Origin of the sequence: Sphingomonas arabinosi, from assembly GCF_036663715.1 — a bacterium.
Lineage (GTDB): Bacteria > Pseudomonadota > Alphaproteobacteria > Sphingomonadales > Sphingomonadaceae > Sphingomonas.
In genome coordinates this window covers 398373-456043 of record NZ_JAXOJN010000003.1, presented here as the reverse complement: position 1 = coordinate 456043, position 57671 = coordinate 398373, and the positions used below count along the sequence as shown (strand labels likewise).

At 64.4% G+C, this 57671-nt stretch carries 43 protein-coding genes and 1 riboswitch (2 of these 44 cut by a window edge); of the genes, 26 read left to right on the top strand and 17 right to left on the bottom strand.

Features of this window, described 5'->3' with window-relative positions:
* From U1708_RS07675 to U1708_RS07655, 5 genes are all read left to right on the top strand, one after another.
* Window positions 1-98, top strand: the 3' portion of a protein-coding gene (locus tag U1708_RS07675; RefSeq protein ID WP_332744335.1) for a hypothetical protein. The gene continues 61 nt to the left of window position 1, outside the view; only the last 98 of its 159 coding nucleotides appear in the window; its start codon lies off the left edge, out of view; it ends in the stop codon at window positions 96-98.
* A 303-nt stretch (window positions 99-401) separates the two neighbouring features.
* Window positions 402-1427, top strand: coding sequence for a hypothetical protein (locus U1708_RS07670; protein WP_332744333.1), 1026 nt, complete (start codon window positions 402-404; stop codon window positions 1425-1427).
* Between the two features lie 6 nt (window positions 1428-1433).
* A complete protein-coding gene (locus U1708_RS07665) occupies window positions 1434-2846 on the top strand; it encodes a hypothetical protein (protein WP_332744331.1) in 1413 nt (470 codons plus the stop codon).
* A 472-nt stretch (window positions 2847-3318) separates the two neighbouring features.
* Complete coding sequence (locus U1708_RS07660; protein WP_332744329.1) at window positions 3319-3477, top strand: hypothetical protein; 159 nt, start codon at window positions 3319-3321, stop codon at window positions 3475-3477.
* A gap of 315 nt (window positions 3478-3792) precedes the next feature.
* Window positions 3793-4998, top strand: a complete 1206-nt coding sequence (locus U1708_RS07655) for a hypothetical protein (protein WP_332744327.1) — start codon at window positions 3793-3795, stop codon at window positions 4996-4998.
* A gap of 432 nt (window positions 4999-5430) precedes the next feature.
* Here U1708_RS07655 and U1708_RS07650 read toward each other — a convergent pair whose 3' ends face one another.
* Window positions 5431-8064, bottom strand: a complete 2634-nt coding sequence (locus U1708_RS07650; RefSeq protein WP_332744325.1) for a S9 family peptidase — start codon at window positions 8062-8064, stop codon at window positions 5431-5433.
* A gap of 391 nt (window positions 8065-8455) precedes the next feature.
* Here U1708_RS07650 and U1708_RS07645 point away from each other — a divergent pair, with 391 nt between their 5' ends.
* The 3 genes from U1708_RS07645 (at window position 8456) to U1708_RS07635 (ending at window position 15152) form a co-directional block, all read left to right on the top strand.
* A complete protein-coding gene (locus U1708_RS07645; RefSeq protein WP_332744323.1) occupies window positions 8456-10081 on the top strand; it encodes an FkbM family methyltransferase in 1626 nt (541 codons plus the stop codon).
* A 44-nt stretch (window positions 10082-10125) separates the two neighbouring features.
* Entirely contained in the window at window positions 10126-10917 is a 792-nt protein-coding gene (locus U1708_RS07640) for a class I SAM-dependent methyltransferase (protein ID WP_332744321.1), read from the top strand.
* 1136 nt (window positions 10918-12053) lie between these two features.
* Window positions 12054-15152 (top strand): hypothetical protein, encoded by a 3099-nt coding sequence (locus U1708_RS07635; RefSeq protein WP_332744319.1) that lies wholly within the window; start codon window positions 12054-12056, stop codon window positions 15150-15152.
* 424 nt (window positions 15153-15576) lie between these two features.
* On the opposite strand, the gene U1708_RS07630 is transcribed toward U1708_RS07635, so the two are convergent.
* Window positions 15577-17616: an L-dopachrome tautomerase-related protein gene (locus U1708_RS07630; protein ID WP_332744318.1), complete on the bottom strand. Its 2040-nt coding sequence runs from the start codon at window positions 17614-17616 to the stop codon at window positions 15577-15579.
* Between the two features lie 279 nt (window positions 17617-17895).
* Complete coding sequence (gene msrB / locus U1708_RS07625) at window positions 17896-18345, bottom strand: peptide-methionine (R)-S-oxide reductase MsrB (protein WP_332744315.1); 450 nt, start codon at window positions 18343-18345, stop codon at window positions 17896-17898.
* 216 nt (window positions 18346-18561) lie between these two features.
* Here msrB and U1708_RS07620 point away from each other — a divergent pair, with 216 nt between their 5' ends.
* The 7 genes from U1708_RS07620 (at window position 18562) to U1708_RS07590 (ending at window position 27367) form a co-directional block, all read left to right on the top strand.
* The gene (locus U1708_RS07620; protein ID WP_332744313.1) at window positions 18562-19026 is read left to right on the top strand and encodes a DUF4126 family protein; all 465 of its coding nucleotides are present in this window, start codon (window positions 18562-18564) and stop codon (window positions 19024-19026) included.
* Window positions 19027-19074: 48 nt separating this feature from the next.
* On the top strand, window positions 19075-21138 hold the full coding sequence (locus U1708_RS07615; protein WP_332744311.1) for a TonB-dependent receptor: 2064 nt from the start codon (window positions 19075-19077) through the stop codon (window positions 21136-21138).
* 254 nt (window positions 21139-21392) lie between these two features.
* Window positions 21393-21592: riboswitch (cobalamin riboswitch) on the top strand.
* Window positions 21593-21707: 115 nt separating this feature from the next.
* Entirely contained in the window at window positions 21708-23606 is a 1899-nt protein-coding gene (locus U1708_RS07610; RefSeq protein ID WP_332744309.1) for a TonB-dependent receptor plug domain-containing protein, read from the top strand.
* Window positions 23603-24403 (top strand): ABC transporter substrate-binding protein, encoded by an 801-nt coding sequence (locus U1708_RS07605; protein WP_332744307.1) that lies wholly within the window; start codon window positions 23603-23605, stop codon window positions 24401-24403. Before U1708_RS07610 ends, U1708_RS07605 begins: the two co-directional genes overlap by 4 nt.
* A 151-nt stretch (window positions 24404-24554) precedes the next feature.
* A complete protein-coding gene (locus U1708_RS07600) occupies window positions 24555-25523 on the top strand; it encodes a FecCD family ABC transporter permease (RefSeq protein ID WP_332744305.1) in 969 nt (322 codons plus the stop codon).
* Window positions 25514-26293 carry an ABC transporter ATP-binding protein gene (locus U1708_RS07595; protein WP_332744303.1) on the top strand — a complete coding sequence of 260 codons (780 nt, stop codon included), beginning with the start codon at window positions 25514-25516 and terminating at the stop codon, window positions 26291-26293. Before U1708_RS07600 ends, U1708_RS07595 begins: the two co-directional genes overlap by 10 nt.
* 48 nt (window positions 26294-26341) lie before the next feature.
* The gene (locus U1708_RS07590; RefSeq protein WP_332744573.1) at window positions 26342-27367 is read left to right on the top strand and encodes an alanine racemase; all 1026 of its coding nucleotides are present in this window, start codon (window positions 26342-26344) and stop codon (window positions 27365-27367) included.
* 55 nt (window positions 27368-27422) lie between these two features.
* On the opposite strand, the gene U1708_RS07585 is transcribed toward U1708_RS07590, so the two are convergent.
* From U1708_RS07585 to U1708_RS07575, 3 genes are all read right to left on the bottom strand, one after another.
* Complete coding sequence (locus U1708_RS07585) at window positions 27423-30674, bottom strand: TonB-dependent receptor domain-containing protein (protein WP_332744301.1); 3252 nt, start codon at window positions 30672-30674, stop codon at window positions 27423-27425.
* Between the two features lie 197 nt (window positions 30675-30871).
* The gene (locus U1708_RS07580; RefSeq protein WP_332744299.1) at window positions 30872-32074 is read right to left on the bottom strand and encodes an acetyl-CoA C-acetyltransferase; all 1203 of its coding nucleotides are present in this window, start codon (window positions 32072-32074) and stop codon (window positions 30872-30874) included.
* A gap of 33 nt (window positions 32075-32107) precedes the next feature.
* Window positions 32108-33103 (bottom strand): alpha/beta fold hydrolase, encoded by a 996-nt coding sequence (locus tag U1708_RS07575; protein ID WP_332744297.1) that lies wholly within the window; start codon window positions 33101-33103, stop codon window positions 32108-32110.
* 77 nt (window positions 33104-33180) lie between these two features.
* On the opposite strand from U1708_RS07575, the gene phaR reads away from it, so the two are divergent.
* On the top strand, window positions 33181-33741 hold the full coding sequence (phaR, locus tag U1708_RS07570) for a polyhydroxyalkanoate synthesis repressor PhaR (RefSeq protein ID WP_332744295.1): 561 nt from the start codon (window positions 33181-33183) through the stop codon (window positions 33739-33741).
* Between the two features lie 3 nt (window positions 33742-33744).
* Window positions 33745-33930 carry a hypothetical protein gene (locus tag U1708_RS07565; RefSeq protein ID WP_307086885.1) on the top strand — a complete coding sequence of 62 codons (186 nt, stop codon included), beginning with the start codon at window positions 33745-33747 and terminating at the stop codon, window positions 33928-33930.
* A gap of 128 nt (window positions 33931-34058) precedes the next feature.
* Here U1708_RS07565 and U1708_RS07560 read toward each other — a convergent pair whose 3' ends face one another.
* Both U1708_RS07560 and U1708_RS07555 read right to left on the bottom strand, forming a co-directional pair.
* Window positions 34059-35273, bottom strand: coding sequence for a hypothetical protein (locus U1708_RS07560; RefSeq protein WP_332744292.1), 1215 nt, complete (start codon window positions 35271-35273; stop codon window positions 34059-34061).
* A gap of 501 nt (window positions 35274-35774) precedes the next feature.
* Window positions 35775-37325, bottom strand: coding sequence for a TadA family conjugal transfer-associated ATPase (locus U1708_RS07555; protein ID WP_332744290.1), 1551 nt, complete (start codon window positions 37323-37325; stop codon window positions 35775-35777).
* A 144-nt stretch (window positions 37326-37469) separates the two neighbouring features.
* Between U1708_RS07555 and U1708_RS07550 the strand changes: the two genes are divergently transcribed.
* Window positions 37470-38972 carry a S1C family serine protease gene (locus U1708_RS07550; protein WP_332744288.1) on the top strand — a complete coding sequence of 501 codons (1503 nt, stop codon included), beginning with the start codon at window positions 37470-37472 and terminating at the stop codon, window positions 38970-38972.
* Here U1708_RS07550 and ada read toward each other — a convergent pair.
* Window positions 38948-39994, bottom strand: coding sequence for a bifunctional DNA-binding transcriptional regulator/O6-methylguanine-DNA methyltransferase Ada (gene ada / locus U1708_RS07545; RefSeq protein WP_332744286.1), 1047 nt, complete (start codon window positions 39992-39994; stop codon window positions 38948-38950). The two genes, U1708_RS07550 and ada, sit on opposite strands and share 25 nt — an antisense overlap.
* Window positions 39995-40108: 114 nt before the next feature.
* Between ada and U1708_RS07540 the strand changes: the two genes are divergently transcribed.
* The gene (locus tag U1708_RS07540; RefSeq protein ID WP_332744284.1) at window positions 40109-40954 is read left to right on the top strand and encodes an oxidoreductase; all 846 of its coding nucleotides are present in this window, start codon (window positions 40109-40111) and stop codon (window positions 40952-40954) included.
* Window positions 40955-41112: 158 nt separating this feature from the next.
* Here the strand turns inward: U1708_RS07540 and U1708_RS07535 are convergent, their stop codons facing one another.
* Window positions 41113-41790, bottom strand: a complete 678-nt coding sequence (locus U1708_RS07535; protein WP_332744282.1) for a dienelactone hydrolase family protein — start codon at window positions 41788-41790, stop codon at window positions 41113-41115.
* A 333-nt stretch (window positions 41791-42123) separates the two neighbouring features.
* Between U1708_RS07535 and U1708_RS07530 the strand changes: the two genes are divergently transcribed.
* The 5 genes from U1708_RS07530 to U1708_RS07510 all read left to right on the top strand — a co-directional run bounded on the left by U1708_RS07530 (window position 42124) and on the right by U1708_RS07510 (window position 47141).
* Window positions 42124-42693 carry a F0F1 ATP synthase subunit delta gene (locus U1708_RS07530; RefSeq protein ID WP_332744280.1) on the top strand — a complete coding sequence of 190 codons (570 nt, stop codon included), beginning with the start codon at window positions 42124-42126 and terminating at the stop codon, window positions 42691-42693.
* Between the two features lie 4 nt (window positions 42694-42697).
* Complete coding sequence (atpA, locus tag U1708_RS07525; RefSeq protein ID WP_055873607.1) at window positions 42698-44227, top strand: F0F1 ATP synthase subunit alpha; 1530 nt, start codon at window positions 42698-42700, stop codon at window positions 44225-44227.
* Window positions 44228-44348: 121 nt separating this feature from the next.
* Window positions 44349-45254 (top strand): F0F1 ATP synthase subunit gamma, encoded by a 906-nt coding sequence (locus U1708_RS07520; protein ID WP_332744278.1) that lies wholly within the window; start codon window positions 44349-44351, stop codon window positions 45252-45254.
* Between the two features lie 17 nt (window positions 45255-45271).
* Window positions 45272-46753, top strand: coding sequence for a F0F1 ATP synthase subunit beta (atpD, locus tag U1708_RS07515; protein WP_056065176.1), 1482 nt, complete (start codon window positions 45272-45274; stop codon window positions 46751-46753).
* 133 nt (window positions 46754-46886) lie between these two features.
* Window positions 46887-47141 (top strand): ATP synthase F1 subunit epsilon, encoded by a 255-nt coding sequence (locus U1708_RS07510; RefSeq protein WP_307086866.1) that lies wholly within the window; start codon window positions 46887-46889, stop codon window positions 47139-47141.
* Between the two features lie 231 nt (window positions 47142-47372).
* Here U1708_RS07510 and U1708_RS07505 read toward each other — a convergent pair whose 3' ends face one another.
* Window positions 47373-49544 carry a primosomal protein N' gene (locus tag U1708_RS07505; protein ID WP_332744273.1) on the bottom strand — a complete coding sequence of 724 codons (2172 nt, stop codon included), beginning with the start codon at window positions 49542-49544 and terminating at the stop codon, window positions 47373-47375.
* 66 nt (window positions 49545-49610) lie between these two features.
* Window positions 49611-51050 (bottom strand): diguanylate cyclase domain-containing protein, encoded by a 1440-nt coding sequence (locus U1708_RS07500; RefSeq protein WP_332744271.1) that lies wholly within the window; start codon window positions 51048-51050, stop codon window positions 49611-49613.
* 127 nt (window positions 51051-51177) lie between these two features.
* Between U1708_RS07500 and U1708_RS07495 the strand changes: the two genes are divergently transcribed.
* Window positions 51178-52047 (top strand): tyrosine recombinase XerC, encoded by an 870-nt coding sequence (locus U1708_RS07495; RefSeq protein ID WP_443030010.1) that lies wholly within the window; start codon window positions 51178-51180, stop codon window positions 52045-52047.
* A gap of 5 nt (window positions 52048-52052) precedes the next feature.
* Here U1708_RS07495 and U1708_RS07490 read toward each other — a convergent pair whose 3' ends face one another.
* From U1708_RS07490 to rsmI, 4 genes are all read right to left on the bottom strand, one after another.
* Window positions 52053-52658 carry a DedA family protein gene (locus U1708_RS07490; protein ID WP_332744267.1) on the bottom strand — a complete coding sequence of 202 codons (606 nt, stop codon included), beginning with the start codon at window positions 52656-52658 and terminating at the stop codon, window positions 52053-52055.
* A gap of 190 nt (window positions 52659-52848) precedes the next feature.
* The gene (gene gshB, locus U1708_RS07485; RefSeq protein WP_332744265.1) at window positions 52849-53802 is read right to left on the bottom strand and encodes a glutathione synthase; all 954 of its coding nucleotides are present in this window, start codon (window positions 53800-53802) and stop codon (window positions 52849-52851) included.
* A gap of 178 nt (window positions 53803-53980) precedes the next feature.
* Window positions 53981-54334: a YraN family protein gene (locus tag U1708_RS07480; RefSeq protein WP_332744263.1), complete on the bottom strand. Its 354-nt coding sequence runs from the start codon at window positions 54332-54334 to the stop codon at window positions 53981-53983.
* A 123-nt stretch (window positions 54335-54457) separates the two neighbouring features.
* The gene (gene rsmI / locus U1708_RS07475; protein WP_332744261.1) at window positions 54458-55306 is read right to left on the bottom strand and encodes a 16S rRNA (cytidine(1402)-2'-O)-methyltransferase; all 849 of its coding nucleotides are present in this window, start codon (window positions 55304-55306) and stop codon (window positions 54458-54460) included.
* Window positions 55307-55316: 10 nt separating this feature from the next.
* On the opposite strand from rsmI, the gene U1708_RS07470 reads away from it, so the two are divergent.
* Window positions 55317-56531, top strand: a complete 1215-nt coding sequence (locus tag U1708_RS07470) for a penicillin-binding protein activator (RefSeq protein WP_332744259.1) — start codon at window positions 55317-55319, stop codon at window positions 56529-56531.
* A gap of 129 nt (window positions 56532-56660) precedes the next feature.
* On the opposite strand, the gene hemW is transcribed toward U1708_RS07470, so the two are convergent.
* Window positions 56661-57671: the 3' portion of a radical SAM family heme chaperone HemW gene (hemW, locus tag U1708_RS07465; protein ID WP_332744257.1), read on the bottom strand. It continues 162 nt past the right edge of the window; 1011 of the gene's 1173 nt are visible here — the last part of the coding sequence; the start codon falls outside the window, past its right edge — the gene reads right to left on this strand; it ends in the stop codon at window positions 56661-56663.

Genomic DNA, 57671 nt, shown 5'->3' with positions numbered 1-57671 from the left:
GCCAGTTGCTAGCACAGGTGGCTCTTGTGGCCGCGACGTTCGAGACGATTGCGGACGACCGGCTGGCCAGCCAGGAAGCAATCTGGCCCAATCGGTAGACGTAGTTTCAATGATCTAATTCCCGGAGGACAGTGGCCAACCCCTTGTCCTCCCAGACTTTCGACCCGTGTGGAGGTAGATTCAGTGGCCCGGCGGTTCTTACGATTGGTAGCTTGCAGATCGAAGCCTCAGCAGCACTCGACAACAGAATGCCCGTGTCTTGGGCGCTACCACCGCCGCCATGAAACCGCTCGTCATTCGAGTCGGGCATGGTGACGCGCTTTTCGCGCTTGGATGACCTGGGACGAGCCGTCGATTAGACCTAGGGAGATCAGTCGCCTAGAAGCGGCATAGGGGGCGTCATGCTATACACCTTGGAAGAGTATCTAGTTCTCGTCCGCTCAGATGCCGATCTTGCGCGATCGAGCGATGGGGGCCTGCCCGACAAGGTCAGCATGGCAATCGCCCTCGCAAGCGCCTCCACTGCGAAGGTGGGGGTGCAGCACCGCCCGTTCCTCGAGCTCTTTTCCGATGCCGAAGCATGCAACTGTCTGAAGGTCTACGTCGACGTATATGGAAGAGCAGTCAGCTACATAGTGTCCGCCTGGTGCGACCTCGGGGACGGCGCCTGCGAGCCCTCCATCTGGATGGCGGAAGATGCCGCTTGTGGGTCCGCCTTCATCGTCGATTCCTGCTTCACAGAGGGATCATTCAGTCAAACGGTGGCGCTCTATCTGTCCTGCACGAACGCGACCAACGTTACATTGTACAGACCCGGTCGTCCCAAGACGTACAGGACCTACGGTCTTCCCGAGTTGCTCCGTCGCCGTTGGCCAACGTCATACGTTCACGACAGGTTTGCCGCTGAAAACCGTTGCTACGTCGAGGAGGCGATCCGAAGTTCGCTCGCCCTGTTCGAGCTAACGGCGAAGGCATGCACGGTCATGCGCCTTTTCGAAGACGAAGGCGTTTCACAAGGGTTGGACATCTCGCGATCGTTTCCCTTGGTCTGCAGCCTAATCAATCTCGATCAGATTCAGATTGCTGGTGCCGAAGAGGAAACAGGATGCATAGCCTTTGCCCTCTCCAATCTGGACGTCTGGAGCACGGTCGATGTCGGCGCATCCCTCACGATGACGCTGAATGATTACTCAAATGGCGATGACATCATCGTTCTGTTCGGTATCGGCAATCATCGGGCTATCTTCAAGCTACTCATTTCGTTGTTGGATCGGCTTGTCGACGAGGGGGAGCCTGACGCAGTAGTTCCCCTTCCCCTCTTCAATGAATTCGAGGAGATGATCCGCACGCAATACGAGCGGCGCGGTTGGAGGGTCTCGTACGTACGGATCAACAATTTCCTGAGAATCTCCAGAGTGGAGGAGTGAACCCAAGTGGCGGTCTACCAAAGAAAGCTGGCTTCGATTGTGTCCAGCGAGCCTTCCTCGAAGGCTGTGCGGCTCACAGCACTTTCAAAGGCGAAAATGCTCTGGGTCGACAATCATGCCACGAGGGATGCGCCGCGCTCTCCTACAGCTAGACCGAGTAGCGAAGCCGAGGAGGCGAACTTATTGGCGGCGGCCTCATATTCCATATCCTCGTCCGACACCGACTCGGTTACGGGATGGGCCGACCGGTACGGCGGCGGTGGCATCGGGGTGAATGGTGGGAGCGGTCGGGCCGTCGTTCTGAATGGCCTCAGCATCAAAGGCGTTGGACCAACACCGCTGATCGGGAAGGGGGCTTCGCCCAATCACAGCGGCGGAGGTGCATACTTGGAGGAGGCATTGCGGGAGGCGCTATTCTCCCAGCTATTTCGGAAGATCCTTCCTCACGGCGCCGTTCCAGTTTCTGCGATCATCGATACCGGCGAAGACCAAACCTGGCACTTTCGCGATGGAGCGTCGGAAACGCAGAGACGGGTTCTGATCGTGCGACCGTTTCCTCTCCGGCCCGCTCACTTCCAACGTGCATACCAGTATCGTCCGTCATTACTCAACGAGACGAGACTCGATGTGAGGCGCGTCCATCACAACTTCGTTTCGGCTTCGGATCATTTCGGTGGAGAAGGGTTGAGGAGCCGTTTGGTAACGTGCTATTCCCGTTGGTCCGAGCAGTTGGCCTTTGCCCACGTCAGAGGCCTGGCACTTGGCGCAACAGCTTCAAACATCGATATCGATGGTCGGATACTGGACTTCGGGGCCAGTTCGATACTCCCTGGAGTTGCAAATTTCGTCGTCTCACCAAGCGTCACGTTGCTTTGTGATAGAGCTAAGCTCATGCAGTCTCTCAACAGCCTTTCGGTGATGGCGGCAGCGTTCGACGCCGGACTCTACAGCGCGTTCCACGACGAAGTGATCGAGGCGGTCGAAGAAGCCTATAGGGTCGGCATCGTTAGACACGCGTTATCCTCGATCGGCTTAGGTCACCGCTTCGACTCAATTGAGTCCAGTGGCAAACTTTTCAAGCAAATATATTCAGATTACATGCATCATCATCGCACAGCAACCCGACTGAGAGTGGACCTGCTTCCCAGCAACTTTCGCGTCGAGTGCGGCCTCGGTTCCGGATTGAAAAGCATATGGTCCAAGGATAGGCCTTCGTCACTTGAACCACTTGCCCGAACCTTGACCAGAAACTTTCCGGATCGTTGCTCAAAAGAAGAGGAAGGCGGAGTGAGGCAAGGTCCGGTCACTCGCGAGGCGCTACGTAGCGAGCTTCACGGAATCGTCGCGGCGACTGGTCACGAGCAGAGATACGAACACGTGGTATCCGTGCTTCTGGGTAAGCTGGAGGCACAGTTGTGAAGTGGGTTTCCCTGTGACCGCTCGTGGGACGCTGCCTCGGTTGATGCGATCGCGTCTCGTATAGCGGGCGCCAACATAGTCGTACTGTGCCATATGTTTGTTAATCTCAAGCTGCTGACTATAATGTTCAGGAACAGACCGATTTCTTGAGCGTAACGAGAAGGTGGTCAGTTCCTTATGCTGTCCGTGACGCACCACGATGAAATTGAGCATTAAGCTCGTCCGAAGAATCACGAAATTATCGACATCCATGTCCTTGCGATCGGTTTTCAAAGCGTCTGATCCTACCGATGTCGTGCGCGCCACCGTTGTAGCGAGTCGGTTCGATGAGTTTTGGCAGAAGGTCGACTGAGCCGAAGCGATTTTCGACCACGAGGACCAATACGTAGCCGACGACCTCTCCAATCACTGTTGCATCGATGGATTTGATTTGCAAAGATAAGGCCGCCCATACCGGGCACGGAGAGTCATGATGCAAGATGGTCAGGACAACACGAAGAATGCGGTATTCGGACAACGGATCCGCACCCTATCAGCAACCGAAATCGCAGAGGTCACCGGTAGTGCCACCGCCGCCAAAGCTGCAGCGAAGGGCGATTTCGGTAAGGACTACTTCGCCAAGGACGAGTGACCGAGTGAAGCGGCACATTCAGATTCCGGGAGGTCGTGTCGTATCGCGGCCTCCCATTTACCGCTCATGATAGACGCACGACTTTCGCTAGGCGACGTTGGCAGTCAGCCGCGCGTCCATGGACTAGTATGCAATACCGGTAGCAGCACTGTCGAGGTATTCGCCGCCAGGCATCTGTCAATTGATACGGGGTTAGATGCCGGGGTCACCTGGGTTTGGGCCGGTGAGGGCAGTGACCCTTACCCGCAGGTTCGTAGCAGCACCGAGGTCCATCGGAAGCATGGCAGCTCCTCCGACTTGGAGGGCGTCAAGATCGTGTTCGAACACGAACAAGGAAAGCCTCGCATCACGGTCGTGCGCACGAATGGCAGTCGAACACCCCTCTACGCCAGCTACTCAGACGACACGTTAACGGTATCCTGGCGATACGAGCGCGCTGTGTCCGGTGCGAAGGTTCTGGTTCCTGACAGCGGCTTCATCAAAGACTACATTGAAGTCGGCCGCCGTCGCGTCAGGGGTACGGTATTCCAAGGGATTCAAAGTCTTTGGGCAGGCGAAGCGGTCGTATTCGACGAAGCGGGTGTTCGCTTCCTCGAATGCCCGGTCTCCGGCATTGTAGTTCCCGGCACATTGCGGGTGTCCGCCAGAGCCACGGACGCTTTCGCCTCGTTGATCCGTGAGAGCTCGGCAGTTGCGGTTGCCGCGGCTCGCAGCCCAGTCATGGAACTCAGCGGAGGCTACGACTCGACCTGCGTGGGTCTGGCGGTCAGATCCCTCAGGGACGATTGGTCCTCCTACAGCGTGATCCAGCAAGGGGCTGCCGGACGTCAGCAGCGTGAGCGTCGCAGAGAACTGCTCGATATCTTAGGTGCCAATGATCAGGAACTCGACTACGTCAACATCCCAGGGCCCATCGCTGCCCTCGAAATTCCAGAGAATCGCGTAACCACTTTGGACGACAACCACCGGACGTCGTGCGCCACCATGTTGGACGGACACCCTTGCGGTCCGTTCGATGTGGCGCTGACCGGCATCGGTGGGGATGAGCTCACGATGACCGATACGTTCCGGGCCGACAAGGACGAACTGCCCGGGAGTATCGCCACATCGGCTTCAGTCGCGGCCGCAGGACGAGCCGATCTTTTTATGCGTCGTGGCATCTGGCCGATCAACCCGCTGACCAGTCAGAGTGTCGTAGACTACTGCCGGGCGCTTCCGCAGGAAATGAGAGAGGGCCGAGCGCTCAATACGCTATTCTTGGCGAGGAGCGGTTTCTCGGACGGCTTCATATTTCCTCCCTACCGAGAGCATTGCGGAGGAAGAATGATGTCGGAGATCTATGAGGTCGACTACGAAAAGGACCTCGCCGGTGCTTTGCTGGCTGATCTTGGGATCGTCGACGTCGCTTCCTACCTCAAGGAGATTCGTTGGGGTCTCTTCACCGACTACACGGCGAGACATGCAGTCAAGCTATGGTCGATCTACAAGGTCGAGGCAGTGCTGCGGAGATACATGACGTAGATTTACAGGTCTCCTGTATGAGATGCGGTCAACGCGTCCGCTTCGAGGCATGGTTCGGGTAGGACGATCTTGAACGCCAATGTCGGGCAAAGTCGCACACCGATTCAAGTGCGATGGGAGGCTGTACCCGACCCTTGGCAGACTGCCGGCACGGTGCGGTAAGGGCGCGAGGATTCTGGCGGACCGGGATGTGAGTGCCTCCAGCCGGGATAGGATACGCTGCAGGCCGATCTTGCTCTGTCTTCGATTCTTCGATTTGCCCTATATCGTCTGGCCCGGCTCAACTTCGTTGGCATGCGGCAGCGGCGTGCCCACCCACCCTTGGCCTATCTCGATCAGTACCGCTTCCCCCTCTGGTTCGTCCAACGTATGTACGCCAGGCCATGGATCAGCCGTCATTATCCCGTAATCATATGTCAAATCAGACCAAGGTCATGGCGAGGAGCGGGCGACCGTCGGTTTCTTCGGAAGATAGCGATTGAACCACGCCATGACGCGATTGAAGACGTCGCGAACATTCGCCGGTGACTGCGCAAGGCTGTGACTTTCACCGCCGTAGCGAACGAGTTCCGCCGTTTTACCTTGGGAGTATAGCCCATAGAAGAACATCTCGGCTTGGGTTGGGGCGCTGCGGATGTCCAGATCGCCATGGATCATGAGCAACGGCGTATGCACGCGTTCGACATATCGGATGGGCGAGTTGCGGGCGTATCCCTCGGCATCCTGCCAGGGGGGGGCTGGCAAGCCGAATTGGTCAGTCATCAACCAGTTGTCCGACTTCTCGTGCTCTATGCCAGCGTAACCGCGCGAGGTGGGATCGAATTCTCCGAAGCTCGCGGCCAGATCCGTATCCCCCGCAATGGCAACCGCGGCCCTGAACCGGTCAGTCTGGCCAACCAGCGAATACACGCTGTAACCTCCGTAGCTCTGCCCAAACACGCCCAGACGATCGGGATCGGCAATACCGAGCGCAATAAGCCTGTCGATCGCGGGGAGGACGCTGCCGGGAATCTGACCGTAGACGTCGCTTCGCTTGCCGCGTCCGCTAAGCGGGATCGACGGGACAAGGACGACATAACCCTTCGCCGCGTACAGATGGAGGTTGTAGATACCCGGCATCGATGGAGAAATCATGTATTCGTCGTCGAGAGACGACGGCACCTGATGGCCGGCGTAGACCCAGACTAGCGTCGGATAACGATGATCGGCCGAGAACCCCGGCGGGAGTATGACGGCGCCGTTCAGTTCGACGCCGTCGACACCCTTATAATTGATCAGGCGCGTTTCACCCCATGCCACCTTATTAAGATCGGGGTTGAGGGCCAGTAGCCGCAAAGGCGGGGCGCCCGCGAGGTTTGCGCGATCCAATGTGGCACCTGCACCTACGGTCGGGGCGTATATGATCGTTCCCGTATCAAGTCGGGCATCGATGATCTCCCCCCCCAGCGCGGGGATTGTTGGGCTGGTGATCCCGGTAGTCGTGTTCATGCTGGCCAGCACTTGCGTGTTGTCCCGTCGACGCAGGGACGTCAGACGTGTGGCGGACGCCCTGTCGTCGTCGTCCGGCATCTGGAACGCCGCCTCTCCGCCTACATCACGGACGGGTAGAAACGCCATTTTCCCAGAGTCCAACTTCACCATCGTACTGCCAGCGAACCCTATGAGCGATCCGTCGCCAGCGCGAACTAGCTTTTTTGGTCGAGCGTTGGCGGACGGCTCTGCGATGGAGGTTTCCGATCCGTCACGGCCAAGGGCTATCCATTCCCCGGCCTTCGTGCGCAGGACGAGGTGCGTGTCGTCCACCCACATCGGCGCGGGGGGGCGTGGCCCATCCCCGAGCGCGTCTGTCTTCTTGGGGGGAGCCGACCCGATAGGCAGGACGATGTCGCGATCGGAGTCGGCGATGAACAGCGGAGCGACGGGAGACAGGCCGTCGTGTCGCGCACGGAGTACGACCGAACGGCCATTCGGAGACCAGCCATAGAGAGCCAGTGGGTAACGCGCCGCAGGAGGCATGACCGTCCAACGCGGTTGCGTACCCCCCGCCAAGTCAACGAAGCCGAGCTGTCGTTCCACGAGCCAGTCGTCGGAAAAAGCGTTGGGAGTCCGGCGTCCGTCCTGCGGCCGCAAGGCACCGGTGGAAGCGAGTATAGCCAACCGGTCGCCATCAGGTGACACCGAAGCGGTCAGGCTGCCGTGGAATGGATAGGCCGGTACTCGGGCAACAACACGCTCGCGACGGCTTGGCACTTCGATCACTCGGAGTGTCGCCTGACGTCGCGAGTCCCCTTCCGGCGCGGAAGCGGATCCGCTCGTCACCACGCTGGCGGTTGGTTCGTCGCCTTGGCGCAAGCGGGAGGCATCACGTTCAGCGATCCGGAAGGGACGCACGTAGTTGTCTATCGCCGCAGCGACTTCTCCCTTGGGCATCATCGTTACCAATAGGCGATAGTCATCCAACCAAAGAAATGGCGCATTTTCGGCGACGATGCCGGTGCTGCACGCATGTGCCACGGTTCCACGATCAGCGCCGCCGCGCAGATCGAGTTTGTCCAGCGCACTGCCGTAGCGGGTCTGCGTCATCACGCCGTCTTCGCTCATTCGCTTAAGCGTGCGTGTCTCGCGCTCCCAGACATACAATCGGACGTTATCACCACCGCGGGGCTCGCGCCCCTTCGAAAGCGTCGACAGCATCGCGAGGCGCCGGCCGTCGGGTGACCAGGTTGCGCACCAGAAACCCGCTGCCTTCGACGCGCCCTTTGTTATGGCGTTTCGCGCGCCCGTCTTGGTGGAGATGAGCCAAACGTCTGTTCGGGACGGATCCACGTCGTACGACGCGCGTCCGTATACCTCGCCGCTGCTCGGCTTGCGGCGGATGACTGCGGCGACCCACTCGCCATCCGGGGACAGCGTCGCTCTTTCCAGGGATTCCTGATCGAGCACGTCACCCATCGTCAACGGATGTTTGTTCACGACCGTGGGTTGAGCGCTGGCCGAGTGCACCAACTCGCCCGTCGGCGTGGAGAACAGAAACGCGATTGCGATCCGATGCCGGAGAAAGGTCAAAAATGAATCTCCTAATTTCTTCCTGTCATATGGGCTAAATTTCCGACGGTTTGAAGCCTACGCGCGAAGTGTTGGACCATGAAGATGTCGGGCGGCACAGAGGAGTACAACGCCTGAGTGCCGGACCGGTTTAAGACGGGCACGGCAAATCGCCGAAGTCATTCGCCGGATAGGCATTTCGGACGAAACCTTCGGCCGGTGGGAGAAGGCATATGAAAAGTCCCTAGCCACCTCCTGCAACCAGACCCGTTCCGCCCTAATCCGCCAAGTAGCATTAGTCTTGTCACTGCGCACGAGCCTATGTAACCTGCGCCACTTAGCGGCTCAATGCCTCAGATGCGAATAGAGGATCGACCTCGATGTTTCTTCGATTGCAAGAGGATCGGTAAGTATGGCCGCGCGGATGACATGTGTTATCACTATGTTCGCTGGAGATATTCCTCAACTGGTTTTTACCGCGCGTAGCTTCCGGCTAATGTGCCATGATTTGGGCATCGAACGAATATTCATAATATTGCTGACGCACCGGCGAGACAGCGAGAGTTATGGGGATTTGGCCGAACTTGTTCGAGAGGGAGTATTCCCGTTATTTGGCGAAAGATTTGCCTTTTGCTTGGAATTAATCGGATACGAAGATTTGTTTCCCGGAACCAAGGGCTATTTAACCAGTGCGACCGCGAAATCGGCTTCGCTGATGGCGTTTGCAGGAAATCATGTAGGGATTGGTGAGCTTGTAGTCCTTGAGCCCGGCGAAATGGCAACGTCGATGCTCCATGTCGACCATCAAAACGATTGGGGTAAGTCCTCGGTAAGCCGAGTCTCCCAATTCGCGAGCGCACACGATCAACGGTCACAACAGGCTTGTCGACTACTGGGCATTCCATTCTCCGACGCCCCGAAGGACGGCGGTGAGCGCTTCGAAGCCCGCATCTTCATGAATAACGCCCTCATGCAACTCGACGCCGCCGTCGAGAACGGGCTGAAATCGATCGCTCCAAAGCTGGTCAGTGGAGAACTAGCGTGCGACCTCTGTGACCTTCACGACATGTGGCACCGTCACTTGTCATCAGGATCGCATCACGATCGCAGCCGGGCCGAAGCAGCCCAAAGCAGATTGTCCGACGAGCAGAGCGATGTCGTATGCACCGAAGGCGCGCCCGAGGAACCCGGCGGATATCTGAAGATCGTGACGTTAGAAGCCGCACGAGCGTCGAATCATCCGCTTGCTGTCGACGAAGCCCTAAATTTGATCAGGGATGATTTGGCAGCGCGGGTGGCTGCTCTGGAGACGTTCGATCCTAGCGCTGCAGCCAGGGCGATCGATCTTCTGAATGAGTCATGCGGCGGGCACGTAACCTTTGTTCAAGTGGGGGCGAACGATGGGACATTCCTCGACCCAATTGCCCCTTTCATCACCGATCGCTGGCGCGGAGTCGTCGTGGAGCCCATCCCGGAATATTTCGATCTGCTCGAACGACGCTATGCCCAGTTTCCGAAGGTGGAAGCAGTCGCGGGTGCCATCGGCGACGGACCAGGGGAAAGAACAATGTACTTCTTTCATCGTGCAGGAACTGATGACCCGGACCGAGAAGCGCACCCCGAGTGGTTGAAAGGCTTGGCGTCCTTCTCAGCCGAACACCTGATGAGGCATGGCGTCGCGCAGCAGGATATTCGCGCGCTCAGTGTACCCGTGTTTCGCGGAAGCGACGTGGTCCGTGGTAAGCTGCCGGACTCGGTTGACCTCGTCGTCATCGACGTGGAGGGTGCCGAGCGTGAGGTTCTGGAAGGTTTCGATCTGGCCCAGCTGAAGCCGACCTTGATCATTTTCGAATGTGAGCACGTGAGCGAGGAAGATGAACTCATCTTAAGCGATCTATTCGATCGCAGCGGATACAGCGTATGTTGGTCGAGGCCGGACGCCATCGCGTTTCTCGCTTCCGAGGCGAGATTTCGGGAAGCCTTCCTCACTTCGGATTTGAAGGACCCAGAGCGAAATCCGTTGATCCTTACCGCCTGAACGCGGAAGCTTGCCGTTATCGACTTCTGCCTGCGGGATGACAAATGACCGATCTCTACAGCTACCCAGACGAAAACGACAAAATCCTTCTTACGTTCATCCAGGATCAAGAACCCTATCAAGGCTATTGGGATGAAAGTGAACGAAAGGCACTTCACCGGCTGGGTAATGAGATCGGCGGTCTACTTGCTCCACGTGACACGGTTCGGGCGTTGGACGCAGGCTGCGGCGAAGGCAGGGCGCTGCCGTGGATTGCCGGGTTTGCCGAGCGAATAACTGCGCTCGACCCCGATCAAGGTCGTCTGGCGAAAGCTAGCGCGCGCGTCCTGCCGTCGCCGACGCATGCCCGCTTCGACAACGTGCCGATAAGCGATGTGGACGGCGGGCCATACCAGTTGATCGTCTGCAACCACGTCGTGCAGCACGTCTCTACGTCCCTTGTCCGTGAGATCCTGAAGACGTTCAGAAGGATAGCGGCACCGGAGACGTTTCTCATCATGTCCTACAGTCGGTCGCCCGTCGGCCAAGAGTCGTGCGGGATCGCTCAGATGGAGGACGGCGCTCATGCATTCGAGCCGATCGACCGGCAAGGATTCGATCGCTTCGCGGAAACGGGTGGGCGCCCCGGATATCTACCGGTCCGCCTGATAGACCCAGCGTCGTTCGCAGCCGACGCGTTGACCGCTGGATGGTCCACCGTTTGGAGTTGGACCTTCCATCTCATGGATCAACCCAGTGCTGCACTCGAACAGGACAGGGACGAGGTCGTCAACGCGAACCAAGCGTTGTGTCAGCGAAGCAATGGCGACATCTACGTCCTGATGCGGCCTGTTTGATGTCCCTATGGAAGCCGCCTGAGTATTGACGGTCCGAGTCGGCCTTGATCGGGGCAGGTGTTGGAAAAGCCCTGGCTGAACTGCACCGGGCGCCCGTTTAAGCGATCTGCCGGAGCTTGTCGGTAAGCTTGGCCTAGGATGCTCTCGGTTTATGCGCGGGTTCCGTCTGGATAATTGGGGGGCAGTCACGTCGATGGCGCTACGTCTGGGCACATTAGCTCTAATTACCCTGAGCTTACCAACGCGTCGTCTCGCGCCTATCTCCTGAACGCTTCAGACGCTAGCGACGCAACTCGCACTCAGCGGCAAAGTGGAGGGCGAACAATTGAGCGTGAACCCCGTCTGATCCCCAACTGGCGCGGCGACACTGTCGGCACATACGCCAGACGGCCAATGTCGACCTCAGATCGGCACCTATCCCCGAACACCTATCCCCCGAACAGGGCGCGGTGGGCAACAAACCCGAGAGGGGGGAGGGGCCGTCGAACAGACAAAATTGGGGGGGGCTTTCAAGAATTCCGGATGTGGAGCCTAGCATCAAGGGGACGCTGCCGGTTCGCCTAAAGATCGTGTCTCAAGTTTGTGACGCCGCGGATGGCGGTGTGACGAAAGTGCCGGCGGCTGCAGTCGGGATTGGTATCGAGCTCACCTTTGGAGGGGGGCGGCGGTTGTCAGTCCCCGTCCGGATCGGTGCGGCGACGATAAGCGCGATCGCACGACCATATCAATTACATAGGCACCGGTAGACAGTGCCATCTTGACGTGGAACGGTTGGGCATGCCCGACCGATTGCCGCCCCCCGAAAGCCACCGGATGGTCCTGAGTGATGGGCCGGCATACAGTCGGCCGAGCCATCGGACATGAGCTTCGGACTGGTTGGATCTACAGGCAGCATAAACTCCGCGACCAAGCGGGAGGTTTCGCGGCAGATGGGAATCAATGCGGTAGCCCGCCGCTCACGCTATCCGTCTGGCCACCGTGCGTTGCGCATGATCCTAAGCGGCCGCAGCTTCGGCGCGTTCCTCGCGCCGTACCTTGTAATCGATCTCGCCGTTCTCAACGTAGAGGGTTGGCTTGGGACGATGCGATCCGAGATTACGACCGTGTCCCCAAGCGCCACGCGCGTGATGAGGCAGATGATCGACACCGTGCCGAGCTGGCTGCTCGGGGCGCAGATCGGTCTGCTGAGCGTCATATCCCTGGCCTTGGCGCTGGTGACGTTGATCGCGCAACGGGACGACGCGACCACGGATGTCAAGGTCTACTACCACGAGTCGCTGTTCCTGGAGATCACCGCAAGTGGTCTTGCGCTTGCGGCGGTGCTTTGCGTCCAGTTCGTATGGCCCGCGCAAGCGGTCTTCCACGCACTTGGCGGCGTTCTGACCACACCGATCTTCAAGGCGGGGCTGCTAGCCGTCCATGTGGCCTGGATGCTGGTGAACATCGCCGCAACCGCGCACTTCATCGCCGTCACGTTCGGTTTCGTCCAGCGTGGCGCGAGGGAACGCATGAGGGAACGGTACACAGCAAACGTCGTCGTTCCTCGGGAGCTGACCCGGCGCGTCCGCCATCATCTTCACCTGACGGCCGGAATGACCACCGGTCAGAACGGTCGGCCCGGCATGACGTTCGGCTACGGAACAGGTATCGCCAGCGCCCCAGAGATCGAGAGCGACTTCACAGACGGAACATGCCTCCTCGATGTGAGGCTGGCGCTGGCCAAGTGGGTGCTGGCGCGTTGGACGGCGAGATGCTCGCAGACGGGGACGTCAAGCACCGCGACCACCCTGGGTAGTGGTCCGCGGCTCTGGTTCGTCCTTCGGCTCGACGAACCGGTGCGAGGGCCTACGGTATGGTGTCGGCGAAGCGGCGGCGTGCCGTTGACCAGAGGCGAGAAGCTGGTGCTAAAGTGGGCATTCCACTTCGGGGAACGTCGAATGGATGACGACCTTCCCTCGTCCGACCAGATCATCGAAGAGCTTGCCGAGCGGGCGGCAATCCAGATCGAGCGACGCGCGCCCGTCGCGTTCGACGGCGCGCTAGGCGAACTGATTCGCTACAATCGGTTCCTCATCGACATCTACGCGGCAACGAATGACGATGCCCGACCCTTCAGCTACTCGGAGGTCGCTGGCTCGGAATGGCATCCGCCGTACCGCGACTGGCTACGCCAGTACCGCCGCCTATTCAATCTCGCCGTCGACCGTCTGCCCGATAACGGAAGCTTCCTGGAAAAGCTCGCTTACGTTCCCAGGCGTCTCATGGGGGGAAATGCGGATGTTCCGCTGTCGACTGCGCTGATCGAGGGCATTCTGGACCTCGGCCCGTCGCTGGTTCACGCGGTGGAGTCCTGGATCACGCGACGATCGCTCGCGACGACGTCGGGCGCGGCGGAGGATGCCCACGGCACGCTTGCCGGATCGGATGCCAAGGCGCTGGCCGATGCGATGCCGAATGTCGTCGGGGCATGGGAGTCCCTGATCGAAATGACGTCGCACGCGTTCTCGTGGCAGCCCAGCGTTCCCCTGCAAGCCGGGGAACAGTGGAACCGCTACGCCTCGTCCTGGCCATTCATGCGACAGCACCTCGCCGACACGGCGTACTCTTTAGCGACAGCGGTCTGGAACGGCGATGCCGTTGGGGCTCGTCTGTTCCGCGAAGCCCTCGTCAGATGGCCCGGATCGGGCATGCTCCATGTTCGGGACGACGGATACCACTCGCATCCTTGGCTGATGCTGCCGGATAGCATGGCGAAGCCGTGGTCAGAGGTGGAGTCGCGGGTGGCTCAACTCGATCAAGGCTTTTCGCACGACGCGTCGCCGGACAGTGTCTTCAACGAACTGGTGGCCGGCGTCCGTGGCGACGTGATCCTCATGACCGCATCCATGCTGACGCTCTGGGGTGCGGGCGGCGGACGGTCCGCTACGCTTGCCTCTGCCATGGCCGGCGAACTGCTCGCGGGTATCGGCGCAGACGAGCTGGGCACCCGGCGGGCGGCGTTCGACATGCGGACGGCAATGATCGGAATGGTACGTCTTCAACTAGCCGGCGAGCGGTTTGAGAGTGGGACCCACGGAGCATGGCTCGATCGTGCGCTGCAACACATGGATCGGATGCGCGAGGGAAAGGTGGTGCCTGGAAGGATCTTCTCACCAACCACCATGAGCGATCGGGATGATCTCCTCGTAGGCGACGCAGCCATGTTGACGGCTCTTGCAATCGGTGCCGAAGGAACCGCTGCTGCCGAGATCGCCGCCTTGGCTGCCGAGGAGCATCTACCGCCGGACGGGGACGCGTCCTTGCGCGCGGTCCTGGACCAGTTCCGACGCATCCGCAAAGTCGTCGGGAGCGGGGATCCAAGGTTTGGAGACGCTGTCGCGAACTTGGCGCCCGAAATACGATCGGCGGACGCCGCCGGAGCCCTAACGAGGGAGTTAGATGTTTGCGTACTGGCCATCGAGAAGGCGAGGGCATCGCGTCTCAGGTCGAAAGCCGTCGATCCCGCCGCCCTGAATGACCTTCGGGTCGCGATCGAGGCCGATCTCACCAAGTCGCCGGCGAGCGTCGCCTTCTTCGTGGACGTGGAGTGTTACGCGGCGGGTGACGGCGGTGAGCAGCGGACATTGCAGTTCGGGGAGATCCCAAAGGCACGCCTCGTCCGTCCAGAGATGGAGCCGCCGATCAGCAATTGGCGCGAGACCGTCAGCACTGCTGTTCGCACGGAGGCCGGGCGTGTGGCCTTCCGCAGCTTCGTCGGGCGGGTGCGCGAGCGCATCGAGGTCGACAGTCTCCTCCAGACACGCTCATTCTGGCAAAGTATCGCTCCGCTGATCGCTCGGGTTGGGCCGCAGCCGGTTCTCGTTGTGAACATCGAGGATGCTCAGAGGGGGCTCCAGGCGTATGGCTCGAGACATGTTGTTGGACCGCCGGAGGTCATAGTCGTGGGCGGTCGCAGGCCCCGAGAGCGGGGCCGGTTCATCGGCGTCGTCGAGGGGGTTGAAGTGTTCGCGACCGACGTGCCGGCCGGCGTGGCTTGGCTCTTCTCGGCCACGCAATTGCGCAGCATGGGATTTGGGGCCGCGGCCGGGCATCGCGTCGATCTGACCTGGGAGCCGGAGGATGACGACCCCCTCTCGGGACCTTTGACGGTGAATTTCCGGCAGATTCTGGTTTGGAGCGACCATCCCGTCTTCGAGATCCGGGGACCGGAAGCGCAGGATACTGCGCCAGACTGAGGTAGGCATTTTGACTCGTGCTTTCGCGTGCCAACCAAGGATCGTCCGCCGTCAATTACCTTTGTCGCGGAGACCTGGCGGCGGAACGGGCTCGGAGCCGCGCCCACCAGTCATTTGGTCGGGCTGGCAAGGCCAAGCATGGGAGCCTTGACCGTCGATAAACGTGAGATTTCGGTGCGGTAAAACCGCGGTAAAAAGCCCAAATTCAGCCTGATGTTTTCCGTTTGTTCTGGACTAGCTATCTGTGAAAAACGGCGCAAATCACGGGTTTTCGCTCCACAGCCTAGTGTTGACATCGCAGGGGTCGCAAGTTCAATCCTTGCCACGCCCACCATTGAAAACCCCGCTAGTCCCATGGGCTAGCGGGGTTTTTATTTGCCCGGAGCATAAGCGGGGTTGCCCGGGGAGCCTGCGGGTTAGGCCCTCACTGTACCGGAGCGAACGAGAATAGCTGGGTCTGGATCGAGGCCGGTGCACCCGGCTTGAACCAGTTGGTGTCCTGGATGTGGCTGGCGGTCACGTAGATGCGGCCGTCGGGACCTTCCGAGAAGGTGTCGGGCCAGCGCAGTCGGGCGTCGGTCAGCACCGGCTCGACATGATCGCCGACCAGCCGGGTGATGCCGTTGTTCGTCGGCGAGGTCAGGTACAGCGTGCCCGCCTTGCTCATCCACAGGCCGTCGGCGACGTGCGTTTCCGCGACCGTCTTTACGCCCGCCGCACGCGTCGCCTCGCTGACGCCTTCGCGCAGCAGGGTGGTGTCGATCGAGTAGAGCGTCTTGCCGGTGAGCGCCTGGTAATACAGCGTCTTGCCGTCGTTGGAGATCGCAATGCCGTCCGCGGCGAACGCGGGCTGACGACCATCGGGACGGACGAGCGGCTTGCCGTCGGTCATCACCTTCACGGCCTTGTCGACTTGCGTCGAGCCGTGGCCGTCGAGCGCGCGGAAGCCCTTGCCGGTTTCGAGATCGATGACGATGATTGCGCCGCGTGTCCCGGAATCGGTGATGTAGCCGGTCTTGCCGTCGGGCGAGAAGCGGATGTCGTTGAGGTAGGTGCCCTGCAACGCGACGTCGAGCGGCACCTTGATGACCTTGGTCACGCGGTTGGTGGCGAGGTCGACCTTGACCAGCTTGGGCGCGCCTTCGAGGATATTCTGGTTACCGGGGGCGCCGGGATCGAGCACCCAGAGGTTGCCGTGGCCGTCGGGGACAATCGACTGGACGCAGACGAAGTAATCGCCGACCGGCATTTCCGCGGAGTTGGCGTTGCGCCAGCTGTTCCACTTGGCGTCTGGATAGGGTTTGAGCGAGCCGTCCTTCATCACTTCGGCGACCGAGATCGGCGCGTCGTCGGTCCAGCGCGGGAAATTGACGAAGCGGCGACCATCGGCCGTCACGGCGACGCCGGTCACCTGGTGATCGAACTGCGCGACCTGGGTGAGTGGACGGCCGCTGGTCTGCGCCGCAGTCTGCGCGCTGGCGACACCGATCGCCGCGGCGGCGACGACCGCGATCGCGGCAGCGCCGGCGAGTAAGGGCTTGGTCTTGGAAATGATAAGGCTCCGGTCGGTGGTGTCGGACAGGTCGGCGGGATTGCCGGTGAATAGCTGGATGAGATGGCGCGCGACCGCGTCGGGGGCTTCGCGCTGGATGAAATGGCCGACGCCGTCGAGCGTGACGAACGCGAACGGACCGGTGAACTTGGCGGATACCGCCGTGCTTGCCGATAGCGGGTTCACGCCGTCGACCGCGCCCTGGAAATACATCGTCGGTAGTGAGAGCGTTTTGGTCGCCTTCACCTTGTTTTCGAGCCACTGGCTGCGCGGATCGGGTTCGGCCTCGTTCCAGCGCGCGCGGTAGCTGTGCAGCGTGACGTCGGCCCAATCGGGGTTCTCGAACGAGCGTGCGACACGGGCGAAGGTCGCTTCGTCGAACCAGCCGGGGGGCGACCAATTGACCCAGTGGATGTGCGCGAAGCCCTTGTGGTCGTCGCGCACGGCCTGCGCACCGCGCGCGGTGGCCATGAACCAGTGATACCATTGGCGCTGTGCCTGGTCGAACGGCGGCGTCGGCATGCCGCCGATACGGGGCGGGGTCGCGAGCATCGCCATCCGCTCGACCCGGTCGGACCAGCCAACCGCGAGCGCCTCCGCGGTGTTCGAGCCCCAGTCGTGCCCGGCGATCATGAACGTCTCGATCCCGAGCCCGTCCATCAGCGCGATCATGTCCATCGCCAGGATCGCGCTGTTGCCGGTGCGCGGCGCGTCGCCCACGAACCGCGTTTCGCCAAAGCCGCGCAAGGTCGGGACGATCGTCCGTAATCCGGCGGCGTTCAGCGCGGGAGCGACCTCGTCCCAGGTCGACGCGTCGTCTGGCCAGCCATGGATCAGCAGTACCGGCTGGCCATCGCGCGGCCCGGTATCGGCGTAGGCGAGTTCGAGATCGTCGGTTTTCTGGATCGGCATGATGGTCCTCGTCGGATCGCGGCGTCGGACGCGCAGTGGACGGGCCGACACGAACTGTCCTGCTGTCGAAACAGTCTCGGGAGGCTGCTGTTCCGGCGGCTAAGCCAGTGATCCGCAACGACGTTCAGGCGATAGGATTGATAAGCCGAAACCGAATCTGCACGACCACGCGGTGTTCGGGTAGGTCACGGCGTTGGGTGCGAAGCTTGCACTGGGCGCTGAATGGAGCGCCATTTATCCGTGACGGTGTACCTGCGTGGCACACCGTCACGTAGTCAATCAGCCCGCCGCGTCGACCTGTGGCAGGTAGGCGGCGTACCCGTTGGCCTCCATGTCGGCGCGGGGGACGAACCGCAGCGACGCGGAGTTGATGCAATAGCGCAGGCCGCCCTTGTCCTGGGGGCCGTCCTCGAACACGTGGCCGAGATGGCTGTCGGCGCCCGCCGAACGAATCTCGGTGCGGACCATGCCGTGGCTGCGATCGTGGAGCTCGGCGACATGCTCGGGCATGATCGGCTTGGTGAAGCTTGGCCAGCCGCAATGCGAATCGAACTTGTCGGCGGACGCGAACAGCGGCTCGCCCGAGACGATGTCGACGTACAGACCGGGCTCGCGCGTGTTGAGATATTCGCCGGTGCCCGGCCGCTCGGTGCCACTCTGCTGCGTGACGTGGAACTGCTCGGGGGTGAGCTTGGCGATCGCCTCGTCGGTTTTTTTGTAGTGGGTCATGTTGATCCTCTCGCGCTCGGGAGAGCGCCGGTTGGCCGTGCGAAGCGGGCGGGCCGCCGTCGACCGGCAGGTTGACCCCGGTTATATAGTGCGCGTCGGCGCCAGCCAAAACGCGGTGGCGGCGGCGATGTCCTCGGGCGGTGCGTGGCGTGTCCTTGGCGGACCCCACGGGCACGGCGCGCGTTAAGGCGCTCGAACCTGTTTTCGGAGATCATCATGCTCGCATCCTTCCTGATGGGCCTCGTCGGAGGCCAGCGTGCAATGACGCCGCTCGCCGCCGTCGCCATCGCCGCCGCTCGCGACGAACTGCCCATCGACAACGGTGCGCCCAAGCTGCTGTCGCATCCCGTAGTCGCAGCGGGCGCGCTGGCGCTCGCGATCGGCGAGATGGCGGGGGACAAGCAGAAGACGGCGCCCGACCGGATCGTCGCGATCGGTCTTGCCGCGCGGTTCGTCACCTCTGCGATCGCGGGCGCGTCACTCGTCCCGCGGCGGCAGCGGTGGTTGGGTGCGGCGGTCGGCGGACTGACTGCGGTGGCGGCATCCTATCCCGGGTGGCGTGCGCGGATGGCGGCAATGTCGAAATACGGCCAGACACCGACCGGGTTCGTCGAGGATGCGGCGGTTCTCGCGGGCGCGGCGGCAATTGCGCGAAACGCCGCGAAACTTGGGGCTGCCTGACGTCGGAGGCGTATTCCGGGCGAGCGGAAAAGCTGCCATGCCGCGGCGATGATCCGTATCTCAATCTCTACGCTCGCCTTCGTGTTGATTTCGTCTGGTAGCGCGGTCGCGCAGACGACCGCGACGCCTGCCGACCAATCGGCTGACATCGTCGTTACCGGGCGCGGGCTTGCCGATGCGCCCGGTGATCGCGCGTACGACATCGTCACGATCGACCGCGATCGGATCCAGGCGAACGCAAGCAACCGGCTGGAGAGCGTGCTGGCCGACGTCGCGGGGCTCCAGCAATTCCGCCGGTCGGATTCGCGCAGTGCCAACCCGACCAGCCAGGGGATTTCGTTGCGCGGGATCGGCGGCAATGCGTCGAGCCGGGCGTTGTTGATCTTCGACGGCGTACCGCAGGCGGATCCGTTCGGAGGGTGGGTCGCGTTCCCGGCGTATGCGACGGGGCGGCTCGGGCGTATCCGTGTGACGCGTGGCGGCGGGAGCGGGTATCAGGGGCCGGGGGCTCTGGCCGGGACTGTCGAGCTGGAGAGTGCGACGCCGGATCAGGCGGCACCGTTCCAGGGCAGCGTTGCGTATGGCAGCCGCGATTCGGTCGATGCGCAGGGTTCTGCGGCGCTGGTGCGGGGATCGGGGTTTGCGACCTTGTCCGGAGCTTACGCGCGCGGTGATGGCTTCACCCCGACGGTCGAGGAGAGCCGCGGGATCGTCGATCGTCCGGCGCCATATGAGCAGGCGTCGGGGGCGCTGCGGACCGTGGTCGGGATCGACGCGAAGACCGAATTGCAGATGAATGCGAGCGCGTTCACCGATCGCCGCGACCGGGGGAGCGACTTCACCGACAACAAGAGCGAGGGGGCGGATGCGAGCGTCCGGCTGATCGGGCGCGGGCGCTGGGGGTATTCAGCGCTGGCGTATCTGCAGACGCGGGCGTTTGCGAGCAGCTTCAACAGCATCAATGCCGCGCGAACGACCGCGATCCAGTCACTCGACCAATATAATACGCCGGCGACCGGGCTCGGCGGGCGGATCGAGGTCCTGCCGCCGCTGGGCGAGAGCATTACGCTTCGGCTCGGAGCGGATGTTCGCGATGTCAGCGGCAAGACGCAGGAGCTTTATACCTTTGTCAACGCGGCGCCGACGCGGCGGCGCGAGGCTGGGGGGAGCACGACGACGACGGGCGTGTTCGCGGATGGAAGCCTGGTGGCGGGCGACTTCACGTTCAGCCTTGGCGGACGGGTCGATTGGTGGTCGATCGATGGCGGCTATCTGTCCGAACGGCCGCTCGTGGGCGGCGCCGCGTTGACCGACCTTCGGTATGCCGATCGCGACGGTAGCGAGACCACCGGGCGGGCGGGCGTGGCGTACCAGCCGGTCGAGGCGATTACGCTACGGGTTGCCGGGTATCGCGGGTGGCGGTTGCCGACGCTCAATGAGCTGTATCGGCCGTTCCGGGTCGGCAACGATGCGACCGCAGCGAATGCGCTCCTGTCGCCGGAGCGGCTGGCCGGCGTCGAGGGCGGGGTGACGCTGACGCCTGCGCCGGGGGTGAGCATCGCCGCGACGTATTTCTACAACCGGTTGAAGGATGCCGTGGCGAACGTCACGACGACCAATCCGGTACAGGTGTTGCCGGGGGTAGCAACCTACCGCGTTCGCCAGAACCTCGACGCGATCCGCGCGCATGGGTTCGAGCTGGATGCGTCATATCGGCCCGGTCCGGTCGGCGTGCAGGCGTCGTGGTCGCATACGAACTCGACGGTCGAAGGGTCCGGGATCACCGCTGCGTTGAATGGCTTGCGACCGGCGCAGACGCCGCGCGATCAGGTGTCGGGAACGGTCGACTGGCGGCGCGATGCGGCGGCGGTATCGCTGACCGTGCGGCATATCGCGCGCCAGTTCGACGACGACCAGAATACGCGGGTGCTCGATCCTGCGACCACGCTGGATGCGTATGCGGCTTTGCCGATCATGCGGTCGCTGGTTGCGGAGTTCCGGGCGGAGAATTTCCTGAACGAGCGCGTCGAGGCTGGCATCAGCGGCGCGAACATCGTCGAGCGCGCGACGCCGCGGACGATCTGGGTGGGGTTGCGCTACGGGGGGCGCTGATACTTTCCCGTGGGGGAGGACGATGTGGGCAGGCACAGGTGTCAGGTAAGACCCACCACCCCGGCGAAGGCCGGGGCCCAATTGGAAAGGTGGCAATAACGAGCCACGGCGCTCCGTTATCGACGTCCCCCAATCGGGCCCCGGCCTTCGCCGGGGTGGTGCGATGGACCGTGAACCTGCTGACCCAGCGCTACCCGCCCTCAGGCGGGGGAGGATGAGTAGGCTCCGCGTTGACCCGTGCATACGCTGCGACTAATGCCACCACCGTGAAGGGTTCCCGGCGACGGGATCAAAAGGGAAGTCGGTGCGCGGATATGTCCGCAAGACCGGCGCTGTACCCGCAACTGTGACCGGATAGCGGCCACCCCGATATGCCACTGGGTTTCGACCTGGGAAGGCGGGGTGGGCGCGGTGACCCGGAAGCCAGGAGACCTGCCTCTCACAGTCGATCCACTGCGCGGGCGGGTGTCCGGCGCGGACGAGTGCTCCGGTCCAGCCGGGTTTCCTCGAGCGAGAGACGTCTGCCGCTCCCGCGAATGGTCGCGGGCGGTTCTGCCAGGACGTGCCCCATGACGAAATTCTTCCTTCTGCTGAGCGCCGCGACGATCGCCGCGCCTGCTCATTCCCAGACCATTTCCGATAGCGACGCCCCCGAAGTCATCGTCACCGCGACCCGCGCCGCGCAACCGCTGAGCGAGATCGGCCAGGCGGTAACCGTCATCGACCGCGCCGAAATCGAGCGCCGGCAGACGACCGTCGTATCCGACCTGCTCGCGACCACGCCCGGCGTCACCGTTACGCGCAACGGCACTGTCGGCGCGCTGACCAGCGTCCGCATCCGCGGCGCCGAGGCGGACCAGACCTTGGTCGTGATCGATGGCGTCCGCGTCAACGATCCCTCGTCGACCGGCGGTGGCTTCAACTTCGGCAACCTGCTGTCCAGCTCGGTCGAGCGGATCGAGGTGTTGCGCGGCCCGAACTCGGTGCCGTGGGGTAGCCAGGCGATCGGCGGCGTCGTCAACATCATCACCGCCGCGCCGACCGAAGGCGTGCAGGCCCGCGCCAACGCCGAATACGGCTATGCCGACAGCGTGTTCGCGAGCGCGGGCGTGTCGGGCAAGACCGGGCCGGTATCGGGATCGCTGACCGGCGGGTATTTGAAGACCGATGGTATCTCGTCGGCGGCCAGCGGCACCGAGCGCGACGGCTATCGCCAATATGGCGCGACCGGGCGCGTGGGCATCGAGTTCGCGCCGGGCATCGGCCTCGACCTGCGTGGCTATTTCGCCGACAGCCGCGTCGAGATCGATGGCTTCCCGGCACCCGATTACGTGTTCGCCGACACCCCCGAATATTCGAAAACGCGCGAGGCGTACGGTTATGCTGGGCTGCACGCGAACCTCGCCGATGGTCGGTTCAACAACCGCGTGGCGTTCACGATCGCCGATATCAATCGCGATAATTACGACCCGAGCTTTGGCAACGATCCGTCGTTCATCGGTCGCGGCCGCAGCGAACGCTATGAATATCAAGGCGATTTCCGTCCGCTCGATCAAGTCCGCATCGTCGCTGGCGTCGAGCGCGAAGACAGCCGTTTCAACGACGGCTTCACCTTCGCGGATACCGGGATCACCAGCGTGTATGGCCAGCTGATCGTCAAGCCGCTCGACATCCTCACGATTACCGGCGGCGTCCGCAACGACGATCACGACGATTTCGGCAGCCACACGACGTTCGGCGCGAACGCCGCGCTGGCATTGCGCACCGGCATCACCGTTCGGGCAAGCTACGGCGAAGGCTTCAAGGCACCGACCTTGTACCAGCTCTTCTCCGACTACGGAAACCGCGACCTCGATCCGGAGACCGCGCGCAACTTCGACGTCGGCATCGAGCAAGCCTTCCTCGGCAACCGGGCCCGCGTCGGAGTAACGTATTTCAATCGCCGCACGCGCAACCAGATCGACTTCCGGGATTGCAGCCCGACCGAGCTGACGACGCCCGGTTCGATCTGCGCCAACCGTCCGTTCGGCGTCTACGACAACGTCGCCCGTGCTGAAGCGGATGGCGTCGAATTCACGCTCGCGCTGCGTCCGGTCGATGCGCTGACGCTGACCGCGAACTACAGCTATATCGACACCGAGAACCGCTCGGTCGGCGACGATTTCGGCAACGACCTCGCGCGCCGTCCCAAGCAGACCGCGAGTGTCGACGCCAATTATAGGTTCGCGTTCGGGCTGTCGGTCGGTGGCACCGTGACGATGGTCGGCGACAGCTTCGATGACGTCGGCAACACCGCGCGCCTCGACGGCTATGCGCTGGCCGGCGTGCGTGCGGAACTGCCTATCGGCGAGCGGTTCGCGGTCTATGGCCGCGTCGATAACCTGACCGACACGCGGTACGAGACGATCGCGGGCTACGGCAATTACGGCCGCGCGGCCTATGGCGGCGTGCGGTTGCGCTTGAAGTGAGGCACGGGGCGATCCTACTTGCGCTCCTGCTCGGGGGCTGTGCACAGTCCCCAGTATCGGGCGGCGGCGGGGGGATCGTCTCGACCAATCCGTGCGTGGACGCGGTGCTGATCCGTATCCTGCCGCCCGCGCGGATTGCCGCGATCAGCCATTATTCGCAGGACCCCTCCGCGACCTCGATCCCGATCGCGGTCGCGCGGCGGTTTCGCGGGATCGCCGGGACCGCGGAGGAAGTGATCGCGCTGCACCCCGATCTGGTCATTGCCAGCACCTATACGCCGCCCGCGACCCAGGCGGCGTATGCGCGGGCCGGTCTGAAGACGCTCTTGGTCGGCATCCCGGACTCGATCGCCGAGAGCCAGGCGCAGGTCACGCAGATCGCCGAGGCCGCCGGAGCGCCGATGGGCGGCGCGCGGATCAATGCCGAGATCGATCGTGCAGTGACGCGCTGGAGCCGCACGACTGGACCCTCGCCGAGCGCTTTGCTCTATATCAGCGGCGATCTGGCGACCGGAGGGAGCACGTTGCTGAACGAGATGATGACCCGCGTCGGCTTCCGTAATGCCGCCGCGAGCTATGGCCTGACGCATACCGGCACGCTGTCCGCCGAGACGATCGTGACTCAGCCACCCGCCATCGTGATCGCCCCGGAACGCGTCGGCCGCGGTACCGCGCTGCGCCGCCGTCTGCTGCCGCGCACGCCGCAAGCGGTTTTTCCGCGCGTGCTGATTAATTGCGGCGGGCCTACGATCCCGCATGCTCTCGAGCGCCTCGCCGCGATAAGGGCGGGGCTGTGATACCTCACATACACCACCCCGGCGGAGGCCGGGGCCCAATTGGAATGGCGGACATAAAGGAGTGCTGCGCGCCGTCACGATCGTCCTCCAATTGGGCCCCGGCCTTCGCCGGGGTGGCGGCGGTATTCGGTATGCTTGCGGTGGACCTGTGATGACCCGCACGGTCAAACTCATCGCCCTCGGCCTGCTGGTCGTCCTCCTGTTCGCCCTCTCGCTCGGCTGCGGGAAAGTCTGGGTACCGCTCGACGCCTGGTTCTCGAGCGACCCGCGCTGGTGGATCATCCTCGAATTGCGCCTGCCGCGTGCAGTGCTGGGGCTTGCGCTCGGCGCCACGCTCGGCCTTTCGGGAGCGGTGTTGCAGGGCTATCTCCGCAACCCGCTCGCCGATCCCGCAGTTGTCGGCGTGTCATCGGTCGCAGCGCTAGCAGCGGTCGCGGCGATCGTCTTCGGGTTGGGCTCCGGCCCCGCGATCTTCGCAGCCGCGATGCTGGGTGCAGGCGGCGCGGTCGCGTTGCTCGCCGCGCTGACATGGCGGTCGCCGAGCGCGATCACCTTCATCCTCGCGGGCACGGTGCTGTCGAGTCTCGCCGGCGCGATGACCGCGTTCCTGATCTCGATCGCGCCGAACCCCTATGCGGTCGCGGAGGTGATCGACTGGATCATGGGCGCGCTGACCGATCGTGGCTGGGACGACGTGACGCTCGCGCTGCCGCCGATGGTGGTCGGCGCGGTGTTGCTGTTGCTCACCGGTCGATCGCTCGATGCGCTGGCGCTGGGTGAGGCCGCTGCGCGGTCGCTCGGCATACGGATGGGGCGCGTCCGGTTGTTGGTGGTGCTGGGCACAGGGCTCGTCGTCGGTGCCGGGGTCGCGGTGACCGGCGTGATCGGCTTCGTCGGTCTCGTCGTCCCGCATCTGCTGCGACCGATCTTCGGCCACCGCCCGAGCGCGTTGTTGTTGCCCTCCGCACTCGGTGGAGCGGCGCTGGTGCTGGCGGCGGACAGCCTGGTCCGGCTCGCGCCCGGTGCAGGCGAAGTCCGGCTCGGTGTCGCGATGGCGATGATCGGCGCGCCGTTCTTCCTCGGGTTGCTGGTCAGGGAACGAGGTCGCGCATGGATCTGATCATCGACGCGCTGAGCGTGAAGCTCGGCAAGCGGACCGTCCTCAGCGACGTGTCCGCGCATCTCCGCCCGGGCCGCGTCACCGCGATCCTCGGCCCCAACGGCGCCGGCAAGAGCACGCTCGTCAAGGCCGCCGCCGCGCTCGTCGACCGCAGCACCGGCAGCGTCCGGCTCGACACGCAGGACCTGGCGACGATGGATCCGCGCGCGCGCGCGCGCGCGATCGGTTATCTACCGCAGGACGCGACGGTCCACTGGAACATAGTCGCCGGCGATGTCGTCGCGCTGGGCCGCCTGCCGCACCTCGGCGCACATGCCGCCCCGTCGCCCGAAGACCGCGCCGCGGTCGACCGCGCGATGCACGATACCGAGACGACCCATCTCGCCGATCGCCCGGTCGGCGAACTCTCCGGTGGCGAACGTGCGCGTGTTCTGCTGGCTCGCGTGCTGGCGGGCGAACCGCGCTGGTTGCTCGCGGACGAACCGCTGGCCAGCCTCGACCCGTCGCACCAGATCGACCTGCTCGCCAGGTTGCGCGGCTATGCGCTGGGTGGAGCAGGGGTCGCGATCGTGTTGCACGACCTCGTCCAGGCACAGCGCGCGGCCGACGATGCGCTGCTGATCGCCGAGGGCCGGGTCGTAGCGTTCGGCCCGGTCGCCGAGGTGATGACCGCGGACATGATCGCTCGCGTGTTCGACGTCCGCGTCGCGCCCCTCGACGATGGCGATCGCCGCCTGCTCGTGCCAGTCGGACGCATCTACGCGGCATAGACGGTCGACGCGCCTCGCCGGGGGCACTATCCCGCGCCGGTGATCGACATTCCCGCCCCGCTCCGCCTGCGCCTAGACGGCGACGCCCTGGTCCACAACTGGCGGACACTCGGCCGCATGAGCGGCACCGCGGCGTGCGGCGCCGCGGTAAAGGCGAACGGCTACGGCCTGGGCGCGATCGAGGTTGCACGGCGGCTCGCCGACGCCGGCTGCCGCGACTTCTTCGTCTCCAACTGGCAGGAGGCTGCCGAACTCGCGCCACTGGGCCTGGCGGTGTCCGTCCTCCACGGCGTTCGCGATGAAGACATGGCCGCCGCCGTTGCCGGTTTCGCTCGGCCGGTCCTCAACACCCCCACCCAGGTCGCCCGCTGGAAAGCCGCAGCCGGCGGCGCTTGCGACGTGATGGCCGATACCGGCATGAACCGCCTCGGCGTCTCGGCGGACGACATCGCAGGCGGCCTGCTCGACGGGCTCGAAATCGAAACGCTGATGAGCCATTTGGCTTGCGCCGACGAGGATGTGCCGATGAACGGGGTGCAACGCGATCGGTTCGCCGCGCTTGCGGGCCGCACGTCGGCGAAGCGGATGAGCTTGGCCAACTCCGCCGGTATCGCGCTCGACGGCTATGCGTTCGACCTGACGCGGCCCGGGCTTGCTCTTTATGGCGGGGTCCCGCGAGGTGAGTTTAGCGATACGATCCGACAGGTCGTCTGGCCCGAAGCGCAGATACTCCAAGTTCGCAGTGTCACTGCGGGTGCGACTGTAGGCTACAACGCGACCTGGACTGCACCCCGACGCACCCAAGTCGCGATAATTAACCTGGGCTATGCCGACGGATATGGCCGATCATTTTCTGGACGGGGTGTTGCCCGTACGGGGGACATCGACTTGCCGGTGCTGGGTCGTGTATCGATGGACCTTCTGGCGATCGACGTCGATTCCATCCCCGGTCTGCGAGAGGGTGATTGGATTGGGCTTGATTATGCATTGGTCGTCGCGGCCGATCAGTCGGGGCGCTCGCAGTATGAATTGTTGACAGGTCTCGGTGCGCGTTTCGATCGTCATTGGGCTTGAACAAAAAAAGGGGCCGCCCGACAGGCAGCCCCAAGGGTATCTCAAAGCCTAAAGTTCAGAACTTGAATTCCGCACCCGCATAGAAGAACCGACCCGTGTTCGGATAGATTGCGTCGTTGCCAGTTCCGGTCAGTTCGTACGGCGGCAATTCGTTGGTGAGATTGTCGACGCCGAAGAAGAAGCGGTACTTGTCGTTCGCCCGAACGTTGATGCGTGCATTGTGATAGATGATTGGATCGTAATACACGAACGGACGCGCGTCGGGATTGAGCGCGGGGCGACCTTGCGATGCGAAGAAGGTTTCGTACACTTGGCCCAAGAGGATCTGCTTGCCGACGTATCGCGCATTGTAGGACAGTTCGATCGGTCCCGAATGAACCGCGGCATTGAAGGCACCCTGCCAACGCGGATCGCCCAGCGTGCTGTCCAGACGATCGTACCGGTTCGGTTCGGTGATGTAGGCGTAGTTCAGCCGATCCATGACATAGCTGACCTGGAACCGGACGTTCACGCCCCAGTTTTCGCCGAAGTCTCGCGCGTAGCTGGCATCGAAATCGATACCCCGCGTCTTGAGCTGTGCGAAGTTGAACGGCTGGTTGATGAAGCCGATGCCGTTGCCCGTGGTCGGGAAGGTGAACTGCGCCTGGTCGATCGTTCGCGACGTCTGGCCGTTGAAGGTCAGGTTGGTCGTGGGATCCCCCGTCGCGCGACGGAAGACTGCGGCGCAGAACGTGTTGTCGATGCCGTTCGTGTCGTCATAACAGCGGTTGATGATCGCCTGTCCGGTCAGGCCGGAGATAACGTTCTTCACACGGATGTTATAATATTCGACCTTGAGGCTCAAACCCGGAACCTGATGCGGGGTGTAGATCGTGCCGACCGTAAAGCTATAGCCGATTTCAGGAGTCAGGCCGAGATTGCCCTGATTGACGCCAGCGACACCTGATGGCGACTGGTTCGTCCAGGGACGAACCAGCTGCGCGCCGGACTGCGGGTCGGCGAACGTGATCGTCGTCGGGATCCCGGCCGCGGCGCAGTTTGCGGTGCGGTTGGGATTGGCGGTGATGTTGTTGCTCGAGTTGGTGCCCCCGGGCTGATCGCAGGGATCGGTCAGGCCGTTGACGAACGTCGTAGCCGCGGTTGCGTACAGGTTTGACAGGTTCGGTGCCCGAACCGACCGTGCCAACGTGCCACGGAAGCGCAGGTCGCGGAATGGAGCCCAGATACCGCCCGCGTTCCATGCAACGACCGAACCGGTGTTGCCGCCGTAGTCGGAAACGCGTCCGGCGCCCTCGATCGTCAGTTCGTGGATGAACGGAATATTCGCCAGCAACGGCACGCGAAGCTCGCCGAACAATTCCTTGATGTTGACCGATGGTGGATCGAACGTCGAGGCGGGGTTGAGGAAGGTCGCGCCCGATGCCGTGACCGGATCCTGTCCCGAGAATGCGTCCTCGCGACGATATTCACCACCGAACGCAAAGCCAACGGGGCCGCCTGGCAGGCTGAACAAGCCAGACGAGTCGCCGGACAGCGAAGCCGTCACGTCGATTTCCTCGGCCCATTGATCGCGGGTCGACGTGTAGAGAGTGTAGCCGAGCGCGCGGCTGTCGTAGCGGTTCGCACCGAACAGGTTCAGTGGGACGCAGTTGGCATCGTCGTTCGCTGCGTTGGCATCGGCATTGACGCTGCAAACCACGCGTTGCCCAGCTGCGTTCTGCACGAAGTTGCTACCGGCATAGTTGGCGGGCGCGACGACGGCATTGATGGCGCGCCCGTAATTGGCGAGCAGGACGTTGCCGCCCGTCCGATATCGGTTCTCAGTGCGACCGTAGTTTCCAGCAACTTCGTAGTGCAGGTTGCCGGTCTTGCTGATGTCGCCCTCGACCCCGATCACACCACGATAGGTTTCGCGGTTGTGGAACTCCGAGCGCGTGCCGAAATCGTTGTTGAAACGGTTCAGCGTGAAACTGGTCGCGCCCGGTGCCAGGATCGACGTCAGCGTTGCACGGTTCGCTGCGGACAGAAACGGGTTGTTGACGCTGAAGGTGGATGACAACGTGCCCCCGGTGAAGGTCGGCTGGGTCGACTGCTGCTCGACATCCACCTTGACGTACGTCGCTTCGATGAACGGCTTGAAAGCCGGCGAGAAATTGCCGCTCAAATTGATGTTGGCGACATACCGTTCGTTCTTAGGCAGCAGCATCGCATCCTCGACACCCGTGGCGCCGAAGCCGCCCAGCACGCCGCCGCCGATCGAGCGAAGGTCGGTGATGTTGCTGTCGCGAGCGAGTGAGCCATCGGGCTGGAAGACATAGGTATAGGCGATCGGACCACCGGTAGGCGACAATTGTCCGGTGCAGACATTGGTCCGCTGAGCAAGGTTTGCCGCGGTTGCCGTTGCGGGGCATGACGTGATGACGCTGCCACCGGTCGAGCGATTGCTGAATACGCTGCCGCGCGGAACGAACACCGAGTTCGGTACGCCGTCGAAATTGCGGTTAGGGGCAGCCGTGCTCTGTGACGTGATAAAAGCCGGGGTCCCGCTTAATGCGCCAAGATAGTCGCGATCCTTGTAGAAGACCGAGTTTGCGCGGGAATACTCGCCCGACGCGGTAAGATTGATCTTCCCGTCGAAGAAATTGTGGCCGGCAACGCCGCTGACGAGATAGGTGCCGCGGTCGCCGTACGACGTCACGCCGCCCTGTCCGCGAAGTTTCAGGCCTTGGTAATCCTTGCGCAGGCGGAAGTTGACGACGCCGGCGATAGCGTCCGATCCGTAAATTGCCGAGTTGCCACCGGTAACGAGATCGACCGATTCCACGAGATCGTAGGGGATCGTGTTGACGTCGGGCGTATAGCTGCCGGGGACGGCGGTTACGATGCGACGTCCGTTGACCAGGGTCAGCGTACGCGCCGTGCCCAGCCCGCGCAGATCGAGGAGGTTGAGACCTGCGGTGCCGATGCTGCCCGTCGAGTTCGCCTGGCTGAACGTCGAGCGAAGCTGCGGCAATTGGTTGAGCGCGTCACCGAGAGAAACGTCGCCTCGCGTACCGAGTAACTGTGCAGCCGTGATCGTCGTCACGGGTACGGCGGCGTCGATCTTGCGGCTGACGCGAATGCGCGACCCGGTGACCGTGATTTCATCGTCGGGAGCCGCTGTCTGGTCCGTGCTGTCAGATGATCCACTCTGGCCCGTCGCAGGCGCGGGTGGAGTCGTAGCGGCACCTGCCTGAGCCGGACCATAGGGTACTTCGACGCTGTTCGGCTGTGTTTGTGCAGCCGCCAGGCCAGGTACGAAAAACAAAGTACCGGCGAGCGCAGTCGCGCTCGCTAAGCGAGAAATCACCATCAATTAACCCCCGTTTACAGGCCTTTATGGCGCTGAACGGAGGCAAGTTGGCGCTAAAGCCAGCGGATGCGCAATGGTTAATGGCTGAATATTAAATTTTTTGCCACTTTAGTATATTACTGTCACATTCCCGCAACATAAGGTCAGTTTTTCTACCTCTCCAGACACATAGCGATGCCCATGCCGCCACCGATGCACAGCGTTGCCAGTCCGCGCTTCGCGTCGCGCTTCTGCATCTCGTAGATCAGCGTGGTCAGGACGCGCGCGCCGCTCGCGCCTATCGGGTGGCCGATGGCGATCGCGCCGCCGTTGACGTTGACCTTGCTCGCGTCCCAGCCGAGTTCCTTGCCGACTGACAGGGCCTGCGCGGCGAAGGCTTCGTTGGCCTCGATCAGGTCGAGGTCGGCTAGCGTCCAGCCGGCTTTCTCCAACGCGCGCTTGGTGGCGGGTACGGGGCCGATGCCCATGATCGACGGGTCGACGCCGGCCGAGGCCCAGCTTTTGATCGTTGCGAGGATGGTCGAGCCGCGGCGTTCGGCTTCGTCGCGGCGCATCATCACGAGCGCGGCGGCGCCGTCGTTGAGGCCGCTGGCGTTCGCTGCCGTGACCGTGCCGTCCTTCTTGAACGCGGGCTTCACGCCCGAGACGCTTTCGATTGTCGCGCCGGCGCGGATGTATTCGTCATCGGCGACGATGGTATCGCCCTTGCGGCCTTTGATCGTGACGGGGGCGATCTCGTCCTTAAAACGGCCCGATCCGCGCGCGGCCTCGGCCTTGTTCTGCGACGCGACCGAGAAGGCGTCTTGCTCGCCGCGCGTGACCTGGTATTGCTCGGCGAGGTTCTCGGCGGTGATACCCATGTGATAGCCGTTGAAGACGTCGGTCAGGCCGTCGCTGACCATCGTGTCGACGAGGCTGAGATTGCCCATCTTCTGGCCGCCGCGGATCGACTGGGCGTGCGCGGACAGCGACATCGATTCCTGGCCGCCCGCGACAACGATAGTCGCGTCGCCGGTCTGGATCGCCTGCGCTGCGAGTGCGACCGCGCGGAGGCCGGAGCCGCAGACCTGGTTGACGCCCCAGGCAGGAATTTCCTTCGGGACACCGGCCGCTATCGAGGCCTGGCGGGCGGGATTCTGCCCCTGCGCGGCGGTGAGGACCTGGCCGAGGATCACTTCGGAGACGTCTGCGCCCGCGACGCCCGCCTGTCCGAGCGCGGCTTCGATCGCGATGCGGCCGAGTTCGTGGGCCGGGGTGGTCGCGAACGCGCCCAGGAAGCTGCCGACGGGCGTGCGCTTGGCGGCGGTGATGACGACGTCGCCGGGGAGAGGGGCGGTTGGGCGTGGGTCGGTCATGTCGGGATCCTCTTTGTTTGGATCCCATGTAGGTCAGCCGAGCGCCGTGATCCAGTTGGCTAACGGTTCCCAGAGCTGCGCGCGGGCACGGCGACCGACGACCATCCCGACATGGCCTGCGCCGAGATCGCGGCGGTCGGCCAGGCCGATCGCGGTGGCGGCGGGGACGATACGGTCGGTCAGCGAGACGAATTCGACGGTCGGGCAAGCGAAAGCGAGCGGATCGACCGGTGTGCCGGCGATCGTCCATTCACCTTTGCCGGGGAGGTCGTTGGCGATGCAGTCCTCGAACAGCGAGGCGGCGGCGGCGTAGGGGAGGGGGGGGCCTGCGTTCGCCCAGTCCTCGAGTCGGACGAACGCGCGCGCTGCGTCGCTGTCGGGGGCAAGGTCGGCGAACATTTCGTATTTCGCGATGGTGCGTGTCGGGTCGAGTTGCCAGAAGCCGGCTTGCAGGACTTCCATCGGCAGCAGGCCGAGCATCGTCGCGGCGGGTTGAACGGCGGCCCAGGTATCGGCGAGTGTCGGGCGGCCTTCACCGTAGCCCTCGAAATGCCAGGGGGCGGCGATCGTCGCGACTCCGGCGGTCGGCGTGATCGCCGCAGCACCGAGCGCTAGCGTCCCGCCGAGGCAATAGCCGATCAACACCGGCGGCTCGGGCAGCGCCTGGAGCAGCGGGACCAGCAACCGCTCGACATGCGCCGCCAGGTCGAGGTCGCGGTCCTCGGTGCCGGGCGATCCCCAGTCGATCAGCCAGGCATGAAACCCCTGCGCAGCGATCCATTGCACCAGCGAAGACTCAGGCGAATGATCGAGGATATCGGGCGGATTTATCAGCGAGGGGACGAACACGAGGGGACGACCTTCGCCGCCGTAATCGCGTAACGAGACGCGGCCGGCACGGTGAATCACAGGCTTCGGGTCGGGGCGTTTCTCTCGCGGTGCGGCCTGATAGGCGCGCAAACCCGCTAGGGCGCGGGCCATCCGTTCGGGCGATGCTGCGGTCTCGCTGCGCAGCACGGACAGGAACAAGGGCAGGGGTCTTGGACCGTGTTGCGGTGCGTCATCAAAGACTGTAGCCTCTGTTTCAAACATAAGACGGGGGATCCATGAAGAAGCAACCGGCTGCCGACGGAATCGTCATCATCAAGAAATACGCCAATCGGCGGCTCTATAACACCGAGTCTTCATCCTACATCACGCTGGATCATCTGGCGACGATGACCCGCGAAGGCCGCGACTTCAAGGTGGTCGATGCGAAGACGGACGAGGACATCACGCATAACGTCCTGACGCAGATCATCATGGAAGAAGAGAGCCGCGGCGAGACGATGATGCCGGTGAATTTCCTGCGCCAGCTGATCTCGATGTACGGTGACTCGATGCAGACGATGGTGCCTGGCTATCTGGAAGCGTCGATGGACAGCTTCCGTCGGAACCACGACCAGTTCAAGTCGGCCGTCGAGGGTGCCTTCGCGAACTCGCCGTTCGCCGATATCGCCAAGCGCAACCTCGCGATGTTCGACGTGGCGGCACAGGCGATGACGCCGCCCGCCCCCACACCCGCAGCAGCACCCGCAGCCGCACCCGCCGCCAGCAAGGACGACGAGATCGCGGCATTGCGCAGCGAACTCGCGAAACTGCAGGAAAAGGTCGAGAAGCTCGGCTGAACGATGAGTCCCGTGTTGTGGAGTGCGAGCGGCGGACTGGCCGCGCTGGCCGTCGTCGCCGGGCTGGGCGAGCGCAGACGGCGACGGCGGCGCGATCCGGATTCGGTAGGCTGGGTGGACTGGCCGACCGTCCAAATGCTTGCGCTGATCGGGCTGGCGGTCACGGTCGGGCTTGCGTTCAAGACTTGAGGCTTGCTCGTTCTAGCCGATTGACCGGTGGGCTGGGTTAGACCGTGCGCGCCTTACGCGGCGACTAGCGGTAAAGCTTTCGTCCCCAATGTTGTCTCGTCCAAGATTGGGGGGCTTTCCGGTTCGCCCTAGTAAAAGCGCCGGAGCGTCAGTGGCCGTATCGTGCCGTCGCACAGGCCGAGCGTAACGACACGGCCGGGTTTGCCCGCCGACCAGGACGCGAGCGGACTGGTCGCATAGCCGCTAGTGATACGCGTGCCGTCGATCGTGCAGATCAGGTCGCCGTCTTTCCAGCCGGACGCCGCCGCAGGGCCGCCGCGCATGACATGGAGGACTTTCAGGCGCTCCTTTTCGATACCGACGAGCAATCCGCTGGTCGAGCGAAGCGGCGGCGTATCGGCATCGTTGCTGCGGCTAAACACCATGCGGCGCGCACCAGGATCGAGCAGCACTCGGTAGTTCTGGAGGAAGCCCGACCCGATCCGACCGGCAGCGCCGATCGCTTGCGAGAAGCCGCCCGCGGGTTCGATCCGGACTTCGGTGGAGCGCGCCGTGAGTTCGCCGACGCGAAGCTCGGGAACGATCGCAAGGCCGCTGACCGCCGGCCCGGCGAGCCCGAACGAAATTGCCGTGGTCGATGGGACGGTCAGCGCCGCCGCCTTCCAGCCCGCCGCCGTGACCGTGACCGAGGACCCGTCGCCGGTGTCGACGATCATCGGCGTCAGTCGCCGACGGCCCAGCGTCGCGACGCTTTCGTAGACGCTGCGTTCGGTAGAAAGGCGTAGCGGCGCCGTCGCGCCCTTGAACGGAAGGCGGCCTGAGGGGAGCAGGCGGAAACGATGCGCCGCGTAATCTATGTCGAGCGCATGCCCAGCCAACAGGTCCGCGCCGACGAGCAGGTCCACTGCCGAGGCGCTACCGGTGGCGATCGCGGGAAGATCGGTGACGGTGACCCCGCCGCCGGTTCGAGCAAGGCCGCCGATCGCGAGCGTCCGGGTCGGCATCCAGCCCAGCTCGACCGACCCGCCGATCGCGCGCGCACTGCCGCCGGCGACGAGCTTGGTGGTGTCGACAGCGGGAGAGGCCTTGGCGAGTAAGGTGTAGCTGACGCCGGTATCGAGGATCGCCGTGACCGCGCGGCCTTCGAGCTGCATCGTGAAGCGCATCTGATTGCCGGGGGTGAGATCGAAGGGCACCCAGTGGGCTTCGGCATCGTCGGCGAGGTAGTAGACGCCGCGGTCGCGTGCTGCGGGGGAGATGCTGGCGACGGGTTTCGCGGGCTCGCGCGCGGAAACGATGAGGACCGCCAGCAGCGGGACGAGCGTGAAGAGGGCGCGGCGCATGTCGGCTTGTCCCTAGCGGGTCGGGGGATCGGTACAAGCGGGCGCTTGGTCCAGGCGGGGTCGGGTGAGGGTCGGGATGCTAGATTCTTCGGCAGGACCGGCTCGATTGCGCGCTGTAAGCTTTCTTTCGATGGGACTCTGCTGGCTCGGCCCAACAATCCTTGTTCTCCCGCAAAGGCGGGAGCCCAGGGTCACGGGTGTCGGTGTTCGTGGCTCCTGGACCCCCGCGTTCGCGAGGGAACGGTAGACGGGTGCTTGCCTCGATCAATATTGCGCGACTGATAACAGCCAGCAAAGATCAACTCAGGATGTGTGCAACGCTGGCAATGGTCACCACCCCGGCGGAGGCCGGGGCCCAGTTGGAAAGGTGGGAGTAACAAAGCGTCGCCCGCAGCCAATTCCGTTCCCCAACTGGGCCCCGGCCTCCGCCGGGGTCGAAACCTTAGCCTGGGCGGCCGCAGCCGTTTCTATCGGGGAGGTGGGCGCCAACATAGGCATCCGCTATAGGCACGCCTCCAGATACGCCTGGTCGAACCCGAACTGCTTGGCCTTCTCCAGCGTGTACGGTCGCAATCCCATCGACCGGTATTCGCCCAGGATCTTCCCGTCCGCCGACTCGTCCATATACTCGAACTTGAACAGCTCCTGCGTGACGATCACCGGGCCCTCCATCCCGATAACCTCGGTGATGTTGGTCACCCGGCGCGAGCCGTCGCGCAGGCGCTTCACCTGGATGATCAGCTCGACCGAGTCGGCGATCTGGCGCGAGATCGCTTCCTTCGGCACCTTGATGTCGGACATCATCACCATGTTCTCCATACGCGCCAGCGCCTCGCGCGGAGAGTTGGCGTGGAGGGTGCACATCGATCCGTCGTGACCGGTGTTCATCGCCGCGAGCATGTCGAAACACTCGGCGCCACGAATTTCGCCGAGGATGATCCGGTCGGGACGCATACGCAGCGCGTTCTTGACGAGGTCGCGGATGCTGATCTCGCCCTGGCCCTCCAGATTGGCCGGGCGGGTTTCGAGCGGAAGCCAGTGCGGCTGTTGCAGGCGAAGCTCGGCGGCGTCCTCGATCGTCAGCACGCGTTCGCCGGGGTCGATCATCTTCGACAGCGCGTTGAGCATCGTCGTCTTGCCCGAACCGGTGCCGCCCGAGATCACGACGTTGAAACGCGATGCGCCGGCGATCTTCAGCGCGGTGGCCATCTTCGGCGACATCGACCCAAAGCCTGCCATCATGTCGAGCGTGATCGGTTTTGCCGAGAACTTACGGATCGAGATCGCGGTGCCGCGCAAGCTCAGCGGCGGGACGATCACGTTGACGCGCGAGCCATCCTTCAGGCGGGCATCGGCAAGCGGCGTAGTCTGGTCGACGCGGCGGCCGACCGAGTTCACGATCCGCTGGGCGATCTGGAACAGATGCTCCTCGTCGCGGAACTGGATCGGGGCGAGTTCAAGCTTGCCTTTGCGCTCGACATAGGTCTGGTCGGGGCCGTTCACCATGATGTCGGTGATGTTCGGATCCGCCAGCAGCTCTTCCAACGGCCCGAGCCCGAGCAGTTCGTCGACCAGGACCTTTTCCAGCGCGAACTGTTCGCGGCGGTTGAGCGTCAGCTTCAGCTCGGCGAGCACTTCGCCGATGATCGGGCGAAATTCCTCGGCCAGCTCGTCCTTGTTGAGCGTTGCCGCCGCCTCCGGATCGACGCGTTCGAGCAGGCGCGGGAGGACCTGTTCCTTGATCTTGTGGATCGACTGTTCGAAGCCCTCGGTCCGGCTGTTGGCGGCCTCGCCGCTTGCATTCTGGCGGTCGGACAGGCGCTGCATCGCGTCGAGTTGGCCGGCGGGCATCGTGCCGGGGCCGAAGCCTTCGGTTTCGCCGGGCATCGGCAGCGAGTCGATCGGCGGGAATTGCGCGCCGCCTTCGGGTTCGGCGCGCGCCACGGGACTGCCGCCCGGGATTGAGCTTCCCTGCATCGGACGCGCGACGCCGAATGCGGGACGAGCCGGCTGCCCCCCGCCGATGCCATTACGACGCCCGAATGCGCTCATGCCTGTGTCCCTGGATGAATGCCCACCGGGTTAGGCGCGAAGACTTGATAATTTGCTAACCAAAACAGGCACGTGAAAGGGCCGGTGTCGTGCGGTGCGATGGTCAGGGTTGATCGCCGCCGCGAACTCTCCGAAGGCAGGCGCATGATCCGCCTGCTGCTACTTTTCGCGCTCACCTTCGGGTTGGCCAGCTCGGCATCGGCCGACGACATCGCCGCCGCCGGGCGCGGCGTGGTGCGCGTCGTCACGATCGCGGTGGTCGACGACCAGGTGGTCGGCTTCGGTCATGGCAGCGGCTTCGCGATTGCCCCCAACCGGATCGTCACCAACGCGCACGTCGTCGATCTTGCCGAGCGTTACCCCGACAACGTCGTCGTCGGCATCGTCCCGACCGAGGGCAGCAAATCCTACCAGGGCAAGGTGATCGCGTATGATTCGCAGCGCGACCTGGCGCTGATCGAGTTCACCGGCGCGCGCCTGCCGCCGAGCGCGCTCTATACCGGGCCGATGAGCGAGGGCGATGCGGTGGTGTCGCTCGGCTTCCCGGGCAACGTCGACCTGGCAACCGCGCGATCGGCGGCCGATTACATCCGGCCGATGACGCCGGTACGGTCGGAAGGCGTGCTTTCCGGGCGGCGCGTGCTGAGCAACGTCGAGGTTCTGCTGCACACGGCGAGCATCGCGCGCGGTAATTCGGGTGGTCCTCTACTCGATCGTTGCGGGCGGGTGATCGGGGTGAACTCGGCGATCACGCGCGGCGAAGAGGGCGATTCGACGTTCGGCTTCGCGATCGCGGATACCGAGCTGGCCGGCTTCCTGCGTGATGCGAAACAGCCTTACGCGTCGATCGGGACAGGCTGTACGTCGATCGAGGATCGCTTGCGTCAGGATGCCGACGCGGATGCGCGGGCGACAGCCGACGCTGCATCCGCCAGGCGCGATGCGGCGACGCAGGATGCGATGACTCGCGAGATTGCACTGGAGAAGGCGCGGACCGAGGCGGGACGCGCGCGCGAGAACGTCATGGCGATTGCCGGGCTGCTGCTGGTGGCGGGAGCGCTGGTGATCGGGAGCGCGGGGTTGCTCGAATCGCGCGGCCAGCGGCGGCAGGCGGTGTGGGCGCTGGGTATCGGCGGACTGAGCGTGTTGGTCGCGATCGTCGTGTTCGTGCTGCGGCCTTCGGGCGAAGTCGACGTGCCGCTGTCCGCGCTGCCCAAGACGCGGATATCGACGCCGGATGCCGCGCTCGGCAAGCTGATCTGCACGTTGATCCCGGAGCGAAGCCGGATCACGATCTCGTCCAGCGAGGACGTGCCGATCGACTGGGGTGCCAAGGGCTGCATGAACGGCAAGACGCAGTATGTCGGTGCGAACAGCCGCTGGGACCGCGTGCTGGTGCCCGATGCAGAGCAGACCGTATCCGTCCTGTCGTTCGATCCGGCGACGCGGATCTATTCGAACACGCGCTATTTGCTGTCGGCGGCGGGAATGGACGCGGCGCGGACCGCGCGGGGTGTCGTGACGAACGTCTGCAACATGGACGATGCCGCGCTGGCACGGCTCGCCGGGCAGCAGGCGGCGGTCCGCGCGGTGTTGCCGCCGCTACCGAACGAGAAGCTGGTCTATTCCTGCAAGTCGGCGCGCTGAGCTTCCGCCGCCAGCAGCGCACGCTTGCGATCGAGCCCGTACGCGTAGCCGCCTAGCGCGCCGCCGACGCGTTGTGCGCGGTGGCAGGGGATGACGATCGAGACCGGGTTCTGTCCGCACGCGGTGCCGGCGGCGCGGACCGCGGCGGGGCGGCCGGCGAGCGCTGCGAGTTCGCTGTAGGTGCGGGTTTCGCCGATCGGGATGGTGCGCAAGGCTTGCCAGATCGCTTCCTGGAACGCGGTGCCTCTGACGTCGAGCGGGAGGTTGTGGTCGCGTTCGGGGGACTCTACGGCGGCAACGACTTGCGCGGCTAGCTCGGCAAGCGATTTGTCGCCCTGCTCGATATGGGCGTTGGGGAAGCGGCGTCGGAGCTCTTCGGCATCCTCGTCGAAGGATACGCGGCACAGGCCCTTGTCGGTGGCGGCGACGAACAGTGCGCCGAGGCTTGTGTCGGCGACCGTCCAGCGGATCGTGACGCCTTCGCCGCCGCGTGCCCAGGCGCTGGGGGCCATGCCGAGCCGTTTCGCGTCGGCCTCGTAGAAGCGGCTCGGGGCGGAATAGCCGGCGTCGTAGATCGCTTCGGTCACGGTCGTATCCTCCGATAAGGCGTCGGCCGCACGGCCGGTGCGCAGGGCGCGGGCATACGCGGCGGGCGTGACGCCGGTGGCGCGCTTGAACAGGCGGTGGAAATGATGCGGCGCATAGCCGACGTGTGCCGCGACCGCGTCGAGCGAGAGGCGGTCCTCGGCGGCTTCGAGCAGCGCGACGGCGGCAGCCACGGCGATTCGGTCGCGGCCGACATCATCGGGGGTGCAGCGCAGGCACGCGCGAAAGCCGGCGGCGCGGGCGCTGGCTGCGTCGGTGTGGAAGGTAACGTTCTCGCGCTTGGGATGGCGCGCGGGGCAGCTTGGCTTGCAGTAGATGCCGGTGGTCTTCACACCAACCACGAACCGGCCGTCCCATGCGCGGTCGCGGCGCTCGAACGCGGTCCAGGCGGTGTCGTCGTCGGGGGCGGTGCTCATTGGATCGGTATAGCCGGTCGCGACGCGCGCGCATCCCGCGGCTTGCGATCAAAGCGGACCCGAATGGGCGGCCCGGCCGTTCTTCCGTGCATACCCCATAACGAAAGATGTCTCATGGCCTCCGACACGCCCGTCTGGTTCATTTCCGGCTGCTCGACCGGTTTCGGTCGCGAACTCGCCAAGCTCGTGCTCGCGCGCGGTTGGCGCGCGGTGGTTACCGCGCGGGATGCGGGGCGGGTGGCCGATCTTGCGGAGGGTGCCGAGGATCGCGCACTCGCGGTGTCGCTCGACGTCACCGATCAGTCTCAGATCGACGATGCGGTCGCGCAGGCCAAGGCCAAATTCGGGCGGATCGACGTGCTCGTGAACAATGCGGGCTATGGGTATCAGGCGTCGATCGAGGAGGGCGAGGATGCCGAGATTCGCGCGCAGTTCGATGCGAACGTGTTCGGCTTGTTTGCGCTGACCCGCGCGGTGCTGCCGATCATGCGGGCACAGAAGAGCGGGCATGTGATCAACATCACGTCGGTCGCCGGGTTGGTCGGATTTCCGGGCTCGGGCTATTATGCCGCGTCGAAGCATGCGGTGGAGGGCTTCTCCGACGCGCTGCTCGCCGAGGTCAAGCCGCTGGGAATCAATGTGACCTGCGTCGAGCCGGGGCCGTTCCGGACGGACTGGGCGGGGCGTTCGCTGAAGCAGACGCCGGTGGCAATCGCGGATTATGCCGAGACGGCGGGCAAGCGGCTCGACAGCACGCGCGAGGTCAGCGGGACGCAGGCCGGCGATCCGGTACGGGCGGGCGAGGCGATGATCGCACTGACCGAAGATGCGAATCCGCCGCGGCATCTGGTGCTGGGGCGCTGGGGGTATGATGCGGTCGTCGAGAAGATGGCGGCTCGGTTGAAGGAGATCGAGGCGTATAAGGCGGACAGCCTTGGAGCCGACTTTCCGGCGGAGTGAGCGCTGCTTGCTGGAGGAGTTAGCGCTCCTTGCTCCCCTCCCTGGAAGGGAGGGGCTGGGGGTGGGTAGGCCGGCTTTGGTCGCAACCGCTCGGATATGCGGAAACCGACCCACCCCCAACCCCTCCCTTTCAGGGAGGGGCGCAGAAGTAAGAGCGCTCAGCCCCCATTCGCCCGGAACAGCTCCAGCGTGCGCTGCTTCGCCAGGTCCGCACTAGGCTCGTGATAATCCTTCCGGCGGTCCGAGTTGAACCCGTGGCCCGCCTCGTAGACATACACCGTCGCGTTGGGCCAATCCTTGGCGATGACCTGCTCGACCCCCTCCATCGGGATGCCGTGGTCGTGACGACCGAAGTGGAGGATCACGGGTACCTTCGGCTCCTCGTCCGCCGCGGCGGGGATCATGCTCCCGTAATAGCCGCTCGCCGCCGCGACGCCGGTCAGTTTGGTGGACGCGAACCACGCGACCGAACCGCCATAGCAATAGCCGACCACGAACACCGGCCCGGCGGGGGCGAGCGTGTCGATGCAAGTCTGGACGTCCTTCAGCGACAGATCGAACGGGTGAAGCTGGCGCGCAAGTTCGACACCACGCGCGAGGCCATCACCCGAATAGTCCGCCTCGAAGCCAGGGTGCTCGCGATCGAACAGCGCCGGTGCCAGCACCTCGTAACCGTCGGCGGCGTATTCGTCGCAGAGGTCGCGGATGTGGTCGGTCACGCCGAAGATTTCCTGCACCAGTACGAGGCCACCGCGGCGCTCGCCGGTCGGCTGCGCGTGATAGACCGCGACGCTCGCGCCGTCGGACATCGTCATCGTTTCCATCGTGCCGGTCATTCTCTCGTCCTCGCCGTGTGATCCAATTCGTCACCATTATCGTCATTCCCGCGGAGGCGGGAACCCATAGTGGCAGACCGTGCGGTGAAAGCGCCGGGTCCTGAGTATCTGGATCCCCGCCTGCGCGGGGATGACGGCGAGGGGCGAGGTTGGAGCCTTCCAACCTTCGGCGAATGACAAAACAGTCACAAACCGCTCGCCCCGACCCTCCGGCCGGGTTGCCAATCCGCGAACCCGATGCTACCCGCGCCGCGTCCCATGAGAGGTGCTTTCGCGCCCTCTTCCCCCATGGGGCGGCACTATTTTCGGTTTCAGGCGAGGATTCAAAGGTCCGTGGAGACATCCCCCGGTAATGTCGGCGGCGCTATTCAGGCGAGCTTGGGCGGGCGTTATGCGCTGGCCCTGTTCGAACTGGCACGTGACGCGAAGACGATCGACGCGGTCGAGTCGAGCCTGGCGAACGTGCGCGACGCGCTGACGCAGTCGGAAGACTTCCGTACGCTCACGTCCAGCCCGATGGTGTCGCGTGGCGCCGCCGTGAAGGCGGTATCCGCGGTCGCCGACGAACTCGGTGTCGATGCGACTACCAAGAGCTTCCTCGGTGTCCTCGCCGAGAACCACCGGCTGGGCGCGATGCCGAAGATCATCAAGGCATTCCGGACACTTGCCGCGCAGCATCGCGGCGAAATCGCGGCCGAGGTGACGTCCGCGCATCCGCTGACCGACGAGCAGGTGATCGAGCTGAAGCATCAGCTCCGCCAGCGGGTCGGCCGTGAAGTTTCCGTCGACCTCAGCGTCGACCCATCGTTGCTGGGTGGACTCGTCGTCCGCGTCGGCAGCCAGATGATCGATTCGTCGATCAAGACGCGTCTCAACACTCTCGCGCACGCGATGAAGGGCTAAGCTAATGGATATCCGCGCCGCAGAAATCTCGAAGATCATCAAGGATCAGATCGCCAATTTCGGTACCGAGGCCCAGGTCAGCGAGACCGGCCAGGTGCTGAGCGTCGGCGACGGCATCGCGCGCATCTTCGGCCTCGACAACGTCCAGGCCGGCGAGATGGTCGAATTCTCGAACGGCGTGCAGGGCATGGCGCTCAACCTCGAGGCCGATAACGTCGGCGTCGTGATCTTCGGGAGCGATTCCGAGATCAAGGAAGGCGACATCGTCAAGCGCACCGGCACGATCGTCGACGTGCCGATCGGCAAGGAGCTGCTCGGCCGCGTGGTCGATGGTCTCGGCAACCCGATCGACGGCAAGGGTCCGATCCACACCACCGAGCGCAGCCGCGTCGAGGTCAAGGCACCGGGCATCATTCCGCGCCAGTCGGTCAGCGAGCCGGTCCAGACCGGGCTCAAGGCGATCGACGCACTCGTCCCCGTCGGCCGTGGCCAGCGCGAGTTGATCATCGGCGATCGCCAGACCGGCAAGTCTGCCGTCGCGATTGACGCGTTCATCAACCAGAAGATCGCCAACGCCGGCGACGACGAGTCGAAGAAGCTGTATTGCGTCTATGTCGCGATCGGCCAGAAGCGCTCGACCGTGGCACAGCTGGTCAAGACGCTCGAAGAGAATGGCGCGATGGAATACACCATCGTCATCGCCGCGACTGCGTCGGACCCCGCACCGCTCCAGTATCTCGCGCCCTACACCGGTGTCGCGATGGGCGAGTATTTCCGCGATCGCGGCATGCACGCGCTGATCTGCTACGACGATCTGTCGAAGCAGGCGGTCGCCTATCGCCAGATGTCGCTGCTGCTGCGTCGTCCGCCGGGCCGTGAGGCGTATCCGGGCGACGTGTTCTATCTCCACAGCCGCCTGCTCGAGCGTGCGGCGAAGATGTCGGACGCGAATGGCGGCGGCTCGCTGACCGCGCTGCCGATCATCGAGACGCAGGCGGGCGACGTTTCGGCGTACATCCCGACCAACGTGATCTCGATCACCGACGGCCAGATCTTCCTCGAGACCGACCTGTTCTTCTCGGGCGTGCGTCCGGCGATCAACGTCGGTCTGTCGGTGAGCCGCGTCGGTTCGGCCGCTCAGACCAAGGCGATGAAGAAGGTGTCGGGCTCGATCAAGCTCGAGCTGGCGCAGTACCGCGAGATGGCCGCGTTCGCGCAGTTTGGGTCGGATCTCGACGCGTCGACGCAGAAGCTGCTCAACCGTGGTGCGCGCCTAACCGAGCTGCTGAAGCAGGCACAGTTCTCGCCGCTGCCGTTCGAGGAGCAGACAGTGTCGATCTTCGCCGGCACCAGCGGCTATCTCGACAAGGTGCCCGTCGCCGACGTGACCCGCTACGAGCAGGCGCTGCTGGCCGATATGCGCGCGAACCACGCCGACGTGCTGAAGCTGATCCGCGATACCCGCGACCTGGGTAACGAGGCGAAGGACAAGCTGAAGGCAGCGCTCGAAGCGTTCGCAAAGACGTTCGCTTAAGTAAACTCCCTCTCCCCTGCGGGGAGAGGGTCGGGGTGAGGGGCAGTACCGCGAGGTGCCGCCCCTGGCAGCCCCTCACCCCAACCCTCTCCCCGGAGGGGCGAGGGAGCAGGAAGAGACGATGGCATCACTTAAGGCCCTCAAGATCCGCATCGGCTCGGTGAAGTCGACGCAGAAGATCACCAAGGCGATGAAGATGGTCGCCGCTGCGAAGTTGCGCCGTGCGCAGGACGCGGCGGTAGCCGGGCGTCCCTATGCCGAGCGCCTCGAAGCGGTGATGGCGAGCCTCGCGGGGCGTGTCGGCATCGCGCCGGGCGCTTCGCCGCTGCTCGCGGGCACCGGCAAGGACCAGGTCCACCTGATCGTCATCGCGACGTCGGAGCGTGGCCTCGCGGGTGCGTTCAACACCAACATCGTCCGCGCGGCACGTCGCAAGGCCGAGGAGCTGATCGCGGCCGGCAAGACCGTGAAGTTCTACGTCGCCGGCAAGAAGGGGCGCGTGATCAAGCGCTTCTTCCCGAACGACATCCTCGCGGACCACGAGATGGGGCAAATCAAGAAGCTCGCGTTCAGCGATGCGCAGGAGATCTCCGAAGACCTGATCAAGCGCTTCGGCGAGGGTCAGTTCGACGTCGCCCATCTGTTCTATGCGAAGTTCGTGTCGGCGCTGGTGCAGGTTCCGACCGGCATCCAGATCGTGCCCGTTCCGATTTCGTCCGTCCCCGGTGCCGAAGGCGCAAAGGCAAATGGGGCCAACGCGCCCGCCGAAGCCGTGACCGAGTATGAGCCCGACGAGGAAGCGATCCTCGCCGATCTCCTGCCGCGCAACGTCGCGATCCAGATTTTCCGCGCGCTGCTCGAAAACGCGGCGTCGGAGCAGGGTTCGCGCATGAACGCGATGGACAACGCCACGCGCAATGCCGGCGACATGATCACGCGTCTCTCGATCCAGTATAACCGTACCCGCCAAGCCGCGATCACGACCGAGCTGGTCGAAATCATCTCGGGCGCCGAAGCGCTCAAGTAAGTCCAAGGAAGCAGACAATGGCAACCGCCCCAGAGACCCTCGGAACCACGCTCGCCCCCAAGGCCACCAACAACACCGGCCGCATCTCGCAGGTCATCGGTGCGGTCGTCGACGTGCATTTCCCCGACAATTTGCCCGCCATTCTGTCGGCGCTCGAAACCGACAATAACGGCAACCGGCTCGTCCTCGAAGTCGCGCAGCATCTCGGCGAGAACACCGTTCGCACGATCGCGATGGACGCCACCGAGGGTCTGACCCGCGGCCAGACCGTCACCGACACCGGCTCGCAGATCCGCGTTCCGGTCGGCCCGAAGACGCTCGGCCGCATTCTCAACGTCATCGGCGAGCCGATCGACGAGCGCGGTCCGGTCGGCGCAGAGACGACCGCACCGATCCACGCCTCGGCACCGCTGTTCGTCGACCAGTCGACCGAGAGCGCGATTCTGGTCACGGGCATCAAGGTCATCGATCTGCTCGCGCCGTATGCAAAGGGCGGCAAGATCGGCCTGTTCGGCGGCGCCGGCGTCGGCAAGACCGTGCTGATCCAGGAGCTGATCAACAACATCGCCAAGGGCCACGGCGGCACCTCGGTGTTCGCCGGCGTCGGCGAGCGTACCCGCGAGGGTAACGATCTGTACCACGAGTTCCTCGACGCAGGCGTAATCGCCAAGGATGCCGACGGCAATCCGCAGTCGGAGGGCTCGAAGGTCGCGCTCGTATTCGGCCAGATGAACGAGCCGCCAGGCGCGCGTGCCCGCGTCGCGCTGTCTGGCCTGACGATCGCCGAATATTTCCGCGACGTCGAAGGCCAGGACGTGCTGTTCTTCGTCGACAACATCTTCCGCTTCACGCAGGCGGGCGCAGAGGTGTCTGCACTGCTCGGCCGTATCCCGTCGGCGGTGGGCTATCAGCCGACGCTGTCGACCGACATGGGCGCGCTGCAGGAGCGAATCACGTCGACCAACAAGGGGTCGATCACTTCCGTGCAGGCCGTGTACGTGCCGGCCGACGATCTTACCGATCCGGCGCCTGCGACGTCGTTCGCTCACTTGGACGCCACGACCAACCTCAACCGTGCGATCTCGGAGCTGGGCATCTACCCGGCAGTCGATCCGCTCGACTCGACCTCGCGTCTGCTCGAGCCACGCGTCGTCGGTCAGGAGCATTACGACACCGCGCGTGCCGTTCAGTCGACGTTACAGAAGTACAAGTCGCTGCAGGACATCATCGCGATTCTGGGCATGGACGAGCTGTCGGAAGAGGATAAGCTCACCGTCCAGCGTGCGCGTAAGATCCAGAAGTTCCTGAGCCAGCCGTTCCACGTCGCCGAGGTCTTCACCGGCATCAGCGGCAAGTTCGTCCAGCTCGAGGATACGGTCCGGTCGTTCAAGGCGGTGGTCGAGGGCGAGTATGATCACCTCCCCGAGGCGGCGTTCTACATGGTCGGCGGCATCGACGAAGCCGTTGCCAAGGCCGAAAAGATGGCCGCGGAAGCTTAACTTCCAATTGCTCCCCCTCCCGCAAGCGGGAGGGGGCTGGGGGGTGGGCACCCGCTCTCCACGTCGCGCGACGCTGTTAGCGCGAGCCCACCCCCGGCCCCTCCCGCACGCGGGAGGGGAGTGAGACCCAGACATGCTACATTTCGAACTCGTCACGCCAGAAAAGCTCGTCCGCTCGGAGGAGGTCTACATGGTCGTCGTCCCCGGCACCGAAGGCGATTTCGGCGTCCTCGAAGGCCACGCGCCTTTCATGTCGACGGTCCGCGACGGTGGCGTCCAGATCTTCCGCACGGAGAACGGCACCCCCGAGGTCATCGCGATCAAGGGCGGCTTCGCAGAGGTCAACGCCAAGGGCCTGACCGTCCTCGCCGAGCACGCCGGCGAGTAAGTTCTGCAACTGAACTAAGAGTGTTTCCCCGCGAAGGCGGGGACCCAGACTGGGCACTCGCCTTCGCGGGTGAGCAACCCTAGTTCTCACTTTTCTGCTTCCACCCCGGCGAAGGCCGGGGCCCAATTGGAACGGTCGAAGTAACGAAGCGGCGCACATCATCTGCGTCCCCCAATTGGGCCCCGGCCTCCGCCGGGGTGGCACTACCTCGCGGGGGTCGGAGCCCCGCCCTTACAAGAAATTATAAGGGTCGACGTCCACCGTCACTCGCACCTTGGACGGCCAGTCCAGCTTCCCCAGCCATTCCCGAATAACGTCCTGCACATCCAGTGCCCGCCGCGCATGGACCAGCAGCCGATACCGGTGTCGCCCCCGCAACATCGCCAACGGTGCCGGTGCAGGCCCGTACACGTGCATGCCCTCAACCTCGGGCGCACTCCGCCCCACCAGCTTCGCCGTATCGTGCGCGCAGGATTGATCCTCCGACGACACCACGATCGCCGCGTAACGTCCGAACGGCGGCGCCCCCGCATCCTTCCGCGCATCGGTCTCCGCAGCGTAGAACGCATCCGCGTCACCGGTAATCAGCGCCTGCATCACTTGCGCACCAGGGCTGTGAGTCTGGATGAACACGTGTCCGGGCTTCTCGCCCCGCCCCGCGCGGCCCGATACCTGCCGGATCTGCTGGAACGTCCGCTCCGCCGCTCTGAGGTCGCCGCCATCGAGACCTAGGTCCGCGTCGACCACGCCGACCAGCGTCAGGTTGGGGAAGTGATATCCTTTCGTCACGAGCTGCGTACCGACGACGATGTCGATGTCGCCCGCCTCCATCCGCCCGACGAACTCCGCGGCTTTGGCGGGCGACCAGATCGTGTCCGACGTGACCACGGCCGTTTTCGCCTCGGGGAACAGCGCTGTCACCTCGTCAGCGATCCGCTCCACACCGGGACCGCACGCGACCAGCGTATCCTCGCCCTTGCACTCCGGACACACGCGCGGCGTCGGTTCGGCGTGCCCGCAATGATGGCAAGCCAACCGCCGCGTCAGGCGATGCTCGACCATCCACGCGGTGCAATTGGGGCACTGGAACCGATGCCCGCACGTCCGGCACAACGTCAGCGGCGCATACCCCCGCCGGTTGAGGAACAACAACGACTGCTCGCGCCGCTCCAGCGTCGCCTGCATCGCCTTCACGAGTCGTGGCGCCAGCCAGCGACCCCGCTCGGGCGGCTCCTTGATGAGATCGATAGGCTCGATCGTCGGCATCTCTGCCGCCCCGAACCGGCCGGGGAGCTTCAACTCCGCGTACCGCCCCGTCGCGACCTGTTGCCGCGTCTCGATCGCCGGCGTGGCGGAGGCGAGGATGACCGGACAGCACTCAAATTTGCCCCGCATCACAGCCACGTCGCGCGCATGATAATGCACGCCCTCTTCCTGCTTGAAACTGGTCTCGTGCGCCTCGTCGACAACGATCAGCCCGAGGTCGCGGTACGGCAGGAACAGGGCCGAGCGCGCGCCCACCGTCACCAGCGCCTCACCACTGGCGATCGCCCTCCAGGCCCGCCGCCGCTGGGTCGAGCGCAGTCCCGAATGCCACGCGATCGGCTCGCACCCGAAGCGGTCGTGGAAGCGCTTGAGGAACGGCTCGGTCAGCGCGATCTCGGGGAGCAGCACCAGCGTCTGGCGCCCGTCGCGGATCGCCTGCGCCACCGCCTCGAAATACACTTCGGTCTTGCCGGACCCCGTAACGCCGTCGAGCAGCGTCGGATGGAACGCATGCTCTGCCACACCCGCCACCAGAGCATCGGCGGCCGCCCGCTGATCCTCGGACAGCGTCGGCTCGTGATACTGCGGATCGGGCACGGGGTAGGGGCTGTCGATACTGACCTCGACCGCCTCGATCGCACCGACCTTCGCCAGTCCCCGGATCACCGCGTCGCTTACCTCGGCAAGCATGGCGAGTTCGCGGATCAGACCCTGGCGATCGCCGATCCGCTCTAATGCCTGCTCACGCTGCGGTGTGAGGCGTGGCGGAACGACGCCCGTCGCCCGGTACTCGACGGCGGTCCGCGCACCTTCCAACGCCGAAGTCGACGCCAGCGTCATGCGCAACACCGACGCCGCCGGGGCGAGGTAATAATCTGCCGTCCATTCGACCAACCGCCGCAACGGCGCCCCCAGCGGCGGCACGTCGGCGACCGCGAGCAGGTTGCGCAACCGGTTGTCGCCGACCTCCGCATCGGACGGCATCCGCTCGGCCTCCCACACCACGCCGAGCAACTGCCTTGGCCCCAGCGGTGCAACCACGACCGAGCCCGGCTCGACGCTCATGCCGGCGGGCACGCGGTAATCGAGCGGCCCGAGGGCGGCGTTGAGGATCAGGACACGGGCGCGGGACGACATCGTGTCGGTATATGGGGACAGATCGACTCCGCGTGAACCGTCTACGTCGGGTCGGTCGCCGCGACGTTACGCGGCGTTGCGGTTCGGCCGGCGGCGTTCGCCTACGCGGGCGCGCTTCGCCTTGTACAGGATCGTGTCGGCACGGTGGATGAAGTCGCGGAGCGAATGGCAATCGCGGTCGAGGGCAGTGATGCCGACCGTGCCTGCGCTGACCATCGCGAGACCGTTCAGCGCAATCGGAAAGCGCAACGCTTCCTCCAGCCTGCTGCAGATATACTCCGGATTCGCGGTCATCCCGGGATCCTCGATCAGAATCGCGAACTCGTCCCCACCGACGCGTGCGGCAAAGCTGTTCTTCAGCCAGGGAGATTTCAAGATCCGGCCGACGCCGCGCAACACGTCGTCGCCCGCCGTATGACCAAGCGTATCGTTGATCGCCTTGAACCCATCGAGATCGACCAGCGCGAGCAACAGCGGCGTACCGTCCGCATGCGACCGCGTCATCGCGGCGTCCAGCGCGCGATCGAAGGCGGCGCGGTTGGCTATACCGGTCAGCGAATCCGTATTCGCCGACCGCCGGAGGTTGACCTCGAGCGCGTGGCGTTCGGTCACGTCCTGGAAGACACCGACCAGTGCGACGGTCTGGCCCTCGACGGTTTCGCACTCGCCGAGAACCCGGACGCGGCGCTGTTCGCCTTGCGCGGTCTTGAAGTCGACTTCGATATCGAACGGTGCGCCGGTTTCGATCGTTTGCCGAAGCGACGCGTTCAACTCGTCGCGCGCGTGCGGAGGATAGAACCCCATCGCGACGGGCATGTCGAGCATGTCGCCGACGGGCAGGCCGTGGATACGGTATACGCCGTCCGACCATTGCAGCTTGTCGTCGGCCAACGTGACGCGCCACGACCCGATCGCCGCCATTCGCTCCGCCTGCCGGAACACGCGGTCCTGCCGCGCGAGTGCCGCCGCCTGGCGATCGGCGGTGGTGGCAATCGCGATCGCTTGGCGTGCAGCGGACCGCGCAGCGATCATCGCCTCGGCCAGCGTCGCGAGATGCGTCAGCGCCTTGCGACCGGCGTCGTTCAGCGAACGCGGGACAGTGTCGACGACACAGATCGAACCGATCGCATATTGTTCGCCATGTTCGTCCTTGGCATGAACAGGAGCACCTGCGTAGAATCGTATGCCATCGGGTCGCTGCGTGAAGGGATTGGCGGCAAACCGGATATCGCCCGCCAGATCTTCGATAACCAGCGGCGACTGGCTTTGGATCGTGTAGCTGCACATGCCGACTTCGCGCGAGATTTCCCCGCGTTCCCCGTCGCTTGCGGCTTTTATCCAAAGACGTTCACTATCGACGAGCGTCAGTAGAGCGTTAGGGCAACCCAGCATTTCCGCGGCGAGCGCTACGAGCGCGTCGAATTCGCGTTCGGGCTCGCTATCCAGCAATGCAAGTGCGTGAAGCGCTGCTACGCGTTGTGCTTCATCTGAAAAGGTGTTCGTCATGAGATCGACAGCCGGCATGAGGCTCGAATATAATGATCGGGTTAATTTTTGTTTGCCTGTTCCGGGTGTTACTGTCGACCTGATGCAGGTTGATACAGATATCGCGACCGAAACGCTGCCACCCTCGATGCTGTGGGCGACGCATCTCGAGCGTGATCGGCGGCGATCGGTCCATACCGTTCGCGCCTATCGCGCTGCTGCCGAGCGGCTGACGGCGTTTCTGAACGGGCATTGGGGTGAGCGCGTGGATCGCGCCGCCCTCTCGCGAGTGACGGCGGCGGACCTCCGTGGGTATCTTGCGTTTCGGCGCGAGAATGGCCTCGGCAATGCATCGGCGGCGCGCGAATTGTCGGCGGTGCGGGGGTTCCTCGCCTGGGCGAACGAGGCCGCCGAACAGCCGCGGTTGCGCGGGCCGCGGGTCAAGCGGGGCCTGCCACGACCGATCTCGCCCGCCGAGGCGGTCGCCTTGGCGGGGGACGTCGCCGACGATGCCAGCGAGCCGTGGATCGGCGCGCGTGACTGGGCGGTGTTGCTGCTGCTGTACGGCGCAGGGTTGCGCATTGGCGAGGCGCTGACGCTGCCGGGTGGCATCCTGCCGCTCGGCGAGACGGTGCGCGTGCTCGGCAAGCGCGCCAAGACGCGCGTCGTGCCGCTGCTGCCGCAGGTGCGGGAGGCGATCGAGGCCTATGCCGCGCAGACCCCGTGGCCGATCGAACGAGACACGCCCCTGTTCCGGGGTGCGAAGGGCGGTCCGCTATCCCCCGTGATGATCCGTCGCGCGGTGCGCATGGCGCGGGCTCGGCTGGGTCTCGGCGAGCGGACTACGCCGCATGCGTTGCGGCACAGCTTCGCGACACATTTGCTGGGGCGGGGGGCGGATCTGCGCGCGCTACAGGAGTTGCTTGGCCATGCGAGCCTGAGCTCGACTCAGGTCTATACGCAGGTCGACGCGGCGCATCTGATGGACGTGTATCGGAACGCGCATCCGCGGGCCTGAGATGCTCAGGCCGAGCCCTTGGGCTTCCACGTGACGACGCGCCAGACATAGCCGACGATGATGACCGCGAACGTCGCGACCGCGACCGGCCCGACATAGCGGTCGAGTTCTTCGAAGTGCGAGCCGAGCAATATCCCGGCATAGGTCAGCACGGTGTTCCAGATCGCGCTGCCGGCCGCGGTCCAGATCACGAACTGCCAGATCGGCATCCGCGTCATCCCCGCGGGCAGCGAGATGACGGTGCGGAAGGTCGGCATGAACCGGAACACGAAAATCACCCAGCCGCCGCGCTTGACGAAGAAACGGTGGATTGTCTCGACGTCGGACCATTCCATCGTCAGCCAGCGGCCGTTGCGCTCGATGAACGGGCGGAAGCGTTCGTAGCCGATGTTGCGGCCGATATAATACCAGAAGTAATTGCCGACCACCGAGCCTGCGGTGCCCCAGGCGATCAGCGGCACGACGCTCATGTTGCCGCGCGCGACCGCCATGCCGCCAAGCCCCATGATGACCTCGGACGGCACCGGCGGCACGATATTCTCGAGCGCCATCAGCAGGAAGATACCGAAATATCCGCCCCAGGCGATGAGATCGAGGATGAATTCGGTCATGGGTATGAGATACTGCCGGGACGCCGGATGGGTTCCGCGAGGCGGCTATTCCGCGATCAACTGAACAGGTGCCCTACCACCCCGGCGGAGGCCGGGGCCCAATTGGGGGACGGTTATGACGGAGGACGGCGCTCCGTTACTACGACCTTTCCAATTGGGCCCCGGCCTTCGCCGGGGTGGTGTTCGGTGCCTACCGCGCCACGACTTTCGCCTCGATCGCATCCCAGATCATGCCGGCGACATCGGTCCCATCGAACTTCTCGATCGCCACGATCCCCGTCGGCGACGTCACGTTGATCTCGGTCAGCCAGGTGCCGCCGATCACGTCGATCCCGACGAACAGCAACCCGCGCTTCTTCAGCTCCGGCCCGAGCACCGCACAGATCTCGCGCTCCTTGTCGGTCAGTTCGGTCTTCTCCGCCGAGCCGCCGACCGCGAGGTTCGACCGGATTTCGCCTTCACCCGGCAGCCGGTTGATCGCGCCCGCGACTTCGCCGTCGATGAGCACGATCCGCTTGTCGCCCTTCGCGACGTCGGGAAGGAACGCCTGCACCATGTGCGGCTCTCGCCACGTCATGTTGAAGACCTCCATCAGCGCCGACAAATTGGCACCGTCCGACTCGACCTTGAAGATCGCCTTGCCGCCATTGCCGTGGAGCGGCTTGATGACGATCGCGCCGTGCTCGGCGAGAAACTTTCGCGCTTCGTCGAGCGAGCGCGTCACTAGCGTGGGCGGCATGAACTGGGGATAGTCGAGCACGAACACCTTTTCGGGCGCGTTCCGGACCTGCGCGGGATCGTTCACGACGAGCGTCTTGTCGGCGATCCGCTCGAGCAGATGCGTCGCGGTGATGTAGCCGAGATCGAACGGGGGATCCTGGCGCATCAGCACGACGTCGGCCTCGTCGCCAAGGTCGAGGTTCACGGGTTCGCCGACGCTGAAATGATCGCCGACGACGCGCTGCACGGTAACCGGATGCGCCTTCGCCCAGACCCGGCCGTCGCGGTAGTTCAAATCCTCGGCCGAGTAATGGAAGAGCTGATGGCCCCGGTCCTGCGCGGACAACATCAGCGCGAACGTCGAGTCGCCGGCGATGTTGATGCTGTCGAGCGGGTCCATCTGGACGGCGACGGTGAGGCTCATGCGTCTTCCTTCTGTTCGGTCGAGCGCATGTAGGCGCGGGCGGGCGCGAAGTCATCGGGTGACGTCGTTTCAATCAGCTCCGTCATCCTGACGAAAGTCAGAACCCAGAGCCATGAAGGATGCCCTCAATTACCCTGGGTCCTGACTTTCGTCAGGATGACGGAAGCTTTGCGGGTTGCTACCCGATCCAGGCATTCTCGATGTGCCGCGGCCGCGTACCCGGCGCGAGCAGGATCACGTCGACGCGAATGTCGTCGCCCGGCCCGGCATAGCGCGACATCAGATATTCCGCCGCCGCCGCGACGCGGGCGAGGCGGCGTTCGTCGATCGCAAAGTCGAGTTCTGCGGCGGTCGCGCGGGTCTTGACCTCGACGAAGGCGATCAGGTTTCCCTTTCGCGCTACGAGATCGACCTCCCCAGCGGGCGTGCGGACCCGGCGATCGAGTATACTCCACCCCTTCAGCCGCAGCCACCACCCCGCCAGCCGCTCGCCGCGACGCCCGGCAATCTCTGCGGAACGGCGGTCACGCATGCCTGCTCCCATCCCTGAAAGGGAGGGGTTGGGGGTGGGTTGGCCGATTGGCTGTTGCTGCGGACCCCAAGCAGCCGACCCACCCCCGTCCCCTCCCTTCCAGAGAGGGGGGAAGAAGGGCGATCACCCTTTTTCCGCCTTCAGTTCCAGCGCCCGCGCGTAAAGCGCCTTCCGGTCGAGGCCGAGTTTCTTCGCGACTTCGCTTGCGGCTTGGCCAGTGGACAGGCGGGTGAGCGCTTCGGTCAACGCCGCATCCCCATCCTCCACGCTCGCCGGCGGCGCCTCGCCCGGCGGCGCCACGACGATCACGATCTCCCCACGAGGCGGCGCGTCCGCATACCGTTCGGCCAAAGTTGAGAGCGTCCCCGTCACCGCTTCCTCGAACTTCTTGCTGATCTCGCGCGTCACCGCCGCCTCGCGGTCGCCGAGCCCTTCCAGCAGCGCCGCCAGACACGCCCCCAACCTTGGCCCCGACTCATACATCACGAGAGTCGCGCGAATGGTGGCAACCTCCGCGATCGCCTCCGCCCGCGCATGCATCTTCGACGGCAGGAACCCCACGAACAGGAACCGGTCGGTCGGCAGCCCCGCCAGCGTCAGCGCCGCCACCGCTGCGCACGGCCCCGGGATCGTCACCACCAGATGCCCCGCCGCGCGCGCATCACGCACCAGCTTGAACCCCGGATCCGAAATCAGCGGCGTCCCCGCATCCGATACCAAAGCCACCGCCTGCGTCGCCATCCGCGCGATCAGCGCCGGTCGCACGCCCTCCGCACTGTGGTCGTGATACGGCACCATCGGCGTCTTCGTGCCGATGTGACGGAGCAGCCCGGCGGTCACGCGGCTGTCCTCTACCGCGATCACGTCGGCGCGGCGGAGGATGTCGGCGGCGCGCGGCGACAGATCGCCAAGATTGCCGATCGGGGTCGCGACGATGTAGAGGCCGGGATCGAGAAGAGTTTCAGGGTTCATGGGGACGGTCATGGCAGACGCGACGACGATAGGGCAATCCGGCCCGCTTTCGATGGGCACATTCGGGCGATGGGCGACGCTTGCCGCGGCGTGCCTGCTCGGCGCGTGCCAGACGATCGTCCCGCGCGGCCCCGTCGAGCCGTCGCGGCAGCGCCCGACCACGCGCCCGGTCGATCGTCCCGATATCGGTGTCGAGACCGGCATCCCGCGTGATGTCGAGCGCAACCGCGTCGCGCTGCTCGTGCCGCTGTCGGGCAGCAATGCGGGCGTCGGCACCTCGATCGCCAACGCGACGATGCTGGCCTTGCTCGACACGCAGAACCAGCGCGTCCGGATCACCAACTACGACACCGCGACCGGTGCCGCCGCCGCCGCCCAGCGCGCGATCGCGGAAGGCGCGCAGCTGATCCTGGGGCCGCTGCTCGCCGACGACGTTCGCGCGGTCGCACCGATCGCGCGCGCCGCGAACATCCCGGTGCTGAGCTTCTCCAACGATCTCGGCGTCGCGGGCAACGGCGCGTATCTGATGGGCTATGTCCCGACCCAGTCGATCGCGCGCGTCGTCGATTTCGCCAAGGAGCGCGGCGTCAGCAACTTCGCCGGCCTCGTCCCCAACGGGTTGTACGGCGAGCGCGCCTCGACCGCGTTCCTCCGCGCGGTCGAAGGCGCGGGTGGCCAGGTCGTCTCGCTCCAGACCTACGCGCGCGGTCCCGGCGGCATATCCGGTGCGGTCACGCGGCTTGCGGCGAAGGCGCCTTATGACGCGGTCCTGATCGCCGACGGTGGCGCCACCGCAGCCTCGGCGGCGGCGATGGTCAAGCGCGGCGGCGGTGCGTCTACGCGCATACTCGGCACCGAACTCTGGAATTCCGACACCAGCATCGCCGCCAAACCCGCACTGTCCGGCGCCTGGTACGCCAGCGTCTCGGACACGCTGTACCGCCAATACGCCGCCAAATACCGCGCACGCTTCGGCGCCGGGCCATATCGCCTGTCGAGCCTCGGCTATGATTCGGTCCTGCTGACGGTCCGCATCGCCCGCGACTGGAAGCCCGGCACGCCGTTCCCGGTCAACCGTCTGCGCGACGGCGACGGCTTCGCCGGCATCGACGGCGCGTTCCGCTTCGGCCGCGACAACGTTGCCGAGCGCGCGCTGGAAGTGAAGGAAATCCGCGGCGGCACGACCACGGTGGTCTCGCCCGCGCCGGCCGGGTTTGGGAAGTAGCATCTTCCCCCCTCCCTGGAAGGGAGGGGTAGGGGGTGGGTCGGCCAATTGGCTATCGACGTGCCCGCCCCATACCGACCCACCCCCGGCCCCTCCCTTTCAGGGAGGGGGGAAGAATAATGCAGCCGCCTAGGCGGTGACGATTTCCGGCAGGATCGCGTCGAGGAGTAGCGCGCCGGCTTCGGTAACTCGCAGCCGTCCCGGCGTGTGGGCAATCAGCTCCAGCTCCTCCAACCGCGCCACGGCCGCCAGATCGACCGGCACAATACCCGCGTTCAGCGCCGTGATCCGGTCCAGATCCACCCCCTCCGCCAACCGCAACCCCATCAGCAAAGCCTCGGTCGCCCGCGTCGAGGGCGTGAGCGGATCCTCGACCTCCATCCCGTGGCCGTTGCGCTCGATCGCCGCCAGCCAGTTCTCCGGCTTCTTCCGCCGCACCGTCGCCAGCCCGCCACGCCGGCCATGCGCGCCCGGGCCGATCCCGGCATAATCCTGATACCGCCAGTAAGCGAGGTTGTGACGGCTTTCCGACCCCGGCCGCGCATGATTCGACGTCTCGTACGCTGGCAAACCCGCCGCCGCGGTGTCGGCGCGTGTCGCCTCGAACAGATCGGCGGCGGAGTCGCCGTCCGGGATCACGATCCGCCCGGCCAAGGCCTCGGTCGCGAACCGCGTGCCGGCCTCGATCGTCAGCTGATACAGCGAGAGATGTTCCGTCCCCAGGCTCAGCGCGCGCGCGAGTTCCGCACGCCAGTCGTCGAGCCGCTGGCCGGGGAGCGCATAGATCAGGTCGAAACTCACGCGGGGAAACACACTCTGCGCGGTGGCAAGCGCCGCCTGTCCCTCGTTCACGTCATGGGCGCGCCCGAGAAACTTCAGCGCCTGATCGTCGAGCGATTGTAGCCCGAGCGATACCCGGTTCACGCCAGCGCGCGCCAAATCTGCAAACCGTGCCGCCTCGACCGAGGACGGGTTCGCCTCCAGCGTGATCTCTATTCCCTCGGCGAATCCCCAAGCCTTCTCCGCCGCATCCAGCACCGCGGCTACCGTAGACGGCGGCATCAGCGAAGGTGTGCCACCGCCGAAGAAGATTGACTGCAACTTCCGCCCCGGCAACACCCGTGCCTCATGCGCGAGGTC

Bases quoted from the DNA above. Each gene is read 5' to 3' on its own strand.
- U1708_RS07620 (WP_332744313.1), top strand. From the start codon at position 18,562: ATGCTCGCATCCTTCCTGATGGGCCTCGTCGGAGGCCAGCGTGCAATG.
- U1708_RS07610 (WP_332744309.1), top strand. From the start codon at position 21,708: ATGACGAAATTCTTCCTTCTGCTGAGCGCCGCGACGATCGCCGCGCCT.
- atpA (WP_055873607.1), top strand. From the start codon at position 42,698: ATGGATATCCGCGCCGCAGAAATCTCGAAGATCATCAAGGATCAGATC.
- U1708_RS07540 (WP_332744284.1), top strand. From the start codon at position 40,109: ATGGCCTCCGACACGCCCGTCTGGTTCATTTCCGGCTGCTCGACCGGT.
- phaR (WP_332744295.1), top strand. From the start codon at position 33,181: ATGAAGAAGCAACCGGCTGCCGACGGAATCGTCATCATCAAGAAATAC.
- rsmI (WP_332744261.1), bottom strand. From the start codon at position 55,306: ATGAACCCTGAAACTCTTCTCGATCCCGGCCTCTACATCGTCGCGACC.
- U1708_RS07645 (WP_332744323.1), top strand. From the start codon at position 8,456: ATGGCCGCGCGGATGACATGTGTTATCACTATGTTCGCTGGAGATATT.
- U1708_RS07565 (WP_307086885.1), top strand. From the start codon at position 33,745: ATGAGTCCCGTGTTGTGGAGTGCGAGCGGCGGACTGGCCGCGCTGGCC.
- U1708_RS07640 (WP_332744321.1), top strand. From the start codon at position 10,126: ATGACCGATCTCTACAGCTACCCAGACGAAAACGACAAAATCCTTCTT.
- U1708_RS07480 (WP_332744263.1), bottom strand. From the start codon at position 54,334: ATGCGTGACCGCCGTTCCGCAGAGATTGCCGGGCGTCGCGGCGAGCGG.
- U1708_RS07495 (WP_443030010.1), top strand. From the start codon at position 51,178: ATGCTGTGGGCGACGCATCTCGAGCGTGATCGGCGGCGATCGGTCCAT.
- U1708_RS07490 (WP_332744267.1), bottom strand. From the start codon at position 52,658: ATGACCGAATTCATCCTCGATCTCATCGCCTGGGGCGGATATTTCGGT.
- U1708_RS07560 (WP_332744292.1), bottom strand. From the start codon at position 35,273: ATGCGCCGCGCCCTCTTCACGCTCGTCCCGCTGCTGGCGGTCCTCATC.
- U1708_RS07660 (WP_332744329.1), top strand. From the start codon at position 3,319: ATGCAAGATGGTCAGGACAACACGAAGAATGCGGTATTCGGACAACGG.
- U1708_RS07550 (WP_332744288.1), top strand. From the start codon at position 37,470: ATGATCCGCCTGCTGCTACTTTTCGCGCTCACCTTCGGGTTGGCCAGC.
- ada (WP_332744286.1), bottom strand. From the start codon at position 39,994: ATGAGCACCGCCCCCGACGACGACACCGCCTGGACCGCGTTCGAGCGC.
- msrB (WP_332744315.1), bottom strand. From the start codon at position 18,345: ATGACCCACTACAAAAAAACCGACGAGGCGATCGCCAAGCTCACCCCC.
- U1708_RS07600 (WP_332744305.1), top strand. From the start codon at position 24,555: ATGACCCGCACGGTCAAACTCATCGCCCTCGGCCTGCTGGTCGTCCTC.
- U1708_RS07470 (WP_332744259.1), top strand. From the start codon at position 55,317: ATGGCAGACGCGACGACGATAGGGCAATCCGGCCCGCTTTCGATGGGC.
- U1708_RS07630 (WP_332744318.1), bottom strand. From the start codon at position 17,616: ATGCCGATCCAGAAAACCGACGATCTCGAACTCGCCTACGCCGATACC.
- U1708_RS07535 (WP_332744282.1), bottom strand. From the start codon at position 41,790: ATGACCGGCACGATGGAAACGATGACGATGTCCGACGGCGCGAGCGTC.
- U1708_RS07505 (WP_332744273.1), bottom strand. From the start codon at position 49,544: ATGTCGTCCCGCGCCCGTGTCCTGATCCTCAACGCCGCCCTCGGGCCG.
- U1708_RS07670 (WP_332744333.1), top strand. From the start codon at position 402: ATGCTATACACCTTGGAAGAGTATCTAGTTCTCGTCCGCTCAGATGCC.
- U1708_RS07615 (WP_332744311.1), top strand. From the start codon at position 19,075: ATGATCCGTATCTCAATCTCTACGCTCGCCTTCGTGTTGATTTCGTCT.
- U1708_RS07500 (WP_332744271.1), bottom strand. From the start codon at position 51,050: ATGACGAACACCTTTTCAGATGAAGCACAACGCGTAGCAGCGCTTCAC.
- U1708_RS07510 (WP_307086866.1), top strand. From the start codon at position 46,887: ATGCTACATTTCGAACTCGTCACGCCAGAAAAGCTCGTCCGCTCGGAG.
- U1708_RS07580 (WP_332744299.1), bottom strand. From the start codon at position 32,074: ATGACCGACCCACGCCCAACCGCCCCTCTCCCCGGCGACGTCGTCATC.
- U1708_RS07635 (WP_332744319.1), top strand. From the start codon at position 12,054: ATGATCGACACCGTGCCGAGCTGGCTGCTCGGGGCGCAGATCGGTCTG.
- U1708_RS07520 (WP_332744278.1), top strand. From the start codon at position 44,349: ATGGCATCACTTAAGGCCCTCAAGATCCGCATCGGCTCGGTGAAGTCG.
- U1708_RS07555 (WP_332744290.1), bottom strand. From the start codon at position 37,325: ATGAGCGCATTCGGGCGTCGTAATGGCATCGGCGGGGGGCAGCCGGCT.
- U1708_RS07595 (WP_332744303.1), top strand. From the start codon at position 25,514: ATGGATCTGATCATCGACGCGCTGAGCGTGAAGCTCGGCAAGCGGACC.
- gshB (WP_332744265.1), bottom strand. From the start codon at position 53,802: ATGAGCCTCACCGTCGCCGTCCAGATGGACCCGCTCGACAGCATCAAC.
- atpD (WP_056065176.1), top strand. From the start codon at position 45,272: ATGGCAACCGCCCCAGAGACCCTCGGAACCACGCTCGCCCCCAAGGCC.